Annotated in this window: 54 protein-coding genes and 1 tRNA gene (1 of these 55 only partly in view); 29 read left to right on the top strand and 26 right to left on the bottom strand. The window is 73.3% G+C overall.

The window, feature by feature from the left end; all coding sequences use genetic code 11:
* Positions 1-1,525 carry the 5' portion of a polysaccharide biosynthesis protein gene (locus tag ACFSHS_RS14410; protein ID WP_376877303.1) on the bottom strand. The gene continues 344 nt to the left of window position 1, outside the view, so 1,525 of the gene's 1,869 nt are visible here — the first part of the coding sequence; its start codon is at positions 1,523-1,525; its stop codon lies off the left edge, out of view.
* A gap of 20 nt (positions 1,526-1,545) precedes the next feature.
* Positions 1,546-3,069, bottom strand: a complete 1,524-nt coding sequence (locus tag ACFSHS_RS14405) for a tyrosine-protein kinase domain-containing protein (protein WP_376877300.1) — start codon at positions 3,067-3,069, stop codon at positions 1,546-1,548.
* A gap of 212 nt (positions 3,070-3,281) precedes the next feature.
* Here ACFSHS_RS14405 and ACFSHS_RS14400 point away from each other — a divergent pair, with 212 nt between their 5' ends.
* Entirely contained in the window at positions 3,282-3,935 is a 654-nt protein-coding gene (locus tag ACFSHS_RS14400) for an arsenate reductase/protein-tyrosine-phosphatase family protein (protein WP_376877297.1), read from the top strand.
* Between the two features lie 54 nt (positions 3,936-3,989).
* Here the strand turns inward: ACFSHS_RS14400 and ACFSHS_RS14395 are convergent, their stop codons facing one another.
* The gene (locus ACFSHS_RS14395; RefSeq protein WP_376877294.1) at positions 3,990-4,787 is read right to left on the bottom strand and encodes an SGNH/GDSL hydrolase family protein; all 798 of its coding nucleotides are present in this window, start codon (positions 4,785-4,787) and stop codon (positions 3,990-3,992) included.
* Between the two features lie 161 nt (positions 4,788-4,948).
* Between ACFSHS_RS14395 and ACFSHS_RS14390 the strand changes: the two genes are divergently transcribed.
* The 5 genes from ACFSHS_RS14390 to ACFSHS_RS14370 all read left to right on the top strand — a co-directional run bounded on the left by ACFSHS_RS14390 (position 4,949) and on the right by ACFSHS_RS14370 (position 10,611).
* Positions 4,949-5,758 carry an MBL fold metallo-hydrolase gene (locus tag ACFSHS_RS14390; protein ID WP_376877291.1) on the top strand — a complete coding sequence of 270 codons (810 nt, stop codon included), beginning with the start codon at positions 4,949-4,951 and terminating at the stop codon, positions 5,756-5,758.
* Positions 5,755-6,387 carry a DedA family protein gene (locus ACFSHS_RS14385; RefSeq protein ID WP_376877288.1) on the top strand — a complete coding sequence of 211 codons (633 nt, stop codon included), beginning with the start codon at positions 5,755-5,757 and terminating at the stop codon, positions 6,385-6,387. The genes ACFSHS_RS14390 and ACFSHS_RS14385 overlap by 4 nt, the downstream gene beginning before the upstream one ends.
* Positions 6,384-8,555, top strand: coding sequence for a phage holin family protein (locus ACFSHS_RS14380; RefSeq protein ID WP_376877285.1), 2,172 nt, complete (start codon positions 6,384-6,386; stop codon positions 8,553-8,555). The genes ACFSHS_RS14385 and ACFSHS_RS14380 overlap by 4 nt, the downstream gene beginning before the upstream one ends.
* A gap of 145 nt (positions 8,556-8,700) precedes the next feature.
* The gene (locus ACFSHS_RS14375; RefSeq protein WP_376877282.1) at positions 8,701-9,693 is read left to right on the top strand and encodes a glucosyl-3-phosphoglycerate synthase; all 993 of its coding nucleotides are present in this window, start codon (positions 8,701-8,703) and stop codon (positions 9,691-9,693) included.
* Between the two features lie 81 nt (positions 9,694-9,774).
* Positions 9,775-10,611: a glycerophosphodiester phosphodiesterase gene (locus ACFSHS_RS14370; protein WP_376877279.1), complete on the top strand. Its 837-nt coding sequence runs from the start codon at positions 9,775-9,777 to the stop codon at positions 10,609-10,611.
* A 74-nt stretch (positions 10,612-10,685) separates the two neighbouring features.
* On the opposite strand, the gene ACFSHS_RS14365 is transcribed toward ACFSHS_RS14370, so the two are convergent.
* The gene (locus ACFSHS_RS14365) at positions 10,686-11,351 is read right to left on the bottom strand and encodes an HAD family hydrolase (RefSeq protein ID WP_376877276.1); all 666 of its coding nucleotides are present in this window, start codon (positions 11,349-11,351) and stop codon (positions 10,686-10,688) included.
* Between the two features lie 97 nt (positions 11,352-11,448).
* Positions 11,449-12,567, bottom strand: a complete 1,119-nt coding sequence (locus tag ACFSHS_RS14360; protein ID WP_465252827.1) for an NDMA-dependent alcohol dehydrogenase — start codon at positions 12,565-12,567, stop codon at positions 11,449-11,451.
* 139 nt (positions 12,568-12,706) lie between these two features.
* Between ACFSHS_RS14360 and ACFSHS_RS14355 the strand changes: the two genes are divergently transcribed.
* Positions 12,707-13,729, top strand: coding sequence for a TetR/AcrR family transcriptional regulator (locus ACFSHS_RS14355; RefSeq protein WP_376877270.1), 1,023 nt, complete (start codon positions 12,707-12,709; stop codon positions 13,727-13,729).
* Between the two features lie 3 nt (positions 13,730-13,732).
* Here the strand turns inward: ACFSHS_RS14355 and ACFSHS_RS14350 are convergent, their stop codons facing one another.
* The 5 genes from ACFSHS_RS14350 to ACFSHS_RS14330 form a co-directional block, all read right to left on the bottom strand.
* Positions 13,733-14,338, bottom strand: coding sequence for a TetR-like C-terminal domain-containing protein (locus ACFSHS_RS14350; RefSeq protein ID WP_376877267.1), 606 nt, complete (start codon positions 14,336-14,338; stop codon positions 13,733-13,735).
* A 149-nt stretch (positions 14,339-14,487) separates the two neighbouring features.
* Positions 14,488-14,820, bottom strand: a complete 333-nt coding sequence (locus ACFSHS_RS14345) for a hypothetical protein (RefSeq protein WP_376877264.1) — start codon at positions 14,818-14,820, stop codon at positions 14,488-14,490.
* An 89-nt stretch (positions 14,821-14,909) separates the two neighbouring features.
* Entirely contained in the window at positions 14,910-15,797 is an 888-nt protein-coding gene (locus ACFSHS_RS14340) for a 1,4-dihydroxy-2-naphthoyl-CoA synthase (protein ID WP_376877261.1), read from the bottom strand.
* Positions 15,798-15,832: 35 nt separating this feature from the next.
* Positions 15,833-16,432 carry a hypothetical protein gene (locus ACFSHS_RS14335; protein ID WP_376877258.1) on the bottom strand — a complete coding sequence of 200 codons (600 nt, stop codon included), beginning with the start codon at positions 16,430-16,432 and terminating at the stop codon, positions 15,833-15,835.
* A 194-nt stretch (positions 16,433-16,626) separates the two neighbouring features.
* Positions 16,627-17,103: an NUDIX domain-containing protein gene (locus tag ACFSHS_RS14330; protein WP_376877255.1), complete on the bottom strand. Its 477-nt coding sequence runs from the start codon at positions 17,101-17,103 to the stop codon at positions 16,627-16,629.
* 134 nt (positions 17,104-17,237) lie between these two features.
* Here ACFSHS_RS14330 and ACFSHS_RS14325 point away from each other — a divergent pair, with 134 nt between their 5' ends.
* The 5 genes from ACFSHS_RS14325 (at position 17,238) to ACFSHS_RS14305 (ending at position 22,056) form a co-directional block, all read left to right on the top strand.
* Positions 17,238-17,696: a MaoC family dehydratase gene (locus tag ACFSHS_RS14325; protein WP_376877252.1), complete on the top strand. Its 459-nt coding sequence runs from the start codon at positions 17,238-17,240 to the stop codon at positions 17,694-17,696.
* 7 nt (positions 17,697-17,703) lie between these two features.
* Positions 17,704-18,300 carry an LOG family protein gene (locus ACFSHS_RS14320; RefSeq protein ID WP_376877247.1) on the top strand — a complete coding sequence of 199 codons (597 nt, stop codon included), beginning with the start codon at positions 17,704-17,706 and terminating at the stop codon, positions 18,298-18,300.
* A 1-nt stretch (position 18,301) separates the two neighbouring features.
* Complete coding sequence (locus tag ACFSHS_RS14315; RefSeq protein WP_376877244.1) at positions 18,302-19,417, top strand: NAD(P)/FAD-dependent oxidoreductase; 1,116 nt, start codon at positions 18,302-18,304, stop codon at positions 19,415-19,417.
* Positions 19,418-19,489: 72 nt separating this feature from the next.
* Positions 19,490-20,065: a hypothetical protein gene (locus tag ACFSHS_RS14310; RefSeq protein WP_376877241.1), complete on the top strand. Its 576-nt coding sequence runs from the start codon at positions 19,490-19,492 to the stop codon at positions 20,063-20,065.
* Positions 20,066-20,193: 128 nt separating this feature from the next.
* Positions 20,194-22,056 carry a helicase-related protein gene (locus ACFSHS_RS14305; RefSeq protein ID WP_376877238.1) on the top strand — a complete coding sequence of 621 codons (1,863 nt, stop codon included), beginning with the start codon at positions 20,194-20,196 and terminating at the stop codon, positions 22,054-22,056.
* Between the two features lie 35 nt (positions 22,057-22,091).
* Here ACFSHS_RS14305 and ACFSHS_RS14300 read toward each other — a convergent pair whose 3' ends face one another.
* The gene (locus tag ACFSHS_RS14300; RefSeq protein WP_376877462.1) at positions 22,092-22,907 is read right to left on the bottom strand and encodes an uL10 family ribosomal protein; all 816 of its coding nucleotides are present in this window, start codon (positions 22,905-22,907) and stop codon (positions 22,092-22,094) included.
* 464 nt (positions 22,908-23,371) lie between these two features.
* Here ACFSHS_RS14300 and ACFSHS_RS14295 point away from each other — a divergent pair, with 464 nt between their 5' ends.
* The 3 genes from ACFSHS_RS14295 (at position 23,372) to ACFSHS_RS14285 (ending at position 25,387) form a co-directional block, all read left to right on the top strand.
* The gene (locus ACFSHS_RS14295; RefSeq protein WP_376877235.1) at positions 23,372-24,106 is read left to right on the top strand and encodes a methyltransferase domain-containing protein; all 735 of its coding nucleotides are present in this window, start codon (positions 23,372-23,374) and stop codon (positions 24,104-24,106) included.
* Positions 24,103-24,336, top strand: coding sequence for a DUF1737 domain-containing protein (locus ACFSHS_RS14290; protein ID WP_376877232.1), 234 nt, complete (start codon positions 24,103-24,105; stop codon positions 24,334-24,336). The genes ACFSHS_RS14295 and ACFSHS_RS14290 overlap by 4 nt, the downstream gene beginning before the upstream one ends.
* A 409-nt stretch (positions 24,337-24,745) precedes the next feature.
* The gene (locus ACFSHS_RS14285; protein ID WP_376877229.1) at positions 24,746-25,387 is read left to right on the top strand and encodes an ATP-dependent Clp protease proteolytic subunit; all 642 of its coding nucleotides are present in this window, start codon (positions 24,746-24,748) and stop codon (positions 25,385-25,387) included.
* 206 nt (positions 25,388-25,593) lie between these two features.
* On the opposite strand, the gene ACFSHS_RS14280 is transcribed toward ACFSHS_RS14285, so the two are convergent.
* Positions 25,594-26,217, bottom strand: a complete 624-nt coding sequence (locus ACFSHS_RS14280; protein ID WP_376877226.1) for a hypothetical protein — start codon at positions 26,215-26,217, stop codon at positions 25,594-25,596.
* Positions 26,218-26,415: 198 nt separating this feature from the next.
* Here ACFSHS_RS14280 and ACFSHS_RS14275 point away from each other — a divergent pair, with 198 nt between their 5' ends.
* Positions 26,416-27,615 (top strand): sensor histidine kinase, encoded by a 1,200-nt coding sequence (locus ACFSHS_RS14275; RefSeq protein WP_376877221.1) that lies wholly within the window; start codon positions 26,416-26,418, stop codon positions 27,613-27,615.
* Positions 27,612-28,271, top strand: a complete 660-nt coding sequence (locus tag ACFSHS_RS14270; RefSeq protein WP_376877218.1) for a response regulator — start codon at positions 27,612-27,614, stop codon at positions 28,269-28,271. The genes ACFSHS_RS14275 and ACFSHS_RS14270 overlap by 4 nt, the downstream gene beginning before the upstream one ends.
* A 1,039-nt stretch (positions 28,272-29,310) precedes the next feature.
* On the opposite strand, the gene ACFSHS_RS14265 is transcribed toward ACFSHS_RS14270, so the two are convergent.
* The 9 genes from ACFSHS_RS14265 to ACFSHS_RS14225 all read right to left on the bottom strand — a co-directional run bounded on the left by ACFSHS_RS14265 (position 29,311) and on the right by ACFSHS_RS14225 (position 37,542).
* On the bottom strand, positions 29,311-29,532 hold the full coding sequence (locus tag ACFSHS_RS14265) for a hypothetical protein (RefSeq protein ID WP_376877215.1): 222 nt from the start codon (positions 29,530-29,532) through the stop codon (positions 29,311-29,313).
* 131 nt (positions 29,533-29,663) lie between these two features.
* Positions 29,664-30,227, bottom strand: a complete 564-nt coding sequence (locus ACFSHS_RS14260; protein ID WP_376877212.1) for a dihydrofolate reductase family protein — start codon at positions 30,225-30,227, stop codon at positions 29,664-29,666.
* Between the two features lie 455 nt (positions 30,228-30,682).
* Positions 30,683-30,770, bottom strand: a tRNA-Ser gene (locus ACFSHS_RS14255).
* A 93-nt stretch (positions 30,771-30,863) separates the two neighbouring features.
* The gene (locus ACFSHS_RS14250) at positions 30,864-31,838 is read right to left on the bottom strand and encodes an ABC transporter substrate-binding protein (protein WP_376877209.1); all 975 of its coding nucleotides are present in this window, start codon (positions 31,836-31,838) and stop codon (positions 30,864-30,866) included.
* Between the two features lie 112 nt (positions 31,839-31,950).
* Positions 31,951-32,991, bottom strand: a complete 1,041-nt coding sequence (locus ACFSHS_RS14245; protein WP_376877206.1) for an ABC transporter ATP-binding protein — start codon at positions 32,989-32,991, stop codon at positions 31,951-31,953.
* Positions 32,988-33,998 (bottom strand): ABC transporter ATP-binding protein, encoded by a 1,011-nt coding sequence (locus tag ACFSHS_RS14240; protein ID WP_376877203.1) that lies wholly within the window; start codon positions 33,996-33,998, stop codon positions 32,988-32,990. Before ACFSHS_RS14240 ends, ACFSHS_RS14245 begins: the two co-directional genes overlap by 4 nt.
* Before the next feature lie 34 nt (positions 33,999-34,032).
* Positions 34,033-34,968, bottom strand: a complete 936-nt coding sequence (locus ACFSHS_RS14235; RefSeq protein WP_376877200.1) for an ABC transporter permease — start codon at positions 34,966-34,968, stop codon at positions 34,033-34,035.
* Between the two features lie 100 nt (positions 34,969-35,068).
* Complete coding sequence (locus ACFSHS_RS14230; protein WP_376877459.1) at positions 35,069-35,998, bottom strand: ABC transporter permease; 930 nt, start codon at positions 35,996-35,998, stop codon at positions 35,069-35,071.
* An 8-nt stretch (positions 35,999-36,006) separates the two neighbouring features.
* Positions 36,007-37,542: an ABC transporter substrate-binding protein gene (locus tag ACFSHS_RS14225; protein ID WP_376877197.1), complete on the bottom strand. Its 1,536-nt coding sequence runs from the start codon at positions 37,540-37,542 to the stop codon at positions 36,007-36,009.
* A gap of 187 nt (positions 37,543-37,729) precedes the next feature.
* Here ACFSHS_RS14225 and ACFSHS_RS14220 point away from each other — a divergent pair, with 187 nt between their 5' ends.
* Positions 37,730-38,917: a hydroxymethylglutaryl-CoA reductase gene (locus tag ACFSHS_RS14220; protein WP_376877194.1), complete on the top strand. Its 1,188-nt coding sequence runs from the start codon at positions 37,730-37,732 to the stop codon at positions 38,915-38,917.
* 59 nt (positions 38,918-38,976) lie between these two features.
* Here the strand turns inward: ACFSHS_RS14220 and ACFSHS_RS14215 are convergent, their stop codons facing one another.
* From ACFSHS_RS14215 to ACFSHS_RS14205, 3 genes are all read right to left on the bottom strand, one after another.
* On the bottom strand, positions 38,977-39,846 hold the full coding sequence (locus tag ACFSHS_RS14215) for a MaoC family dehydratase (RefSeq protein ID WP_376877191.1): 870 nt from the start codon (positions 39,844-39,846) through the stop codon (positions 38,977-38,979).
* A complete protein-coding gene (locus tag ACFSHS_RS14210) occupies positions 39,846-41,213 on the bottom strand; it encodes a 3-oxoacyl-ACP reductase (RefSeq protein WP_376877188.1) in 1,368 nt (455 codons plus the stop codon). Before ACFSHS_RS14210 ends, ACFSHS_RS14215 begins: the two co-directional genes overlap by 1 nt.
* An 89-nt stretch (positions 41,214-41,302) precedes the next feature.
* The gene (locus ACFSHS_RS14205; RefSeq protein WP_376877185.1) at positions 41,303-42,598 is read right to left on the bottom strand and encodes an acetyl-CoA C-acetyltransferase; all 1,296 of its coding nucleotides are present in this window, start codon (positions 42,596-42,598) and stop codon (positions 41,303-41,305) included.
* Positions 42,599-42,662: 64 nt separating this feature from the next.
* On the opposite strand from ACFSHS_RS14205, the gene ACFSHS_RS14200 reads away from it, so the two are divergent.
* The 3 genes from ACFSHS_RS14200 (at position 42,663) to ACFSHS_RS14190 (ending at position 46,277) form a co-directional block, all read left to right on the top strand.
* Positions 42,663-43,409 (top strand): TetR family transcriptional regulator, encoded by a 747-nt coding sequence (locus ACFSHS_RS14200; RefSeq protein ID WP_376877182.1) that lies wholly within the window; start codon positions 42,663-42,665, stop codon positions 43,407-43,409.
* The gene (locus ACFSHS_RS14195) at positions 43,406-45,457 is read left to right on the top strand and encodes an acyl-CoA dehydrogenase family protein (RefSeq protein WP_376877179.1); all 2,052 of its coding nucleotides are present in this window, start codon (positions 43,406-43,408) and stop codon (positions 45,455-45,457) included. Before ACFSHS_RS14200 ends, ACFSHS_RS14195 begins: the two co-directional genes overlap by 4 nt.
* A 124-nt stretch (positions 45,458-45,581) precedes the next feature.
* Entirely contained in the window at positions 45,582-46,277 is a 696-nt protein-coding gene (locus ACFSHS_RS14190; RefSeq protein ID WP_376877176.1) for a trimeric intracellular cation channel family protein, read from the top strand.
* A gap of 13 nt (positions 46,278-46,290) precedes the next feature.
* Here ACFSHS_RS14190 and ACFSHS_RS14185 read toward each other — a convergent pair whose 3' ends face one another.
* Positions 46,291-49,026: a SpoIIE family protein phosphatase gene (locus tag ACFSHS_RS14185; RefSeq protein WP_376877173.1), complete on the bottom strand. Its 2,736-nt coding sequence runs from the start codon at positions 49,024-49,026 to the stop codon at positions 46,291-46,293.
* A gap of 173 nt (positions 49,027-49,199) precedes the next feature.
* Here ACFSHS_RS14185 and ACFSHS_RS14180 point away from each other — a divergent pair, with 173 nt between their 5' ends.
* The 4 genes from ACFSHS_RS14180 (at position 49,200) to ACFSHS_RS14165 (ending at position 52,661) form a co-directional block, all read left to right on the top strand.
* Positions 49,200-50,297, top strand: a complete 1,098-nt coding sequence (locus ACFSHS_RS14180; protein WP_376877170.1) for an EAL domain-containing protein — start codon at positions 49,200-49,202, stop codon at positions 50,295-50,297.
* A gap of 115 nt (positions 50,298-50,412) precedes the next feature.
* Positions 50,413-50,586 carry a DUF1059 domain-containing protein gene (locus ACFSHS_RS14175; RefSeq protein WP_376877167.1) on the top strand — a complete coding sequence of 58 codons (174 nt, stop codon included), beginning with the start codon at positions 50,413-50,415 and terminating at the stop codon, positions 50,584-50,586.
* A 298-nt stretch (positions 50,587-50,884) separates the two neighbouring features.
* Positions 50,885-51,169, top strand: coding sequence for an HU family DNA-binding protein (locus tag ACFSHS_RS14170; protein ID WP_091223132.1), 285 nt, complete (start codon positions 50,885-50,887; stop codon positions 51,167-51,169).
* Between the two features lie 235 nt (positions 51,170-51,404).
* Positions 51,405-52,661, top strand: coding sequence for a serine hydrolase domain-containing protein (locus ACFSHS_RS14165; protein WP_376877163.1), 1,257 nt, complete (start codon positions 51,405-51,407; stop codon positions 52,659-52,661).
* A 91-nt stretch (positions 52,662-52,752) separates the two neighbouring features.
* Here the strand turns inward: ACFSHS_RS14165 and ACFSHS_RS14160 are convergent, their stop codons facing one another.
* A complete protein-coding gene (locus ACFSHS_RS14160; protein ID WP_376877161.1) occupies positions 52,753-53,214 on the bottom strand; it encodes a MaoC family dehydratase in 462 nt (153 codons plus the stop codon).
* A 67-nt stretch (positions 53,215-53,281) separates the two neighbouring features.
* On the opposite strand from ACFSHS_RS14160, the gene folP reads away from it, so the two are divergent.
* From folP to ACFSHS_RS14140, 4 genes are all read left to right on the top strand, one after another.
* Positions 53,282-54,142, top strand: coding sequence for a dihydropteroate synthase (gene folP, locus ACFSHS_RS14155; RefSeq protein WP_376877158.1), 861 nt, complete (start codon positions 53,282-53,284; stop codon positions 54,140-54,142).
* A gap of 127 nt (positions 54,143-54,269) precedes the next feature.
* Positions 54,270-54,656: a VOC family protein gene (locus ACFSHS_RS14150; protein ID WP_376877155.1), complete on the top strand. Its 387-nt coding sequence runs from the start codon at positions 54,270-54,272 to the stop codon at positions 54,654-54,656.
* Positions 54,657-54,760: 104 nt separating this feature from the next.
* Positions 54,761-55,186 (top strand): PaaI family thioesterase, encoded by a 426-nt coding sequence (locus tag ACFSHS_RS14145; protein WP_376877152.1) that lies wholly within the window; start codon positions 54,761-54,763, stop codon positions 55,184-55,186.
* A 113-nt stretch (positions 55,187-55,299) separates the two neighbouring features.
* On the top strand, positions 55,300-56,898 hold the full coding sequence (locus ACFSHS_RS14140) for a 4-coumarate--CoA ligase family protein (protein ID WP_376877149.1): 1,599 nt from the start codon (positions 55,300-55,302) through the stop codon (positions 56,896-56,898).
* Positions 56,899-56,914: the final 16 nt, after the last annotated feature.

Raw genomic sequence — 56,914 nt, 5'->3', positions numbered from 1 at the left:
CGCCGGCCTGGATCACCAGCTGCACCGCCTCTGGAATGGTCATGAAGTACCGGGTCACGTCCGGGTGGGTGACCGTCACCGGACCGCCCCGCGCAATCTGGGCGGCAAAGGTGGTCAGCACCGATCCGCGGCTGGCCAGCACGTTGCCGAAGCGGACCGACAGGAAGCGGCCCTCGTTCAGGGCGGCGTAGGTGGCCGTCAGCCGCTCGGCCGTCCGCTTCGTGCGGCCCAGCACGCTGACCGGGTCGGCGGCCTTGTCGGTGGAGACGTTGATGAAGTGGGTGACCTGGGCGGCCGTCGCGGCCGTCAGCACGTTCCGCGTGCCGAGCACGTTGGTCTTCCAGGCCTCTTCCGGGTACTGCTCGAGCATCGACAGGTGCTTGAGCGCCGCGGCGTGGAAGACCACCTCCGGAGCCCGCTCGGCGAAGACGCGCATCAGGGTCTCCGAGTCACGGATGTCGGCGAGGACCACTTCCGGCGAGTCCAGCCGCGCCTCACCGTGCAGGCTGAGCTGCAGACCGTGCAGGGCCGACTCGTCCCGGTCGAGCATGATCAGCTCCGCGGGGGCGTACCGGGAGATCTGTCGGCACAGCTCCGAGCCGATGGATCCACCGGCGCCCGTGACGAGCACCTTCCGGCCGGCGAGGTACCCGGCGATGGCGTCGATGTTGGTGTCGATCTGGCGGCGACCCAGCAGGTCGCTCACGTCGATGTCCCGGACGTCCCGGATACCGACGTTGCAGCCGAGAAGCTCTCCCAGGCGAGGCAGGATCTTGACGGTGAGGCCGGCGTCGACGGCCAGGCCGGAGAGCTCCCGGACCAGCGCGGCCTCTGCGAGCGGCAGCGCGATGACGAGCTCCTCGGCGCGGGAGCTCGCCGCCGCCGCGGCGATGTCCCCGCGACCGCCCAGCATCCGCACTCCGCCGATCCGCACGTGCCGCTTGGTCGGGTCGTCGTCCAGCAGGCCGACGGGCAGGTAGCGGCCGTCGGGGTCACCGAGCATCGAGCGGACCAGCTGGTGCCCGGCGTTGCCGGCACCGAAGACCAGCGTCCGCCGGCCGGTCTGGGGGCGCGCCGCCCGCTCGCGGAGCGAGCGCACGGCCAACCGGACGGCGAGCATCCAGACGAAGCCGACGGTCAGTCCGGTCACCGGGATCGACAGCGGCAGGAACCGGCGCAGCTCCCCGACCGTGTTGGCGGCCAGGAGCACCGAGGCTGAGGCCGCGACCGCGAGCGCCATCGCCGTCACCTCGCCCGCGCTGCCCACCGGGTGCCGGCCCTGGTGCACCCGAAGCGCGGTGGAGACGGTCAGGTAGGTGAGCACGGCGATACCGGCTGCGCTGGCCATGCCGGAGAGGTCGATCAGCTCGACCTCTCCCTCGTAACGGGCCACCGTCACCGCCGGCAGAGCGACGGCGAGCAGAGCGGCGTCGATCACGGGCAGGCCCCAGCGGCGCATCCTCCAGCGCCAGGACACCGGTGCGGCCACTTGCCGCTGCATCGTCCGCCTTCCCTGATTGCTCATCGGATCCACGTTCGTAGTGGTCAGCGCCGCCCGGGCACCGGCGGCAGCGGGCCGGCCGCGGCACGCCCCCGCGAGGCGGCGAGACCTTCCGGTGCCGGCCGGCGCTCGCGCGTGGCTGCCGGGCGCGCGGCCGGCAGGTCGGCTAGCGGCCGGGCGAGCGCGGCGTCAGCGGTCGTCTCACGTCCGCGGTCGGCCTCGTAGCTGTAGGCGTAGCCGTAGCCCCGGTTGGCGGCGGCGGACTGCGGAACCCGGTTGAGTACGACGCCGAGCAGCTTGCCGTCGACCCGCTCGAGGGCCGCGGACGCCTCGGCCAGCTCTTCGCGACGCGTCTTGCCGTAGCGGACGGAGAGCAGGCAGCCGTCGGCGTGGGCCGTCAGCACTGCGGCGTCGGTCACCGGCAGCAGCGGCGGGGCGTCGATGAGGACGAAGTCGTTGGTCTGCCGCAGGTGCTCCAGCAGCGTGCGCATGTTCGAGGAACCGAGCATCTCGCTGGGGTTGGGCGGCATCGGACCCGCGGCGAGCACGGACAGCCGGCCGTCGCCCCAGGGCTGAGCCACCTCGTACAGGGATGCCGTTCCTCCCAGGACGTTGCTCAGCCCGGCGCCGCTGATCAGACCCATGTACCGGGTGATCCGCGGCCGGCGGAGGTCGGCCTCGAGGAGCGTCACGCGGCTGCCCGACTGCGCGAGCACGGTGGCCAGGTTCACCGCGAGGGTCGACTTGCCCTCCCCCGGGATGGCGCTGGAGATGACGATGACCCGGGGCGGGTGGTCCACGTTGAGGAACTGCAGGTTGGTGCGGATGGCCCGGTAGGCCTCGGCGACCGGCGAGTGCGAGTCGAGTTCGGTGACCAGGTGCTCCTCGGCCAGCCGCGAGTCCTCCAGCACGGTGCCGATCACCCCGACGCCCGTCAGCTCCGTCACCTGTACCGGCGCCTTCACCGTGTTGTCCAGCCGGCCCCGGACGAGGGCCAGGCCGACACCCAGCATGAGTCCGAGCATGATGCCGAGCGCGAGGTTGCGGGCCAGGTCGGGGCTGACGGGGGCGTCCCGGTAGTCCGCCGGCTGCACGATGGTGACCTTCACCGTGGAGTCTTCCGCGCCGGCGGGCGTCTCGAGCTGGGTCACCTGGGCGGCGAACTGCCGGCCGAGGGAGGTCGCGATGTCCTGCGCCCGGCGCGCCGAGGTGTCGGTGACCGTGACCGTGAGGATGACGGTGTCGGGGACCGGGGACGCCGTGACCTTGCCCGCCACCTCCTCCGGCGTGAGCGGGAGACCGAGCTCCTCGACCACCTCGGCGGCGATCTGCACCCCGGACAGCAGCTCGGCGTACGAGGTCACCCGCTGCTGGGAGAAGAGGTTGCCCTGGTAGGCCGAGGAGGTGTCGGTCGTCGACGACGTCGAGACGAACAGCTTCGTCGTCGACGAGTACTGCGGCGTGCTGGTCCAGGTCAGCGCACCCGCACCCGCCGTACCGAAGAGCACGGCCAGCAGCACCAGCCACCAACCGGAACGCAGTGACTGCAGCAGGTCCTTCAGGTCCACGCATCCCCCGTCGCCCGACCAGGAGGCGTCACCGTCCTGGCACCCAGCCGACGAGACGACGTCGACTTCTTCCTGCAACGTAGTGCGTCGATACTCCGAGGGTCACAATGTGAGTGCGCAGAGTTACCGGACGATACGGATGTGACTGGTGGGGATGAGCCCGGAGGGACACGGCCCCGGGCTGCGCCGGCGACCGCGGAGGATTCGGTTCCATGGATGCCGTGCGGATCCTGTTCGTGTGTACCGGCAACATCTGCCGCTCTCCCATGGCCGAACGACTGACCCGGGCCCATCTGGACGAGGTGCTCGGTGCCCGGGCGTCGACCGTCAGCGTGACCAGCGCCGGCACGCACGCTGTCGTGGGCGGCGAGATGGAGCCCTCCTCGGCGGCCGTCCTGGCCGGCCTCGGTGGGGACCCGCGGGGGTTCCGGGCACGGCAGCTCACGGCCGGCATGGCCGAATCGGCCGACCTGGTCCTCACCATGACGCGCAACCACCGCCGGTCGGTGCTCAAGCTGGCGCCGCGGACGATGTTCCGGACCTACACGCTGCGCGAGGCGGCCGACCTCCTCCAGGACGTCGACGTGGACCGCCTGCCCGGGATGGAGGGGACGGACGGTCAGCCTCCCGCGCTGGTGCGCGCCCTCGGTCAGCAGCGCGGCACGCGGCGCCGCGGTGATCGCGAGCAGGACGACGTCTTCGACCCGATCGGCCACCGGGAGTCGGTGCACCAGGACGTCGGCGAGATGATCGTCGAGGCGCTCTACCCCCTGCTCGACGCGCTGTGCGCGGAGCGGGCACCGGTCGCCGCGCCCCAGGACGACGACACCCAGTGGATCGTGCCGACCCGTTTCCGGGTGGCGTAGCGCCACGGACCGACGGCACGCCCGCCCACAGCCCGTCGCTGCGCGGGTGCTCGCTCAGCCGGCCGTGCCGGTGGCGGGGGTGACTGCCTTCTGCAGGACCGGGGCCAGGAGGTCGGCCAGGTAGACGTGACCGCCGTCAGTCGGTGAGATCCCGTCGGATGCGATCAGCTCGGGCCGCTGGGCGAACCAGCCGTCGGCGAGCGGATCGACGAACGTCGCCCCTCCCGCTTCCGCGGCGGCGCGCACGGCATCGCGCACGGCCAGGGCCGCGGCGGGAACGTCGGCGTCGCTCCACGCCGGCCCGACGACGACCAGCGTGGTGCCGGGAGCTCCCTGGCGGATCGCCGCGATGGCCTGCGCGGCGTTGCTCTGCACCAGGGCGAGGTCCTCGTCTGCGTCGTTGCGGCTGCCGAACAGCACAGTGACCGTCGCGTCGCCCGCGGGGCTCCGCTCCACGAGGTCGAGGTAGATCTCACCGCTGACCCCCACCGAGGCGTACCCGGCACGGGGGACCGCGGTCAGCACGAGTTCCGCGCCGATCCGCTGCGCCACCAGGGCCGGCCAGCCGGCCGAGTCGAGTCCGCCCAGCTCGTTGCCGACCGCGTACCCATCGCCGTAGACGTGCAGGGTGACCGGCGCCTGCGGGGTGCTCGCGGCCGGCGGCTCCTCGCCATCCTCGGCGTCGGACGGCTCCGCCGCGTCCGTGATCGAGGTGGCGGCGCGCGGGGTGTACGTGTCGGCGGGCGTCGGCCGGACCGTCATGACCGTCAGGACGGCCACGTTGCCCAGGACGAGCAGGACCAGCGCCAGGATTCCCCACACCGGCGGCCGTTCCAGCCGCAGTCCTCGCATCGGTCGATCGTAACCGGTCGCGTCCGGAGCGTAACGAGATCGACCCGCCGGTGTCCGCCCGGGGACGGGCATCGGGGTGTCCCCCCATTTCCGGCGGCGGGGTCCCCCAGAGGGACGCAAACTGCTTGGGAACTGTCTCCGCCCGCGCGAATACTGGGCGCGTGGCGAGCCCGGACCTGCACTTCCTGGGCCACTCGACCGTCCGCGTCGGGCTGGCCGGGCGCACGGTGCTCACCGATCCCCTGCTCGCCGCCACGGTCGGCCTGCTCCGCCGCGTCGTGCCCCTGCCCGATCCCGCCACGTGGGCCGGCGCGGACCTCGTCCTGATCAGCCACCTGCACGGCGACCACCTGCACCTCCCCTCGCTGCGCTCGCTCGGCCGGCGGATCCGGGTCCTCGTGCCCCGCGGGGCCGGCGAGTGGCTGCGCGGGCGCGGATTCCCCCGCGTCGACGAGCTGTCGGCCGGCGAGGGGATCCGGGACGGCGACCTGCGCGTCACCGCCGTCCGGGCCGAGCACAGCGGCCACCGGTGGGGTCCCCGCTCCACCCACGGGCCCGACACCGAGGCGATCGGCTTCCTACTGGAGGGCGACGGCACCACCGTGTACGTCAGCGGCGACACCGGGCTCTACGACGGGATGCGGGTGCTGGGCGACCGCGGCGTCGACATCGCCCTCCTGCCGGTGTGGGGCTGGGGCCCCACCCTCGGCCCCGGCCACCTCGACCCGGTCACCGCCGCCGACGCCGCCGCGCTGATCCGGCCGCGGATCGCCGTCCCGGTGCACTGGGGCACGCTCGCCCTCGCCGGGATGACGGCGGTCCCCTCGCCGTGGCGGGCCCGGATGCGGCGCCTGCTGACCGACCCGCCGCACGCCTTCGCCACCGAGGTCGCCGCGCGGGGGCTGCCGACCCGCGTCGTCGTGACCCCACCGGGCTCGGCGGTCGACCTCTCGCTCCCGGCGGCGGCATGAACCTCGACCTGCTCACCGCGCCCTGGAGCACCGGCTCGCACGTCGGCTATCCCGTGCTGTTCGGGCTGGTGCTCCTGGGCTCCGTCGTGCCCGTGGTGCCGACCGGCCTGGTCGTCGGCGCCGCGGCCGCCTTCGCGATGGCCGGCGGAACCCTCGGCCTGCCGCTGGTGCTGGCGATCGCCACGCTGGCCGCGCTCTGCGGCGACCTGATCACCTTCGCGGTCTGCCGGTTCGGCGGTCCGGCGGCGGTCCGGTGGGTCACCCGGGGGCAGCACCAGGAGCGGATCGACGAGGTGCGCGAGCAGTTCCGCGCGCACGGCTGGCAGATCATCGTCGCGGGGCGGCTGCTGCCCGCCGGGCGGATCCCCGTCCTCGTCGCCGCGGGCGCCCTGGCCTACCCGTGGCGGCGGCTGGTGCCGGCGTCCCTGGCCGCGGCCTTTCTGTGGGCGCTGGCCTATGCGCTGCTCGGCGTGCTCAGCGGCGGCATCTTCGACTCCCCGCTGGTGGCCATGCTGGTCGCCACCGTGCTGGTGCTCGCCGTCGGCGGGGTCCTGAACCTCGTCGGCGCCCGGCGCCGACGCCCACCGGCCCCGGTGGAGCCCGAGCCCGAGCGCTGCGAGTCCGCGTGACCGCATCTCCTGCCCGCGGCCGGCTCCTGCGCAGCGGCCGCACGCTCGCCCGCGTGGTCGTCACCTGGGCCGCGGTCACCGTCGCCCTGGCCGCGCTCAGCGAGCGGGTGACCGGCTTCGAGCTGCCGTCGTGGTGGCACGCCCCCGTCCTGGCCCTCCTCCTCGGGCTGCTCACCGCCGTGGCGTGGCCGCTGGTCATGCGGGCGGTGCTGCCGCTCGCCTTCTTCACCCTCGGCCTGGGCAGCTTCCTGCTCTTCGCGGCCGCGGTGCTCGCCGTCTCCTTCGCCGTTCCGGGCGTGGTCATCGCCGACCTGCGGGTGGCGGTGCTCGTGGCGCTGACCATGGCCGCGGTCTCCGGCGTGGTCAGCAGCCTGCTCGCCGTCGACGAGGACGAGATCTTCTTCCGGCGGGCCCGGCGCCGCGCGGCGCGGTCCCCCGGCTCCGCCGAGCGCCCTCCCGGCGTGCTGTTCCTGCAGATCGACGCCCTGGCCCACGACACCGCGCGCCGTGCCGTTCGCGACGGCTGGATGCCCCACCTGGCGTCGTGGCTCCGATCGGGCAGCCACACGCTGACCTCCTGGCACACCGACTGGAGCTCCCAGACCGGGGCGGCGGTCTGCGGGATCCTGCACGGCTCCACCCACGACATCCTCGGTTTCCGCTGGTACGAGAAGGACCGCGACCACATCACCCGCGTCTCGCATCCGGTCGACGCCGCCGAGGTCGAGCGCCGGCACTCCGACGGGCGCGGTCTGCTCGCGCCGGACGGCGCGAGCCGCGGCAACCTGTTCACCGGCGACGCCGCCCACGTCAGCCTCACCATGAGCTCGCTGGCCCACGTCGTCCCCGCCCGCGCCCGCCGCACCCGGCGCACCCGCGAGCGCGTCGGCTCGGGCTACTACGCCTACTTCGCCAACCCGGTGAACGCGCTGCGGACGATCGGCGTCTCGTTGGTGGACGTGCTCCGCGAGCTGACTGCCTCAGCGCGGGAACGGCGGGACGACGTGCGGCCGCGGGTCAGCCGCGGCGGCATCTACCCGCTGGCCCGGCCCGGGACCACGGTCATCTCCCGCGACGTCGTCGTGTTCGCGCTGCTCGAGGACATGCTCGCCGGCCGCCCCGTGGCGTACGCCGACTTCCTCGGCTACGACGAGGCGGCGCACCACGCCGGGCTGGAGCGCGCCGACAGCCTCGCCGTGCTCCGGAGCATCGACCAGCAGCTGGGCCGGCTGCACCGGGCCAGCGCCGTGGCCCCGCGCGAGTACCACCTCGTCGTCCTCTCCGACCACGGCCAGACGCAGGGCTGGGCGTTCGCCGACCGGTTCGGGGAGTCGATCGAGGAGCTCGTCGGCCGGCTCTGCGGCTCGGGGGCCGTTCCCCGGAAGCGGCAGAACACCGGTACCAAGGACAGCCGCCGTCCGGTGGAGAGCTGGCAGGTGGGCGCGGCGCTGGCCGAGGGCGCGGGCCCGATCGCCCGGCGGCTGCGCGAGCGGGTGGAGCGGGCCGAGGCGGTCCGTCACGAGCACGACTTCGAGCGCGGCACGACGGGCGAGGTGCCGCGGGTGGCGCCGGGCGTGGTCTGCGTCGTGTCCGGCCACCAGGCGATGGTGTCCTTCCCCGACCTGCCGGGCCGGGTCTCCCTGGAGGAGATCGAGCGGCACTGGCCCGACCTGCTGCCCGGGCTGGTCGACCACGACGGCGTCGGGTTCCTGCTCGTGCACTCCGAGGAGTTCGGCCCGGTGGTGCTCGGCCGCGAGGGGCTGCACCGGCTGGCGTCCGGCGTCGTCGTCGGCACCGACCCGCTGCTCCCCTACGGTGAGCACGCCGCCGGCCTGGTCGCCCGGGTCTCGTCGTTCCGGCACTGCGCGGACGTGGTGATCAACAGCCGGTACGACCCCGACACCGACGAGGCGTCACCGTTCGAGCCGCACGTCGGCTCGCACGGCGGTCTCGGTGGCGCCCAGCAGCGCGCCGTCCTGGTGCATCCCCGTGCGTGGGCGCCACCCGGCGAGATCGTCGGCGCGGAGCACCTGCACCGGGTGCTGCGCGGCTGGCTCACCGACCTCGGTCACCCGGAACCCACCGGTGAGGGCGCCGCGGTCGGCGAGGACAGCCCGACGGCGCTCGGCGCGGCTTCCGCGCGCCCGGCGGCGGTGGTGGACGCCTGACCTCCTGGCGTCCTCAGGCCCGGCCGGGGAGCTCCCCGGTGGTGACCAGCTGGTCGGCGACATCACAGCCGCCTCCGGGTGACGAACCCGTGAACACCCGGGTGCCGTCCTGGCGGGTCCAGCCGTCCTGGTCGACAGTGAGGCGGTGAGACCCGACGCCCGCGCCTGGTTCCGGCACCGCACGTCGTCCGCCACCGGCCTGGCCGAGATCGACCCCGGCGCCCTGCTGCTGGCCAAGCGCCGGGGTGGCCACCGGGTCAGCGTCGTCCTCCCCGCCCGGAACGAGGAGGCGACCGTCGGCGCGCTGGTGGCGGACATCCGCGAGCGGTGGATGCGCCGGGTGCCGCTGGTGGACGAGCTGCTCGTCGTCGACTCCGACTCCACCGACGCCACCGCCGCCGTCGCCCGCGCCGCCGGGGCCGACGTGGTCGCCACCACCGACGTGCTGCCGGCCCACGGCACGCGGCCCGGCAAGGGGGAGGCGCTGTGGAAGTCGCTGGCCGCCACCACCGGCGACCTGGTGGTCTTCCTCGACTCCGACCTCGTGGGGGACGTCGCCCACTACGTTCCCGGCCTGCTCCGCCCGCTGCTGACCGATCCGCAGGTGCTCTACGTCAAGGGCTGCTACACCCGGCCGCTCGAGGTCGACGGGCAGGTCGAGCCCGCCGGCGGCGGCCGCGTGACCGAGCTGACCGCCCGCCCCCTGCTCAACGCGCTCTGGCCGGAGCTCGCCGGCTTCGTCCAGCCACTGGGCGGCGAGTACGCCGGGCGCCGGTCGGCCCTGGAGCAGGTGCCGTTCGTCTCCGCCTACGGCGTGGAGGTCGGGCTGCTCATCGACCTGCTCCGGCTCGGTGGGCTCGCCGCCCTGGCACAGGTCGACCTCGGGGTGCGCCGGCACACCTCCCAGTCCCAGGAGGCGCTCGGCGCGATGGCGGGCGAGATCGTCTCGACGGTGCTCACCCGCGCCGAGTCCGGTCGCCCGGGCCACCGGCCGCTCGCCGCCAGTGGGCTGCTCACCCAGTTCCGGCATGACGGATCGGGTTTCGTGCCCCGAAGCCGCACCGTCGCCGTCGACGAGCGGCCGCCGATGGCCACGATCGCCGAGTACCGCTCCCACCGGGCCGGCCTCGCCGGCTGAGGCCGCTCGCACCCCCCTCGCGCGGTGCCACCGGACGGGAGAGGATCTTCCCGTGCCGGTCGTCCGCCCCGTCCCGCTCCGGTGACCCTCCCCGAGGTCGTCGCCCACCGGGGCGCCGCCGCGGGCGCGCCGGAACACACCCTCGCGGCCTACCGGCACGCGACCCAGGTCGGCGCCGACGCGGTGGAGTGCGACGTCCGGATGACCCGGGACGGCGTGCTCGTCTGCGTGCACGACCGCCAGATCAGGCACACCTCCAACGGGCGCGGCATCGTCTCGGCCCTCCGCCTGGCCGAGCTGGAGCAGTACCAGTTCGGTCCCCGCCGGGCCCGGTGGACCCGGTGGGCCGACGACGAGATCGCCGCAGTGAGCGACGAGCCCGACGTCGAGAACGGTCTCGTGCTGACCCTCGACCGGCTGCTCGACTACATCACCGCCACCCCGGGGACCGTGCGGCTGGCCATCGAGACCAAGCACCCCACCCGGCACACCCGCAGGGTGGAGGAGGCGCTGATCAGCTGCCTGCACCGCTTCGGGCTGCTCCGGGACGGCACGCCCGTCGAGTGGGCGGGCAGGCCGGCGGTCCGGATGATGAGCTTCTCCCAGCTCGCCGTCCGGCGGATGGCGGAGCTGGCACCGGGGATGCCGACGGTGCAGCTGATCGGCGTCCGGCTGCGGCCGGTCCGGCGCGAGCTGCTGCACGGGACCGCGACGGCGGTCGGTCCGAGCGTCGCGATCCTGCGCTCCGATCCCGGCTTCGTCGCGGAGGCCCAGGCTGCGGGCAAGGAGGTGCACGTCTGGACGGTGAACCGGGCCAGCGACATGGACCTCGTCCGCGACCTGGGCGTCGACGTCGCCATCACCGACCGTCCCGCCGAGCTGCTCCGCCGGCTCGGCCGCGACGTGCCCGCCCCGTAACGGCGCACGCTCTGCCTCTGCCCACCACGGTGGGCAGAGGCAGAGCGTCCGGGAGCCGTCCTCCGAGGCAGCGGCTAGGAGAGGTCGGTCTCGTCGAGGGCCGCGGCGAGGTCGCCCGGGGTGTCGTAGATCGCCAGTGCACCGGCGTCGCGCAGCTCGTCGTCCCCGAAGCCTCCCGAGCGGACGACGAGCGCCGGCATCCCGGCGTTCTTCGCCGCCTCGACGTCGAACACCGAGTCGCCGACGACCATGCTCGGGGCGTCCGCCGGCGCGCCGATCTTCTCCAGCGCGACCTGCAGCAGGTCCGGCGCCGGCTTGGTGGACTCCACGTCGTCGCTGGTGGTCCACCCGTCGGCGATCTCGCGGGCGTCGAGCAGGTCGAGGGCGCGCTCGACGTGGTGCGGCTTGCCGGAACTGGCCAGGACCACCCGGTGCCCACGGTCCTTGAGCGCCTCGATCAGCGTCCGCGCACCCGGCAGCAGCGCGGTCTCGCCCATCATCAGGTCGGCCTCCTTCACCCACCGCTCCCGGGCCTCGTCGCCGATGCGCTCCTCCACCTCGTCCCCGCCGAGCGCGGCCACCAGCTGGTCGCCGCCCATCCCGATCAGCCGATGGATCCGCCAGATCGGATAGGTCTCCCCCAGCGACCGGAACGACCGGTACCACGCGAGGGCGTGCTGGTAGTTGGTGTCGACGAGGGTGCCGTCGACATCGAGGACGGCGATGCGCGCTGCGGTCATGCGCCCCGCACTGCCCATCCGCCCGCCGCCCCGAACCGATCCCGCGCTTTCTGTACCGAAAGCTGCGGGGGAGACCGCCGCTTCCGGTACAGAAAGCTCAGGACGTCGAGTGGTCGAGGAGGCCGCGGATCGTCTCGCCGGCCGCCTGGTCGCGATAGCCCTGGTTGATCTCGTCCAGGGTGTACCGGCGGGTGATCAGCCGGTCCAGCTCCAGCCGGCCCTCCTCGTGCAGGCGCAACAGCATCGGGATGTCGCGGAACGGATTGCACGACCCGAACAGCGAGCCCTGGATGCGCTGCTCGAACACCGTGGCCAGCTGCCCGTTGAGCGACACGGTGCCCTCCCCGGGGCGGTCGGCCAGCGCCGTCAGCACCAGCGTGCCGCCCTTGCCCAGGGACGACGCCGCCCCCGCGTACGCCTCGGCCGACATCTTCCCCACCGTGACCACCACGACGTCGGCACCGGTGCCCCGGGACAGCTCCCGCGCCAGGCCCGCCGCCTCGTCGGTGCTCGCCACGGTACGGGTGGCGCCGAGGGACCCGGCGAACTCCCGCTTCATCGGCACCGGGTCGACGCCGACGACGTGCAGCGCACCGGCGTGCACCGCGCCCTGGACGGCGTTCACGCCCACGCCCCCGAGCCCCACCACGACCACGGTGTCGCCGGGGCGCACGCCGCCCGAGTAGACCGCCGAACCCCAGCCGGTCGGCACGCTGCACGCCACGAGCGCCGCGGTGTCCAGCGGGATCCACGGATCGATCCGCACGCAGGAGAACTCGCTGAGCAGCGTGTGCCGGGCGAAGGCGCCCACCATGCAGAAGCCGCCGAGCGGCTCGTCGTCCAGCCGGAACGGGTAGGTGCCGGTGGGCAGCTCCCCCTTCGCGATCGTGGCGCCCTTGTCGCAGAGGTTCGAGCGGCCCTGCGCGCAGAACCGGCAGTGGCCGCAGGCGGGCAGGAAGCTCGTGACGACGTGGTCGCCGGGCGCGACGGCCGTGACGCCGGGCCCCACGGCGAGGACGACACCCGATCCCTCGTGGCCGCCGACGATCGGGTACCGCCCACCCGGGTTGGAGTGCCGCAGGTGCTCGTCGGAGTGGCACAGCCCGGCGTAGGCGATCTCGACCAGCACCTCGCCCGGTCCCGGGTCCAGGACCTCCAGCTCGACGATCTCGTACTCAGTCCCGGGCCGGCGCAGCACCGCAGCTCTCGTTCGCACGGCCGACATGCTGCCTGCTCCGGCTGCGCGCGCCGCACGGGCCCTCGCTCCGCGTCGGGCGCACGGGTGCGGCACCATCGGACGGTGCCCGCCGACGACCCGACCCGGCGCACCGAGGTCTGTCCCGGGTGCGGGGGCCGTGCTCGTCCCGCTCGCCGACGGCGGTCCCGGTCACCCCGGCGCCTCGGCGTCCTGCACCCGGTTGTTCGGGGTCACCCTCGGCGGGCTCCGGGAGGAGGCGGCGGCGCACGGAGCGACGGCGTCGGTCGTGGCGCTGGCCAACGCCGCCTACGACGCCCAGCACCCCGTGGCCGGGGACGACGACCGGCTCCGGACCGCCCTCGACTGGGCGGCCCGTGACGGAACGAACCCGCGCCGTCGACGAGCGGTAGCCACTTTCCGTGCTTATCCTGGCACTGTGAGTGAGCTGAACGATCGACGGGCGCGGAAGAAGGCGCGGACGCGCGAGCAGATCCGCGCCGTGGCGCACCGGCTGTTCGACGAGCGGGGCTTCGACGCGGTGACCATCGCCGACGTCGCCCGCGAGGCCGACGTCGCCGTCCAGACGGTCTTCAACCACTTCGCGACCAAGGAGGAACTCTTCTTCGACGGTCGCACACCGTGGGTCGACGGTCCGGCGGATGCGGTGCGGTCCCGGGACGCCTCGGTCGCGCCGCTGACGGCGCTGCGCTCGTCCCTCGTCCAGTTCTGCGGCTCGCTGGTCGGCTCCCTGGCCACGCCGGAGCGGCAGCGCTACATGGCCACCCTGCACGCGTCGGACACACTGCTGGCCCGGGAACGGGAACTGGTCTTCGAGTGCGAGCGCCGCCTGACCACGGCGCTGGTCGAGGCGTGGACGACGGCTCCGGGCGACCACGCACCCGACGCACCGGCCGATCCGCGCACGGCCGCGCCGCTGATCGCCGCCACGTGGCTGACCGCCGCCCGCGTGCTGATCATGCAGCACCGGCCGCTCGTCGCCGAGGGCGCGGACGCCGCGCACCTGTCGGCCGCGGTCGAGGACATGGCCGACTGCGTGTTCGGCCAGATGGAGGCCGCCCTGGCCGTGGTGGCCGGCCGTGCGGGCGCAGCGGCGCCGGTGGGCACCGGCCGGCCGCGGCCGGCCGCCTGCTGCCCCGGGCCGGCCCGCCGCGCCGGCTGACGTTCAGACCCGGGCGCAGGCGGCGGCGAACGCCGCCGGGGTCGCGATCGGCACCAGCACGTCGTCGACCACGCGTTCGACCTCGTCGGCGGTCATCGCGCCGTCCCCGGCGGTGGTGTACCGCTGCCACCAGAAGGCCTGAAGCACCGAGCCCAGCAGCGCCAGCCGCCCCCGCTCGATCGGCTCCCCCCGGGCGTCCGACCGCCGACCGAGCTCGGCGACCGCCGCGGCGAGCGGGCGCACGACCGCCTCGTCGAGGCCGGTGCGCAGGTCCTCCTCGTACCGGGCGGCGCCCACCAGGCTGGCCACCGCGCGCTCCTCGCGGTCCAGCGGCCGGCTCCAGCGGGCGGCCAGGGCGACCAGGTCCTCGCGGAGGGAGCCGCTGTCCTGGGGAAGGGTGACGAGCCGGAACCGGGCGACGGCGTGGCGGGCCAGCGCCGCCATGCTCGGCCAGCGGCGGTAGATGCCCGCCTTCCCCGCCCGGGCGCGGGCGGCGATCCGGTCGCTGTTGAGCCGGCCCCACCCCTCCTCGGCGAGGATGTCGACCGCCACCTCGAGCAGCTGCTCGGACAGCTCGGCGCTCAGCGGCCGCCCGGGGGTCCCACTCATGACGCAAATCCGTGACGCGACGTCATAGGCACCGCGACATCCTGGCGCGTCGACGCGGCGACCACAATGACCGGGCGGAAAAAAATTGAGCATGAAACTTCTTGTACATCGCCCAGCATCCGCCCAGGTCACGGGCGGGATCGGCGGTGTCAGGCCCCGGCGGCGCTCTGCACGGGCACCTGCAGTCCGGCGCCGTCCTCGGACAGCCGGCCCTGGGTCCGGGCGTGGGTGACCAGCTCGTCCCATCGGGACTGCCAGTCGGGGGCGGTCGCCCGCGGCTCGGCGGCGGCCCTGACCGCGGCCAGGTCGAGCACCGCGGTGCCGCCGTCCGTGAGGCGACCGAGCCCCGACCGCTCGAGCACCTCGGCCGCCTCCTCGTCGGTGACCTCGCCCAGCGCCAGGAAGAGCTTCGAGAGGTCGTCGACGTCGACGACCCGCGCCTGCGGGCGCTCGTCGGCGCCCGTCACCACCTCGACGATCACGTCATCCTCCCGGTCCCTCGTCAGCTTTCGGTACCGAAAGCTGCGGTACACCCCCGAGCTTTCTGTACCGGAAGCTGCGGGGCCACTCGTCAGACGTGCCAGGGGAAGCGGCTGAAGTCCGGGTCGCGCTTCTCCAGGAAGGCGTCGCGGCCCTCCACCGCCTCCTCGGCCATGTACGCCAGCCGGGTGGTCTCGCCCGCGAACAGCTGCTGACCCACGAGGCCGTCGTCGATCAGGTTGAACGAGTACTTGAGCATGCGCTGGGCGGTCGGACTCTTCGCGACGATCCGCCTCGCCCAGGTCAGCGCGGTCGTCTCCAGCTCGGCATGGGGGACGACGCGGTTGACCATGCCCATCCGGTGAGCGTCCTCGGCCGTGTACTCGTCCCCGAGGAAGAAGATCTCGCGGGCGAACTTCTGCCCCACCTGGCGGGCGAGGTAGGCCGATCCGAACCCGCCGTCGAAGCTGCCGACGTCGGCATCGGTCTGCTTGAACCGCGCGTGCTCCGCGCTGGCCAGGGTCAGGTCGGAGACGACGTGCAGGCTGTGCCCGCCCCCGGCGGCCCACCCGGGGACGACGCAGATGACGACCTTGGGCATGAAGCGGATGAGCCGCTGCGCCTCGAGCACGTGCAGCCGGCCGCTGGACCCGGCGGAGCGCTCGTAGCCGTACCTGCCCCGCACCCGCTGGTCGCCGCCGGAGCAGAAGGCCCAGCCGCCGTCCTTGGGACTGGGGCCGTTGCCGGTGAGGATCACGCACCCGACGTCGGTGGACAGCCGCGCGTGCTCGAGTGCGGTGATCAGCTCGTCCACCGACTGCGGGCGGAAGGCGTTGCGCACCTCGGGCCGGTCGAAGGCGATGCGGACCACGCCGGCGTCCACCGCGCGGTGATAGGTGATGTCGGCGAAGTCGAAGCCCTCGACCGGCCGCCACGCGGAGCTGTCGAAGATCTCGGAGACGTCGTCGCGGGCGCTCATGCGCTCGAACCTAACCCGGGGTCCGGGCCGGGTCGTCAGGGCAGCAGGCCGCCGGCGGTCTCCCCCACGGGCTCGGTGACCCCCACCACGTCCTCCACGACGTCGGTCACGGGGTCGACCGGGCCGTCCGGGCAGCCGCAGTCGTGCTCCTCCGCCGGGGGCGGGCCCTGCGCTCCTCCCCCGGGAGACGTGCCGGGGTCCGGGCTCTGGCCGGGACCGGAGCCTCCGGAGGGCGTTCCGCCGGGCTCTGCTCCGCCGGGTTGCGCGCCCCCGCCCACGGGCGCCGGCGCCCCGGCCGCCGGAGTACCGCCGGCGGAACTGCCACCCCCCTGGTCGCCGACGGCCGCGCTCCCCGCGGCTCCCGGGAGCGGACCGTCGCCTCCGATCCCGGTCAGGTCGGCACCCGCGACGGACGTCGCGTCCCCGGCCGTGCCCACCGGGGGCAGCCCGGGTGCGGGGGACTCCGCGGACTCCGTGGCCACCCCCGCGCCGCCGCGTCCCGCTCCGCCGTCGGCGCCGGTGCCCGGTCCCCCGGTGAACACGCCGTCGGGGCTCGTGGAGGAGCTGCCGTTCGAGCTGCCCCCGGAGACGAGCAGGGCGATGGGCGCGGCGACCAGCAGCCCCGCGCACGCCACGCCCAGCACCAGGAGGACGCGAGCACGGTGTCGCTGCAGAGCGGCGCGGGCGGCGCCCAGCCCGAGGGCTGCGCGGGACGCGGCGCCCGGGGCGCGGTGCCGGTGACGGCGGGACAGGTGCGGCTCCTTCGGTGCTGCGGTGACTTCCGTGGCCGTCTACCCACGCAGAGCCACCTCATGCCCGCTCTGCGCGACTACCGGTGCGCCTCCTCGAGCAGGGCCCGCAGCCGTGACAGCGACGCGGCCAGCCCCGGGTGCAGCTCGACCGCGTCCAGGTCGGCCAGCGGCAACCAGGCGACGCCGGTGCTCTCGCCGTCCAGTCGGAGGTCGGCGGCCTCGATCGGGCGGGCCGGCCGGGCCAGCACCGTCGTGTAGGACCAGCCGCCGTGGTCGTCGACCGAGCGCGCGCCGAGGACGACGTCGGCGGCGGTCAGGCCCAGCTCCTCGCGCACCTCGCGCAGCGCGCCGTCGTCCGCCGTCTCGCCGTGGTGCAGGGCCCCGCCCGGCGTGCCCCACGTGCCGCCGTGGTGCGACCACTCCGCCCGGTGCTGGAGCAACAGCTCCGGCCCATGGACCCCGTCGCGGTGCAGCAGCAGCCCGGCGGCGCCGGCGCGGCCCCAATGCCGGTGCCCCTGGGCGCAGATGGTCCAGCCGTCGGTCGAGGCGAGCACCCGACCAGTGAACCCGGTCCGCGCAAGGGACGGCGAGCGCGCGGGGGGGTGGCGGAAGCTCGTCCTCCGGGTGCGCTCCGCACCCGGAGCACTAGGTTGCTCGAGGAACCCCTGGACTCCGGAGGACGCACCGCATGACCACCACGACGACCATGGCCGAGGTCCCCGGACTCGTCGGCACCGAGCTCGGCAGCAGCGACTGGCACGAGGTCACCCAGGACCACGTCAACCTGTTCGCCGACGCGACCGGCGACCACCAGTGGATCCACGTCGACGTCGAGCGCGCCAAGGCCGAGAGCCCGTTCGGGGGCCCGATCGCGCACGGGTACCTCACGTTGTCGCTGCTGGCCCCGCTGTCGGCGCAGGTGCTCGCGGTGACCGACACGGTGATGGGCGTGAACTACGGGCTGAACAAGGTGCGTTTCCCGTCCCCCGTGCCGGTGGGGTCCAAGGTCCGGCTGACCGCCACCCTGAAGTCGGTCGAGGAGGTGGCCGGCGGCCTGCAGCTGACCCTGTCCGCCGTCATCGAGCGCGAGGGCGGCGACAAGCCGGTCTGCATCGCCGAGCCGGTCTACCGCTACTACGGCGGCTGACGCCGGCGTGCGGGTCGCCGTCTTCACCGGCTCCCATGCCGGTCCGCCGTCGCACGCCGCGGCCGCGACCACCTTCGCCCGCGACCTGGCCGCCGCCGGCGTCGGCATCGTCTACGGCGGCGGGCACGTCGGGATGATGGGCGTCGTCGCCGACGCGGCGCTGGCCGCCGGCGGCGAGGTCATCGGCGTGATCCCGCAGCACCTGGTCGACGACGAGGTCGCCCACCCCGGTCTCCCGCGGCTGGAGGTCGTGCCGTCGATGCACGAGCGCAAGGCGGTGATGGCCGACCTCGCCGACGCGTTCGTCGCGCTCCCCGGCGCGGCGGGCACCCTCGAGGAGCTGTTCGAGGCCTGGACGTGGGGCATGCTCGGCCTGCACGCCAAGCCCACCGCGCTGCTGGACGTCGACGGCTTCTGGCAGCCGCTGCTCGCCCAGCTGCGGCGCATGGTCGACGACGGCTATCTCGACGTCGCCCGGCTGGACGCGTTCGGCGTGGTGGTGGACGCCGTGGGCCTGCTGTCGTTCATCGAGGGGTACGAGCACCCACCGCGGAAGTGGCGGACGGGCCCCCCGCCCCCCGCAGGAGACCGGAGCGCCGGCTGACGTGGAGCACTGGGACGTCGTCGTCGTGGGGGGTGGGCCGGCCGGTGCCGCCTGCGCCACGGCGGCGCGGCGCGCCGCCCCCGCGGCCCGGGTGCTGGTGCTCGACCGCGCGGAGTTCCCCCGCGACAAGGTGTGCGGCGACGGCATCGCGCCCGAGGCGCTCGACGTCCTGGCCGAGCTGGGGCTCGACCCGGCCGCCCTGACCGACGGGTGGGCCAGCGTCCCGAGGCTGCGGCTGCGTTCCCCCGGCGGGACGACGGTGGAGCGGACGATGCACCGCCCGGCGCGGGTCGTCCCGCGCGCGGTGCTCGACGCCCGGCTGCTCACCGCCGCGCTGGCGACGGGCGCACGGTTCCGGCGGCACGTCGTCCGCCGGGTCGTGGCCCGCCCCTCGCACGTGGAGGTCGACGGCGTGCTCACCGCCGGCGTGGTGGTCGGGGCGGACGGCGCGGAGTCCGTCGTCCGCCGGGCGCTGGGGGCCGCCCCCAACCGACCGCGGCAGATCGCCGTCGCCCTCCGCGGGTACGCGCCCGTCCCCGCGGGGCTGGCGGAGGTGCAGCTGATCGCCACGACCGAGCAGCGGTGGCCCGCCTACGCCTGGTCGTTCCCGCTGGGCGACGGGCGGGCCAACGTGGGCTACGGCGAGCTGGTGTCCGGCGGGGTGAACCGGGAGGGGCTGCTGGCGGGGCTCGACCGGCTCCTGCCCGGCGTGGCCCCGACCGGGCTGCGGGCGCACCGGCTGCCGCTGTCGACCGGCCGGCCGCGCCAGCCCGACGGGCGGGTGCTGCTCGCCGGGGACGCCGCGTCGCTGATCAACCCGCTGACCGGCGAGGGGATCTTCTACGCCGTCCTCTCCGGCGCGCTGGCCGGCGCCGCCGCGGTGCGGGGGGCCGCGGCCGGGGCCGAGTACCGGCGGGCGGTGCGGCGGCACCTGGGACGGCACCTGCTGCACTCGTCGACCGCGTCCTGGGCCAGCCGCTGGCCGCGTGTGATGGACGCGGTGTTCCGGGCCGCGGCCGACGACCAGCGGGTCTTCGACGACGTGGTCCACCTGGGTCTGGCCGACGGCCGGCTGACCACCCGCACCCTCACCGCCGCGGCCTGCCGCCTCCGCTGAGGCCCCGGACGTTCGCGGGGCCGTCGCGTCGGGGTCACGTCATGGTCATCGGCCGCCGGGACGCTGAGCGCCGTGACCGCAGCCCCGCCCCGTGCGCCCGCCGTCCCGCTCCCGCCGTCCGTCCCGCTTTCCCAGGCCGTCCACGCCGACGCCGCCACCCAGCAGGCCCGGCGGCTGCGCTTCACCGCCGTGCTCGGCGGATTCCGCGCCCGGGCCGCCTGGCTGCCCGCCGGGTCGGTCCGCCGTCGCCAGGGCCTGCAGCTGTGCACCGCGGCCCGCCTGCTCACCGCGCTCGGCACCCGGGTCGAGGTGGTCCAGCCGGATCCACCGTGGCCGCGCCACCGGTCCCACCGGATCCTCGTCGGCAACACCGCCGGGCTGCTCGGCGACCTGGCGCTGCTGATCGTCGTCCCGCGGACGACGCTCGGCTGGGCCGACGTGGCCGACCGCGTCCTCCCGGTCCGGACCACGCTCCGGGCGGTCGGGCCGGACGACGACGTCGTCGACTGTCCCGTGACCGTCGCCTACCGCACCCCGTCCGGCCTGGCGGAGCCGCGGACGCTGAACGAGGTGGTCGCCGCCCGCGGGCTGGTCATCGAGGTCCGCCTGCTCCCGGCGCTCGGAGCGGGTGCGCGACGTGCTGCGTGACACTGCCCCGGCCGGGCATGTGCGGGCGGTTCCTGCGGTTGCCATCCGTAGCATCCGCGCGTCCTGGCTACGAGCCGCCGCGGGTGGACCCATCCCGACCTCCGCCGATCGAAGGCTGTTCTCCTCCTGTGAGCGTTCCTCCCCGGTCCCCTGCCCGCCGCCGTGATCGCGCGACGGCGCTCGATCTCCGCACCCGTGAGGACGACCGCGCCGCCGCCCGCGTCGAGCGGCTGGCCCAGCAGAGCTGGGTGGCCGGCGCCGAGCCCGAGCTCCCGGTCCGGGCCACCCGCCCCGAGCACGTCGTCTTCCACCTCGGCCCGACCAACTCCGGCAAGACCCACGACTCCCTCGCCGCGCTGGCCGCGAACCGCTCGGGTGTCTACGCCGCTCCGCTGCGCCAGCTGGCGCACGAGGCCTATGCGCGGCTGTCCGAGCAGCTGCCGCCGGGCACCGTCGGGCTCGCCACCGGCGAGGAGGAGATCCACCCCGACGCGCCGATCGTCTGCTGCACCGTGGAGAAGGCGCCCATGCGCGGCGACCTGCTGGTGCTCGACGAGTCGCACTGGGTCGCCGATCCGGACCGCGGGCACCACTGGGCGAGGCTGGTCCTGACCGGCGAGTACCGCGAGATGCACCTGATCTCCGCGGCTGAGGCGTACCTGCTGCTCAAGCCGCTGGTCGCCGACGCGGAGCGGATCACCGTCGTCAACCACAAGCGGCTGTCCCGCCTGGACGTGCTCCGGGCGCCGGTGCGGCCGGACGGCGTCCGCGCGCAGACCCTCGTGGTCGCGTTCTCCCGCAAGGCCGTCTACGCCGTCGCCGCGGCCCTGGACCCGTACCGGCCCGGGAAGGTCGGCGTCCTCTACGGCGCCCTGCCGCCGGCCACCCGGCGCGAGGTGATCGACCGGTTCACCCGCGGCGAGACCGAGGTGCTGGTGACCACCGACGTCATCGGCCACGGGATCAACGTGCCGGCCACCACCGTGCTGTTCGCCGAGACGACCAAGTTCGACGGCGAGGAGCGGCGGCCGCTGCGCACCTGGGAGACCGCGCAGATCGCCGGCCGGGCCGGCCGCTACGGCCTCACCGGGCACGGCACGGTCGGGGTCCTCAGCGGGCTCACCGGCATGCGGGCCGATGCCCGGCTGCTGCAGGCCGGTGCCGAGGTGGCCCGCGGCGACGCGATGAGCGACCTGCCCCGGCGGGCGCCGCGGCTGCGTCCCGAGCTCGACGACCTGGGTGCCTTCGAGCCGGTCGACCTGCCGGAGGCGCTCACCCGCTGGATGTCGTGGGCCCGGGCGGAGACGCGCGACCAGGCGATGACCGCCGACGACGTGACCGGCCTGATCGTGCGGGTGCACGCGCTGCTGCCCCTGCTGCGCGGCCCGCTCGGCGCCGTCGGCGACCTGTGGACGGTGTGGCGGCTGATCAACCTGCCCATCGACTACAACCCGCCCCGCCGCACGCGGTGGCTGGTGCTGGCGAGGGCGGCGCTCCGCTCGGCGGCCGGGCTGCCCGTTCCGCCGGAGAGCGTGCTCGAGCCGCTGCCCGCCCGCGGCACCGTCGAGGACTACGAGCAGGCCGCCGCCGCGGCCCGGGACGCGCAGACCCTGCTGCGGTCGTTCCCCGGCGTCGCGGGTCTCGCCGGCGAGGACGCCGCGGAGGTCGAGGAGGCCGCCGCCGAGCGGATCACCGAGCTGCTCCCCGACGCCATCGCGCTCTCGGCGTCGGGCCGGTGCACCAGCTGCGGCGCCGGGATCGCCCCGTGGTTCACCACCTGCCGCGACTGCTCGGTCGGTGCGGCCGGACGGGGTCCCGGTCGCGACCACCACCGGCGGACCCAGCACCACGACGGGCACGGCCGCCATCCCCGGACGGGGGGCGGCCGGGTGGCCGCGTCCGAGAGCGGCGACCGGGGCCGCCGCGGACGGGCCTCCGACGGCCGGGGTCGCGGCCGCGCCGGCGACGGGCGGGCCTCCCGCTCCCGCTGATCCGGCGCCGGCGAACGGACGGCGTCCGGGCGGGCTCAGCGCAGCGCGGTCACCAGCACGCCTCCGGCCGCCCCGAACGGCTCGACCAGAAAACCCAGGTTCCACAGGATGTCGGCGACGGCGGCGTTCATGGACTGCTGCACGGTGGCGGAGGCGGCGGCTCCCCGCTTGTGGTGCACGCTCATCCGGTCGTGGGCGCGCCAGCTGACGAGGACGCCGCGGAACGTGCCCTCGGGCGTCAGGCACACACCGCCCGCGGGGTGGGGCCCCGCGGCGTCCTGGAGCGGGAGGCCGGCCTCCACCAGGGCCGCGGCGACCTCCACCAGGAGCGTGGTCAGCGGGTCGGTGTCGGACAGCAGCGCGTCCCAGTCCGCCGGGAGCCGGTCCAGCTGGTCGCTCAGCTCGCCCAGCCACGCCCGCTCCTCCGGCGAGGGCCGCGGCGCCACGCTCCCGTCGCCGCCACGGGTGCCGAAGACCGAGACGGCCGCCAGCCCCTCGGCCAGGGCGAGCCAGTCGGCGTCGACCGCGTCGGCGAACGGGCCGGCCACCGCCTGCCCCGACTCGTCGACCAGCCACCACCCCGGGCCACCCGCCGCCGGCGCCGGGCGGACGGCGAGGTCCACCGCGGCGGGACGCGCCTGCGCGTCCGTGGCGTCGGCCGAGGGCCGGCCGGACCGGCCGCCGGTGGCGGGCCCACCGTAGCCCCGCGCTTCCGCGGCCCGGGGCTCGCGCGCACCGTTGCGCTCGAACTCGTAGCGGGCGGTCGAGGTCATCCCGAGCGCAACCACCACCCCGGTCAGCAGCAGGAAGCCCAGGACCGCCATCGTCGGCCACCCCAGCGTCGCGCCCATGGTCACGCGTGACTCCTCCGCACCGTCGTCGCGGCCGGGAAGTGCCGCGGACGATGCGAACGGTAGGGCTCCGCACGGGCCGACGACCCGACCCTCGGCACCCTCGCGCCGGGCCCGTCACCGGATCGTTGCGGCCGGCGCCGTCGGGTGTAGGTGACCCGTCGCCCGGAGCACCGCCTTGTCGACATGCGCCACGTCCACCAGCGGAAACGCTGGGGAGCGAGGCCCGGTCATCCCGCGGGCGGCGGCACGACCCGGCGTGTCGGCACCACCGGGACGACGGCGGATCGCGTGGTGCTCCAGTCCGGTGGGCCGACATTCGTATGAGACGCTGCCCGGCATGACGACGCAGCTGTGGTGGCGCCACCGGTAGGTGGCTGCCAGTCGTCGCTCCAGTCCACCAGTACTCCGAGTGGGCTGGCTCACGCGTTCGGTCCACCCTCTCACCGAGGAAGGGCCTTTCCGTGCAGCAACGACCTCAGCCTGCCGAGTACACGTCATCGAGCGCTCGAAGCATCGGCGACTACCTGATCAGTTCCCGCTCATTCGTCGAGTACCAGGCCATGTTCGCCCTCACCAGCACTGATGTCGCCGGCAGGGTGCTCGACTGCCCCGGCGGCGGATCGAGCTCCACCGCCACCCTCTGCGAGCAGGGCGGCGACGCGGTCGCCGCCGACCCCGTGTACTCCACGCCCGTCGCTGAGCTCATCGGTCGTTTGGACGGCGAAGTGCGTCGCGGCAGCGCCTGGGCCACGGCCCATGCCCACCGCTACATCTGGGACTTCTACGGCGACCCGGCCGGGCATGCCCGCATGCGGGAAAACTCAGCGCGCCTGTTCGGCGAGGACCTGCTGCGCCGGCCCGACCGATACGTCGCCGCGGCCCTGCCAGACCTGCCATTTCCTGATGACGCGTTCGACCTGGTTCTGTCCTCACACCTGTTGTTCACCTATGCCGATCGCCTTGACACCGACTTCCACCTGGCAGCGCTTCGGGAGCTGATCCGGGTCAGCCCCGGTCGGGTCCGCGTCTATCCATTGATCGACCAATCCGGACAGCCGGTGTCCGGCCTCCTCGAGCAGCTGATCGAGCAACTCACCTACGACGGAGTGGCGTCGAGCCTCGTGGACGTCGACTACGAGTTCCAGCGCGGCGCTCGGACCATGCTGGAACTGCGGTCGACGGGTGTCGTGCGATGACGACCGCCGACGAGCCGTTGACCTACCGACTGCTCCCCGGACCCGACGACACGACCTTCTGCGCCCGGGTGTCGCAGGCACTGGCGGAGGGCTACCGATTGCATGGTTCTCCGGCGCTCACCTTCGACGGCCGCCGGATCATCGCCGTCCGAGCGATGATTCTGCCCCGGCGCCAGCAGCCAGGAGGCCATGAGGATCACGCCCCAGGCCGCCGACCAGCGAGCAGGTGACGGCCGCGACGCTCGAGCAGAGCTCTTCCTTGCTCACGGGTGCCGCTCGCGCGCTTCGCGTCGGGTGCGGAGTCCGGCATCTGGTCAGCCAGCTGGCCGTCCGTACCCGCCACGTCGACGCCTTCGACCGGGACCCACGGATGATCTCTGGCCCGCCAGCGCGTAACGCCCAACGCCGGCGGCCTGGCCGGTGAGGTCATGGGAATCGCTTCGCGCGTACTGACGTCGGAGCCCGTGGAACCGTCCATGCCGAACACTGCGGCGATCCAGACAATAGAGCGTCAATACCGTTTCGCTCCCGGCACAATTATTCTGCAGTCGGCGAAATGGGACGATCTCATCACGCCGTTCACTCCCCCTTCCGACAGGCTCCAGATGAAGAAACCACGGATCTGCGGAGGAACGACAAATGCATTCCGGTGCGATGACCGATGGCGGCCCTGCCCAGCTGCGCGGAGCGGGCGGGCCGGCGAGCCTGCACGACGCGATCTTCGACCGGCTGCTGCGCGAGCGGATCATCTTCCTGGGCAGCCAGGTGGACGACGACGTCGCCAACCAGCTCTGCGCGCAGATGCTGCTGCTGTCGGCCGACGACCCGCGCCGCGACGTCCACCTCTACATCAACTCACCCGGCGGCTCAGTCAGCGCCGGCATGGCGATCTACGACACGATGCAGTTCATTGACTGCGACATCGCCACCTACGCCTTCGGCATGGCCGCCTCGATGGGCCAGTTCCTGCTCACGGCCGGCACTGCGGGCAAGCGCTTCGCGCTGCCGCACACTCGGATCATGATGCACCAGGTCTCCGCCGGGGTCGGCGGCACCGAGTCCGACATCGCCATCCAGGCCGACATGCTTCGGCGGCTCAAGCGGGACGTCAACGAGCTGCAGTCCCAGCACTCCGGCCAACCCGTCGAACAGATCGAGCGTGACTCCGACCGCGACCGCTGGTTCACGGCCGAGCAGGCTGAGCAGTACGGCCTCATCGACCACGTCGTCGCTACCGCCGCCGGACTGCCTACCGGCGACAACCCAGTAACCGCAGACTGAACCGCACTCAGGCGCAGGGTCTGACGTGCCCATAGGGATCGCTGACCGGCCGCTTCACATGCTCGGGCGGCTTGGCGTGGTGGCGGGCGGAAACGGTGATCGGAAGCAGGTCGGGCATCTCTGCAACGGCTGTCGGGGCAGCGAACTGCGAGGCCGCCCAACTACTAGTTGATCGGCCCCGCGTCGCGTGCGGTGTCTTCTCGTGATCAGCGGTTGCGGACCGCCAGCAGGACGCCGGTCACGGCGAACCAGGCAGGTGTCAGGTAGAGCACGATCCAGCCGACCGGGGGCACCAGGAGTCCGACGGCGATCACGCCGGCCGCCACGCCGAGCCCGCGCAGGATCCGATCCGCGGACCGCGAGGCGAGGAAGACCGCGACGCCGAAGGCCACGCCGGCCGACTGAGCGAGCGGGAACGCCGCGTTCGACAGCACGAGACCGGCCTCCAGCGCAGCCGGGGTCACCCCGTCGAAGATGTCCCCGGCGGCGCGGGCGCCGCCGAGGCCCGCCGCGCTCAGCGCGAACAGGAACAGGTGGGCGACCCCGAGGGCGGGCACGATTCGCCGGGCGGCGCTGCGATCGGGCAGGGCTGCGGTCAGCGCCGCGACCACGACCGTCGCGAGGAGGACGTAGACGCCGACGAGCAGCACCGCCCGGTCGACGGCGGTCCCTTCCAGCCTGCGCGCCGCCTCGGCGGCCGTCCCCGACCCACCCAGGGGATCCGGAAAGGACAGCACCGAACCGACGAAGGCCAGCACGGCGCCCAGGCCTGCTGCGCCGATCGCCGCCCGCTGCCGTCGGTCGGTGGTCTGCACGGTGGTGGTGGTCATGTCGGTGCCCTCCGGTCGGTCCGCGCCGGCTTCCTGTCGGCGGTGGCATGGACGCTAGGCAGGGGGCGCGCTGCAGCAGATCCGTCGCGCGATCCTGTTCACGCGCCGGACAGCGGAGACCGCGTATGCCTTTCGGCAGATCCACTCTCCGCCTCGCGGGAGACGTCCGCAGAGTCTCCGGGTCCCTAGCATCGACCCGTGCCCGAGGGTTGGCTGCGACGACCACGCGCCCGCTGGCGCGCGCTCCCGGTCACGATCCGGGACGGCGTCCTCGCCACGGCGTTCCTCGTGCTGACCCAGGCCGAGCTGTTCGCCCGTGCCCATCTCCTCGAGGGCCCACCCGTCCTGCAGCACCTCCTGCTGGCCTGCATCTGCGGATCCGTCACGCTCCGGCGCACCCGCCCGACGCTGGCGGCCGCGGTCTGCGGCGTCGGCATGGCAGCCACCGGCGCGCTGGGCACCGCCCCGTCGGCCGCCGTCTACGTCGTCTACCTGCTGGTGACCTACTCGGTCGGCTGGTACGCCAGCTCCCGGCGGGCCGCAGCGCTCGGACTGGCCGCCCTCGTGCTGCCGGACGCGGTCGTGTACCCACTGACCCAGCCCGAGGGCCGGAACATCGCCGACATCGTCATCAACGCGGGCATCCCCGTCGCGCTCTGGCTGCTGGCCCGCCTCGGCCGCGAGCACCTGGACCGCGCGATCGTCGCCGAACGCCGCCTCGCCGCCGAGCAGCTGCGGGCCGTTGAGGAACGGGCCCGCCGGTCCGAGGCCGCCGCCGCAGAGCGGCGGCGCATCGCGCGGGAGTGCCACGACGTGATCGGGCACGGCATCACGCTCATGTTGCTCTACACCGAGGCGGCGCAGGCCCGGCTCGGTGACCGCGAGCAGGCGGCGGCCGAAGCGCTGGACGTGGCGGCGGCCGCCGGCCGCACGGCGCTCGCCGACGTCCGCCAGGTCCTCGACGTGCTCCGCGCGGGCGACGACGTGGACCCCGGCGCCGGAGGGCTGGACGAGGTCGCGGAGCTGGTGGAGCGGGTGCGCGGCGCCGGCGCGAACGTGGACTGGCACGCGATCGACCTGCCTGCTGACCTGCCGGCGACGGTGAGCACGACCGCCTACCGGGTCGTGCAGGAGGCGCTGACCAACGCGCTGCGCCACGCCCCGGGCGCGCCGGTGCAAGTCAGCCTGTGCCGCGACCGGGACGCCCTTCGCGTGCAGGTCGTCGACGCCGGCAGCACTGCGGCGACCAACGGGTCGACGGGCTCCTCCGGGTTCGGCCTGGCCGGCCTTCAGGAGCGGGTGGGCCTGCTCGGCGGTCAGCTCGCCGCCGGACCACTCGGGGACCGCCCCGGCTGGCAGGTGACAGCGAGCCTCCCGATCGCCCCGGCGCGCCGGTGATCACCGTCCTCCTTGCCGACGACGAGGCTCTCGTCCGGGCAGGACTCCGGATGATCCTGGAGACCGAGCCCGATCTCGAGGTGGTCGCGGAGGCCGCCGATGGCGCGGAGGCGGTTGCCCTGTGTCGACAACACCATCCCGCCGTTGCCCTGCTGGACGTCCGCATGCCCGGGATCGATGGTCTACAGGCCGCCCGGCGCATCGCCGCAGATCCCGACCTGAACACCACCGTCGTCATGCTGACCACCTTCGACTCCGACGACGCCCTCGTCGCCGCGCTCAAGGCCGGGGCGGCTGGGTTCCTCCTCAAGTCGATGCCGCGCGAGCGGCTGATCGGCGCCGTCCGCACGGCCACCTCGGGCGAGGCCCTCCTCGCACCGCAGATCACTCGGCGGCTGCTGGCCGACCTCGTCGAGCGGTCCCGGCCGCAGGCGCGAAGCGACCCGCGGCTCGCCGAGCTCACCGATCGGGAGCGCGAGGTGCTGGTTCTCATGGCGCGCGGCATGTCCAACGCCGAGATCGCCGAGCATCTGGTGGTCGGCACAGGCACAGTCAAGACACACGTCGCCCGTGTGCTGACCAAGCTGCGCGTCCGAGGTCGCGTCCAGGCCGTCGTGGTGGCTTACGAGGCCGGGCTGGTACGGGCCGGGGCCTGACGACCACCGGATGACCTGGGCGACCAGCGCGCCGCGGCACCGCGAGAACCGGTACCTCTACCGCCGGAACATCCGGCCAAGAACAGCACGCATCCGTAGATCTTCGGGCGGTGGTTCCAAGGGACCGCCCAATGCGCTGCCGCCATTACCTTGCTGGCCGATTCGCAGAAGGAACCCCCACGGCGACCTAAGCCAGTCCGCAGGAACCAGCCGCCAGCGTCCCGAGAGGGCCGCCATCGAGACGGGCACGCTGGTTCACTCTCGGCATGACCGCGCCACCCCCGGAGCCGGACCCGATCATCAACCCGAACGAGCCGGTGCCAGACGATCCGGCAGAGTTGCTCCCTGACGCCCCGGAGCCATTGCCACCTGCCCCGATCGAATCCACACCGGAGGATCCCGGAGGCGACACCGGAGGCGTGCCCGAGCCCGCCTGACTCCCGATCGGCAAGCCGTGGCAGGCGCGCGCAGCGCGCTCCACCGATCCCTTGCCGGGCGCGTGGATCGATCTGCTGAGGCGCGCGTTGGAAGGTGCGTACGGCGATGCCGGGATACGCCAGTACCAAGCCGGCCTCGTCATAGACCAGCTGACGGGAGAAGTCGAAGGCTGGCGCGGTGTAGTCGTAGCGCTGGCGCCCGTGCTGGTCGGTGGTCCGTGTGTACTACTGCCCTGGCGGTCCTGCGACGCGTCCCCTTACTGGGAGGGCAGGACGATGCCACGCTGTACAACCTCTTCACCTGGGCACACTCGATGTAGCCAGGCGCCGACGTTCCGGTCAGTCCAACGCCCGACTTCCTCGTGGGCGCACTGCTCACTCAGCTCACCCAGCCGTCACACCGCAAGGTCGTCGAGTCGCTGACGCGGGACCTCACCACGGAACAAGCTGCCCAACTGGTGGGCCGCTATGGGTCACTCGCTACACGGCTAAGCCACCGACGACCCGCAGCCCCTCCCGTAAGGCGAACCCGCTACGGCGACGTTCGGACGGGACAGGGCAGTCGCCCGCCGAGTTCCGGATGGGAGCCGGCAGCGAGGCGCTCACGTGAGCCAGCGGTAGATCTGCCCTTCCCGGAGCTCGACGCATCGCGGCAGGCCCAGCGCGGAGTGGTCGCCCTGAAGCATGGCAAGCAGCTTGCTCCGCCCGCGCACAACGACGCCGTCGGCCCGGGTCCAGTGGAGATACGGGTGGAGAAGATGCCGCACCGTCGCCCAGTCGCGAGACACGATCGCTTCGTGGGCGACCGCGGCGATGTCCTCCACGGCTGCCGTGTCGCAAGCCGATCCCATGCATACACGGCCTGTGATCCGGCGGCGGTATCACAATCGCCTCGGAACAAGCGCCACGAGATCCTCGGGCGGCCCGAAGCCCGCGCCGATCCGACGTCGGGCACTCAGTGCCCGGTCTCGTACCTGGTCAGGACCACGCCGTCGGGAAACGTCCGGGTCTGCACCAGGGTCAGGTTCACCCAGTTGTCCAGGGCCGTGAAGAACGGCGTGCCGCCGCCCACCAGGACCGGGTGAGTGACGATCGCGTACTCGTCGATCAGCCCCGCCCGCATCGCCGCTGCGGCGAGTGTGGCGCCGCCGATGTCCATCGGGCCGCCGTCCTCGGCCTTGAGCCGGGTGATCTCGGTGACCGCGTCGCCGGTGACCAGGCGGGCGTTCCAGTCGACCGCGCTGATCGTGGAGGAGAACACCACCTTCGGCATATCCCGCCAGCGGCGGGCGAACTCCATCTCCGCCGGTGTGGCGCCGGGCTGCTGGTCGGCGGTCGGCCAGTGGGAGCTCATCGTCTGCCACAGTTTGCGCCCGTACAGCGCCAGGCCCGTCGCCCCCACCCGGTCGGACCACCACTGGAACAGCTCATCGCTCGGCACGCTCCAGCCGAGGTCGTCGCCGGGCGCGGCGATGTAGCCGTCCAGGGTCAGGTTCATGCCGAAGGTCAGTTTCCGCATGGCGCCTCCCGTGAGTCGGTATTCGGCGTACAGACCAGCACGGCGCGGAGAGATCACCGGTCAGGCCACACCGAGGGTCGGTTGACCACCACGCCAAGCGGATGGTGTGTACGGAAGGGAACCCTCAACGGGATGGGCAGGTCACGTCGTGGGTCAGGGGACGACCGTCCCGTATGACCCGCCCGCAGGCCTGCCCGGTTACGGAGCCCTGTCCGCACCGCGATGGAGCCGCCGCGAGCGTCGTGTCGGTCGGCACCGAGCTGGACGACGGTGAAGGCCGCCCCGCCCGAGCAGCCCGTACAGCCAGGCCTGGCTGGCCGAACGCACCGTGCGAGGCCGCTCCCTGGCCCTGCGGAGGGATACCTACCAGCCTCGCTGACGCCTCGCGGCGGGCACGACGCCCCACCGAACGTCGGGAGTCCCCGCAGACAGCGCACAGCGCCTGCTCGAGAGCGCGGAGGGCGTGGGATTCGAACCCACGAGGAGCTGTGAACTCCTAGCGGTTTTCAAGACCGCCGCCATCGGCCACTAGGCGAGCCCTCCTGGCCCGGTCGAGGCTAGTGCCCGCCGTCGTCCGCCGCCGACCTCGGGGCCACCAGCCGGGCTACACCCGGGCCGTGGCGCGCGCCCGGAGGCTCACGGCAGCAGCGCGTCCAGGTCGGGCTCCTCCGTCAGCAGGCCGTCCTCGATCGCCAGGTCGGCCAGCCGCTGCACCGAGGACCGGTCGAACTCGGTGGGCCAGGCCGGCAGCGTCATCGACCGGAGCACCGCCTGGTCGATCTCGGTCTCCATGTAGTACCGCAGGACCGCGCGCGCCTCGTCGCCGTGCTGGGACGCGTACTGCAGGGACTGCTCCAGGGCGATGGTGAACCGCTCGACCAGGTCGGGCTCCTCCGTCGCGAGCTCGCGGCTGGTGAAGTACGCGGCAACGGTCAACCCCGGGACGGCGTCCACGAGGTTCGAGGCGACGACGACCGCGCCGTCGGCCGTGGCCATCGTCAGGTAGGGCTCGACGACCGCTATCGCGTCGACGTCCCCGTCGGCGAGCGCCTCGGGCATGTCCGGGAAAGGCACCTCGACGTACTCCACACCGGACGGGTCGGCCCCCGCGGTCCGGATGGACTCGTTGACCGTCGTCGTCCCGATGTTGTTGCGGGTGTTGACCGCGATCCGCTTGTCGGCCAACCCGGCGGCGTCGGTGATCCCGCTCGAGGGCAGGACGACGACGGCGGCGAAGTCCGCCCCCGGCACGCCGGTCGAGGCCACCCCGCTGCCGACCAGCTCCAGCGGCAGTTCCTGCTCCGCCGCCTGCAGCAGCGAGACCATGTTGCTGAAGCCGATGTCGTACTGGCCGTTGATCACGCCGGGGACGATCGTGGCGCCGCCCCGGCCGGCCTCGAACGTGAGGTCGATGCCCTGGTCGGCGAAGAAGCCCTTCTCCTCACCGAGGTAGAGCGGGGCGACGTCGACGGTGGGGATGACGCCCACGGTCACCTCCTCGAGCTCCTCCGTCGCCGTCACGCCGGCGCCGACGTCCGCGTCCTCGGCGCCACCGCACGCGACGGCGAGCAGCAGCGGCGCGGCCATGAGTGCGGCCGTCCTGCGGCGCATCGCATCTCCTCCTGTCGACGGGGGGGGGTCGGGCACGACGTGCGTCACTCCGGCTCGATCATCGGGGCACGGCCGCCTCCACCCGGCGCGTCGGCGGGCGATGTGCCGATGATCACCCCTCGGGAGCGGTGATCCCCGCCGGCGTCCGGTCCCCCACGGGGCGGCCCACCACGCCGTGCAGGTGGCAGGCCGCCACCTGACCGGGTGCCCCCACCGGCTGCAGCGCCGGATCGACGTCCGGGCAGGGCTCGAACACGTAGGGGCAGCGGGTCCGGAACCGGCAGCCGCTGGGGACGGCGGACGGCGAGGGGACGTCCCCGCGCAGCACGATCCGCTGCCGGGCCCGCTCGAGGGAGGGGTGCGGCACCGGGACGGCGGACAGCAGGGCCTGCGTGTACGGCATCTTCGGGTCCGACCCGACGGCCGCCGCCGGACCGATCTCGACGACCCGCCCCAGGTACATGACCGCGATCCGGTCCGACAGGTGCCGCACGGCCGACAGGTCGTGCGAGATGAACAGCAGGGTCAGCCCCAGCCGGCGCTGCAGCCGCCGCAGGAGGTTGAGCACCTGGGCCTGCACGCTGACGTCCAGCGAGGCGATGGCCTCGTCGCAGACCAGGAAGTCCGGCTCGCCGGCCAGCGCCCGGGCGATCCCCACCCGCTGGCGCTGGCCACCGGAGAACTCGTGCGGATACCGCCCGGCGACGGCGGGATCGAGGCCGACCAGCTCCAGCAGCTCGCCGACGCGGGCCGCGCGCTCCCGCCGTCCCGACCGGAGCCCGTGCACCTCCAGCGGCTCGGCGACCGTCTGCGCGACCGTCCGGCGGGGGTCGAGGGAGGCGAACGGGTCCTGGAACACCATGCCGGCCCGGCGCCGCATCTCCTTGAGCCCGCGCCGGTCCAGCGTCGTGATGTCGGTGCCGTCGAAGGTGATCGTGCCCCCGGTGGGCGGCACCAGGTGCAGGAGGGCGTTGCCGAGCGTGGACTTGCCGCAGCCGGACTCCCCCACCAGCCCGAGGGTCTCGCCGCGGTGGATGTCGAGGTCCACGCCGTCGACCGCGCGCAGCACCCCGGTGGGGGCCCGGCGCAGCCCGACCGACCGCACCGGGAAGTGCACCTCCAGCCCGCGGGCCGACACGAGCACGTCACTCACGAGACCTCCTCCGAGCACCACGTCGCCGCCCGGTGCGGCAGCGTCCCGGCCGAGGTCCCCACGACGGCGAGCGGCGGTTGCTCGGTCTCGCACCGCGCGTCGCCCCGCACCGGGCACCGCGGCCAGAACACGCAGCCGGGCGGCAGGTCGGTGGGCGGGGGCGGGAGGCCCGGCACCGTGGTGAGCTCCGGCACCTCGCCGTCGGGGCCGGCGGGCGCGGCGAGGTCGGGCAGCGAGCCGAGCAGGCCGCGGGTGTACGGGTGCGCGGGGTGCTCGAGGACGTCGTCCACCGTGCCGTCCTCCACGCACCGCCCGCCGTACATGACCAGCACCCGGTCGGCGATGCCGGCGACGACGCCGAGGTCGTGGGTGATCCAGATGACGCCCGTGCCGCGGTCGGACTGCAGGCGCTCGACGAGGTCGATGATCTGCGCCTGCACGGTCACGTCCAGCGCCGTCGTCGCCTCGTCGGCGATGAGCAGGGCCGGTGAGTTGCTGAGCGCTATCGCGATGACCACGCGCTGGCGCATGCCGCCGGAGAGCTCGTGCGGATAGCGGTCCAGCGCGCGCTCCGGGTCGGGCAGGCCCACCTCGCCGAGCAGCTCGGCGGCGCGACGGCGGGCGGTGGCCTTGTCCACGTCGCCGTGCGCCCGCAGCCCCTCGACCAGCTGCCGCCCGATGGTCAGCACCGGGTTCAGCGAGGTCATCGGGTCCTGGAAGACCATGCCGGCGCCCGGGCCGCGCACCTGGCGCAGCCGCTCGGGCGACATGGCGAGCAGGTCCTCGCCCTGCAGGAGCGCGCGGCCGGTCACCGTGGCCACCCGCGGCGGCAGGAGGCCCAGCAGCGCGAGCACCGAGACGCTCTTTCCGCTGCCGGACTCGCCGACGACGGCGACGGTCTCCCCCGCCCCGACCGTGTAGCTCAGCCCGTTGACCACGTGGGCCGTGCCGCGCGGGGTGCGCAGCCGCACCCGCAGGTCCTCGACCTCCAGCACCGGCGCGGTCACGACTGCACCAGTTCCCTCTCGCGGAGCGCTCCGCTCACCGTCCACCCCCCGCCATCAGGGTGCGCTGCCGCGGGTCCAGCACGTCGCGCAGCCCGTCGCCGAGCAGGTTGAAGCACAGCACCGTGATGACGATGGCGATGCCGGGGAAGAACGCCAGCCACCAGGCCAGGTCGATGTAGCCGCGGCCCTCGGCGAGCATCAGCCCCCACGACGGGTTCGGCGGCTGAGTGCCCAGGCCGAGGAAGGACAGCGCGGCCTCCGCGAGCACGGCGAACGCCAGGCTGATCGAGGTCTGGACGATGATCGGCGGCGCGGCGTTGGGCAGCACGTGCCGGGTGAGCAGCCGGAGGTCCGAGGCGCCCACCGACCGGGAGGCCCGGACGTAGACCTCCTCGCGGACGCCGAGCACGCTGGCCCGGGTCACCCGCGCGAAGATCGGCACGTAGACGATAGCGATCGCGAGGATCGTGTTGAACGTGCCCGGGTCGCGGATGGCCACGATCGCGATGGCCAGCAGCACCGCCGGGAACGCGAACAGCATGTCCATGATCCGCATCAGGACGTCGTCCACCCAGCGGCCGTAGAAGCCGGCGAGCAGCCCGATCAGCGTGCCGCCCACCAGCGCGAGGCCGACGGACAGGAAGCCGACCGTCAGCGAGACCGAGGCGCCGAGGACGACCCGGCTGAGGATGTCGCGCCCCAGGTCGTCGGTGCCGAAGGGATGGTCAGCGCTGGGCGGCTGCAGCCGGTTGGCGATGTCCTGGGCGTTGGCCGCCTGCGGCGCGAACGCCTCGTCGAAGACCGCGACGACGATGATCGCGAGCAGCACCAGGGCGGCGGTCGCGGCCGTCGGATTGCGGGCGAGCAGACCCAGGGTCTCGCGCCAGCGCGGGCGCGCCGGTTTGAACGAGACGGGCGCGCCGGGAGGCGGCGCGGCCGGGGTCGCCCCGGGCGTGGGCAGCGCGGTCACAGCAGGACTCGGCTGACTGTCGTCACAGCAGGACTCGGCTGCAAGGTCATCGCAGCAGGACTCGGCTGCAAGGTCATCGCAGCAGGACTCGGCTGCAGGGTCATCGCCTGATCCTCGGGTCGATCCGGGTGTAGAGCAGGTCGACGGCCAGGTTGATGACCAGGAAGACCAGGGCGAACAGCAGGACCGCCCCCTGGAGGACCGGGTAGTCACGGGCCTCGACCGCCTGCAGCGCCAGCTGGCCCAGCCCCGGCCAGGAGAAGACGATCTCCACGACGACGACACCGGAGAGCAGGTAGGCCAGCTGGACCCCGGTCACGGTGACCAGCGGCAGCATCGCGTTGCGGAGCACGTGCCAGGTGAACACCTGCCGCGGGGGCAGCCCCTTCGCCTGCGCCGTCCGGACGTGGTCGGAGCCCAGGGCTTCGAGGACGCTCGACCGCACGAACCGGGTGATCACCGAGCCCGACACCACGCCGGTGGCGATCGTGGGCAGGATCAGCCGCTGCAGCCAGCCGAGCGGGTCGTCGCTGAGGGGCACGTAGCCACCCGACGGCAGCCAGCCCAGCGTGCCGGCGAACACCAGGATCAGCACGATCGCGAGCCAGAAGTCCGGCACCGAGATGCCGAACTGGCTGATGACGGTGGCGAACCGGTCGACGACCGACCGCGGCCGCAGGGCCGAGATCGTGCCCAGCGGGACGGCGATCAGCAGGGCGAGCAGGATCGCCGCGAACGCCAGCGTCAGCGTGGCCGGCAACCGCTCGGCGATCAGGCGGGTCACCGGCTCACCGCTGCGGAAGCTGACCCCCAGGTCCCCGGTCAGCGCGCGGCCGGCCCAGGTGAAGTACTGCTCGACCAGCGGCAGGTCCAGCCCGTTGCGGGCCCGCAACGCGTCGTAGGCCTCCTGCGAGTAGCGGGTGCCCAGCGCCCGGCGGACCGGATCGCCCTCGACCAGGTGGATCAGGGAGAAGACCAGCACGCTGACGCCCACCAGCACCACGAGGGACTGGCCGGCCCGCCGGAGCAGGTAGCCGCTCAGGGCAGCTGCACTTCCTCGAAGTTGATCGCCCGGTCCGCCCGGATCCGGTAGCCCTCCAGCCCCGGCGTCCAGGCCTGCACGACGTCGGGGTTGTAGAGGTAGAGGTAGCTGACGTCGTCGACGATGATCTTCGCGGCCTGGTCGTACAGCTCCTTCCGGGCGTCCTCGTCGGTCTCGGTGGCGGCCTGGGTGAGCAGCTGGTCGACCTGCGGGTTGCTGTAGCCCTGGTAGTTGCTCGACCCGTTGCTGATGTGCTGCTGCTCGTAGAAGTCGGCCGGGTCGATGTTGCCCAGCCAGCTGAGCATGAAGGCGTCGAAGTCACCCTGGTCCTGGCGGTCCAGCCAGGTGGCGAAGTCGAGCACCTCGACCTCGACGTTGACGCCGATCGGTTCCAGCTGGCTGGCGATGACCTGCGCCGCGGTGACCGACTCGGGGAACTCGTCGGTGACCATCAGGCCCATGGTGATCGGCGTCGACACGCCCGACTCCTGCAGCAGCTGGCGGGCGGCGTCCTCGTCGGGCTCGAACGGCGCGTAGTCGTAGTAGTAGAACGAGTCCTCGGGGATCGCGGTCTGGTTGGGCCGGGCCGCCTCGAACCGGGCCGCCTCGGTGACCTCGGCCCGGTCCACGGCGGTGGCGATCGCCCGCCGGACCTGCGGGTTGTCGAACGGCGGGCGGTCGTAGTTCATCGACATGTACCAGTAGTCGACGCTCGGGGTGCTGGCCAGCTCGACGTCCTGGTCCTCGCCCAGCGCCTGGACCTGCTGCGGCGGCACGTTGTCGGTCCACTGGATTTCACCGTTGCGCAGCGAGGTCAGGGCCGCCGCCGGCTCGGTGATGTAGCGGAACTCGACGCCGTCGATGCTCGGCGCACCACCCCAGTAGTCCTCGTACGCGGTGAGCACGGTGCTGCTCGCGTCGGAGCTCTCCAGCTGGAACGGTCCGGTGCCGTTGGCCTCGGTGGTCAGGTCGAGGTCCTCGGCGGCGCCCTCGGGGAGGATCGCCATGCCCTTGAACGCGCCGATCAGCGCGAGCAGGTTGGGCGTCGGCTGGGTCACGGTGATGACGACGGTCTGCGGGTCGGGGCCCTCCACCGACGCCACGTTCGCGAACCGGTAGGAGTTGGCCAGCTCCTCGTCGATGATCCGGTTGTAGGAGTAGACGACGTCGGCGGAGTCGAACTCGCTGCCGTCGTGGAACGTGACGCCCTCCCGGAGGGTGAACGTCCAGGTCAGCCCGTCCTCGCTCGTCTCCCACGACTCCGCCAGGCTCGGCTCCATCGTCAGGTCCTCGGCGTTGGGGACGACGAGGGTGTCGTAGACGTTCTCCAGCACCTGGAAGCTCGGATAGGCGTTGGTCACGTGCGGGTCGAACTGGTCCGGCTGGGCGCTGACCGCCGCGACGAGGACGTTGTCACCGCCGCCGTCCCCACCGCCGCCGCCGCCCGTGTCCACGCTCTCCCCGCCACCGCCGCACGCGGTCAGGGCCAGGGCGCCGGCTGCGGCGAGGGCGAGGGGTCGGATGGCGCGCACGCTGACCTCCTGGGGCTGGGGAGACGTCCTGCCGTCCGACCTTGGCCCGCGCTCGGGGGATCGGCTACCCGAAATCGGCTCTCACCGGGATCGTTGCCCGTTCGAGACGTCCCGACCTGACTGCGCCCGGCTGTGCTCCAGCTCACAATTGAGGGGCGATCGGATCGTCATCCGGAAGAGGTGCCGCATGACCGACGTCCACCCCGCGCACCGCGTGCGCGTCCCCCGCGACCCGGAGCACGACTACACCGACGAGATGGCCCACAAGCGGCAGTCGTTCGTGGCCGAGCACACCGGCGCCGGCCTCGACCACGTCTCGAAGTACTCCTTCGATCCCGCCGTCCTGCCCGGCAACGTCGAGAACTTCACCGGGGTCGCCCAGGTGCCGATCGGCCTGGCCGGACCGCTCTCCGTCCGCGGCGAGCACGCCCGGGGCGACTTCTTCATCCCGCTGGCGACCACCGAGGGCACGCTGGTCGCCAGCTACAACCGCGGCATGCGGCTGATCGGCGAGTGCGGCGGGGTGCGGACGACCGTCGTCGACGACCACATGCAGCGCGCGCCGGCGTTCATGTTCGACGACGCCCTCCAGGCCCGGGAGTTCGGCCGCTGGGTGGACGAGCACCTCGACGGCATCCGCGCCGCGGCGGAGTCGACGACGCGGTCGGGCAAGCTCACCTACATCGGCCAGCACCAGATCGGCCCGCTGCGCTATCTGCGCGTCAACTACACGACCGGCGACGCGGCGGGCCAGAACATGACCGGCAAGGCGACGCTGGCCGCCTGCGAGTGGATCCGCGAGAACCACCCCGACCACCCGAGGTACGTGCTGTCGGGCGCCATCGACACCGACAAGAAGCACTCGCAGATCAACATGCTCATGACCCGCGGGAAGCGCGTCGTCGCCGAGGTGACGATCCCGGACGAGGTGCTGCGGCGGCTGACCGGGGTGGGCACGCGGCAGCTGTTCGAGTACCGGCAGATCGGCATGGCCGGGGCCTTCATGTCGGGGGCGGCCTACAACGGCGCGCACGCCGCGAACGGGCTGACCGCGATGTTCATCGCCACTGGCCAGGACGTCGCCAACGTCAGCGAGTCGCACTCCGGCGTCACGTACACCCAGCTGCTCGACAACGGCGACTACTACTGGTCGACGACCCTGACCTCGCTGATCGTGGCGACCTACGGCGGCGGCACGGGACTGCCGACCCAGCGCGAGTGCCTGGAGATGCTGGGCTGCTACGGCAAGGGCAAGGTCTACATGTTCGCCGAGATCTGCGCCGGCGTGGTCCTGGCGGGCGACATCTCGCTCACCTCGGCGATCCTCGCCGGCGACTGGGTGACCAGCCACGACGCCCTCGGCCGTAACCGCTGACTCCGCTTTCTGTACCGAAAGCTGAGCGGTGCCGCTCCGCTTCCGGTACAGAAAGCGGGTCAAAGCGGACGGATGGTGCCCACGACGTGCTCGGTGCCGGCCGTCGCGTTGCGGACGGCGACGTCCCAGCCACCGCCGACCCGGGCCGTCGAGAGGGTGACCGTCGACGGCAGGAACAGCGGCTTCCGGAAGCCGACGTCCGCGGTGAACGCGTCGGGCAGCCGGTTGACCAGCGCCGCCAGCACGCGCGCCTTCACCCACATGCCGTGCGCGATGGCCCGCTTGAACCCGAAGGCCTTCGCCGTGAGCCCGCTCAGGTGGATCGGGTTCACGTCGCCGGAGACCCTCGCGTAGCGGCGTCCGGCGTCGTCGGGGACCCGCCAGGTCGCGGCCGGCCGCTCGAGGTCACCGACCGCGACGTCCACGTCGGCGGCCGGTGCGCCATCGGGCGCCGTCGCTCCCCGGGACAGGTAGGTGGAGCGGCTCCGCCACACCTCCTCGCCTCCGACGGTGACCGACGCGCAGAGGTCGGCGGTCGCGCCGCTGCGATGCCGGGCGAGGCGCTCGGCCCAGACCTCGAGGTCGAGCGGCTCGTCGGCGCGGACCGGGCGCAGCACGTCGACGCGGTTGCGCGCGTGCACCAGCCCGGCCATCCCGAACGGGAAGGCGCGGTCGCTCATCAGCGCCATCTGCAGCGGGAAGGTGAGCAGGTGCGGATAGGTGGCCGGCAGGACGTCGGACAGCGGCAGCCGGCAGACCCGGGCGTACTCGGCGAGGTTGCCGGCGTCGACGCGGACCCCCGCCCGGGCGAGGTGGGTGTCGGGCAGGGCGCCGCCCCGGCCGCGGCCGGTGACGGCCGCCTTGGCGAACAGGACCGCCAGGTTGGGCGGCGATTCGAGGACCGTGACCTTCGACGAGGGAGTCGCCATCAGGCCCCCAGCATCGACTGGCCGCAGACCCGCACGACCTGGCCGTTGACGCCGGCGCTCCCCGGCTGCGACAGCCAGGCGATGGTCTCGGCGACGTCGACCGGCAGGCCGCCCTGCTGCAGCGAGTTGATCCGGGACCCGATCTCGCGGGTGCCCAACGGCATCCTCGCCGTCATCTCCGTGACGATGAAGCCGGGCGCGACGGCGTTGATGGTGGCGCCGCGCTCGGCGAACTCGGGAGCCCAGGCGCGCACCATGCCGATGACGCCCGCCTTCGACGCCGCGTAGTTGGTCTGTCCCCGGTTGCCGGCGATCCCCGACTGCGAGCTGACGCAGACCACGCGGGCACCGGGCCGCAGGGCGTCGCTGTCCAGCAGGGCCTGGGTGATGTCCAGCTGCGCCTGCAGGTTCACCGCCATCACCGAGTTCCAGCGGGTGGCGTCCATGTTGACCAGCAACTTGTCGCGGGTGATGCCCGCGTTGTGCACGACGATGTCGACGCAACGGTTCCCGCCCGCGGAGTGCCGCTCGCGCAGGTGCTCGATCAGCCGCCTCGCGGCGTGGGCGGCGGTGATGTCGAGCTGCAGCGCCGTCCCCCCGATGTCGTTGGCCACCTTCGCCAGGCTGTCCCCCGCCGCCGGGATGTCGACGGCCACCACGTGGGCGCCGTCCCGCGCCATCACCTCGGCGATGGCGGCCCCGATGCCACGGGCGGCGCCGGTGACGACGGCGACCTTGCCCGCCAGCGGCCTGTCGTCGTCCTGCGTCGAGGGCACGTCGGCGGCGCTGAGGGTGACCGGCTGCCCGTCGACGTAGGCCGACCGGCCGGAGAGGAAGAACCTCACCGGCGAGGCCAGCGAGCCCTCGGCGCCCTCGGGCACGTGCACCAGGTTCGCCGTCGAGCCGTCCAGCAGCTCCTTGCCGATCGAGCGGACCAGTCCGTCCAGCGCCTGCCGGGCGGCGGCCTGGGGCACCGAGGTCGCCTCGGCCGGGGGCTCGCCGACGACGAGGACGCGGCCCGACCCGCGCAGCCGCTTGATCGCCGGCGCGAGGAAGTCGTGGGCGGCGGCCAGGTCGGCGGGCCCGGCGAGCCCGGTCGCGTCGAGGATCACCGCGGCGAGCTTCTCGCCGTCCGTGCCGCCATCGGCGGTGGCCGGCGACTGCACCGTCACGCCGGCGTCCCGGAGGATCGTGGTCAGCGCCTCCCGCAGCCGCCCCTTTCCCGCGGTGCCGATGACAGCGGGCCCGGGCAGCAGCGGGGAACCGGGCTCGTAGCGGCGCAGCACCGCCGGACGCGGCAGCCCGAGCTGCTTGGTCAGGGTCGTGCCGAAGCCGGAGTTCGCGAAGTCGCGGTACCAGTCGCTCACTGGAGGTCTCTTCCTTCCGAATTCCAGCTTCCGGTACAGAAAGCTGGGCGGGGAACCGCAGCTTTCTGTACCGGAAGTTGGGGGTGGGGTCAGGACTCGAGGATGGCGACGACGCCCTGGCCGCCGGCTGCGCAGATGGAGATGAGCCCGCGCTTCCCGGGCCCCGCCTCGTGCAGCATCTTGGCCAGCTGGGCGACGATCCGGCCGCCGGTCGCGGCGAACGGGTGGCCGGCGGCCAGCGAGGAGCCGTTGACGTTCAGCTTCGACCGGTCGATCGAGCCGAGCGGCGCGTCCAGGCCCAGCTTCTCCTTGCAGAACGCCGGGTCCTCCCAGGCCTTCAGCGTCGCGAGCACCGTCGAGGCGAACGCCTCGTGGATCTCGTAGAAGTCGAAGTCCTGCAGGGTGAGCCCGTTGCGGGCCAGCATCACCGGCATCGCGTAGACCGGCGCCATGAGCAGCCCCTCGCCGCCGTGCACGTAGTCGACGGCCGCGGTCTGCGCGTCGACCACGTGGGCCAGCACGGGCAGACCCCGCTCGGCGGCCCACTCGTCGGAGGCCAGCAGCACCGCCGAGGCGCCGTCGGTCAGCGGGGTCGAGTTGCCCGCCGTCATCGTGGCGCCCTCCCCCTTGCCGAAGACCGGCTCGAGCGTGGCGAGCTTCTCCATCGACGAGTCCGGCCGCAGGTTGTTGTCCCGGGTCAGGCCCAGGTACGGCGTCACCAGGTCGTCGAAGAAGCCGCGGTCGTAGGCGGCGGCCATGTTCCGGTGCGAGCGGACGGCGAGCTCGTCCTGCTCCTCGCGGCCGATCTCCCACTCCTGGGCGGTGATGGCGGCGTGGTCGCCCATCGCCAGGCCGGTGCGCGGCTCGGCGTTGCGCGGGATCTCGGGGACCAGCTGCCCCGGGCGGATCCGCGCCAGCGCCTTGAGCCGGTCCTGCACCGTTCGTGCGTTGTTCAGCGAGATGAGCACCCGGCGCAGGTCGTCGCCGACGGCGAGCGGGGCGTCGGACGTCGTGTCGACGCCGCCCGCGATGCCCGACTCGATCTGCCCGAGGGCGATCTTGTTCGCCACCAGGATCGCGGCCTCCAGGCCGGTGCCGCACGCCTGCTGGACGTCGTAGGCCGGCGTGGTGGCCGACAGCCGGGAGCCGAGGACGGACTCGCGCGTGAGGTTGAAGTCGCGGGAGTGCTTCAGGACGGCGCCGGCGACGACCTCGCCCAGCTGCTGGCCCTGCAGGCCGAAGCGGGCGACCAGCCCGTCGAGAGTCGCGGTGAGCATGTCCTGGTTGGACGCCTGGGCGTAGGCGGAGTTGCTGCGCGCGAACGGGATCCGGTTCCCGCCGACGATGGCGGCCCTGCGCGTGGCGGGAGTGCGGGTGGTGGCCATGGAGCCCTCCGTAGGGGTGGGTTCGCTTTGCTCGGTACCAACAGTATCAGGTACCGTCGGTGTCATGAAACCCGAGGCGGTGACACGCTCGTCGCTCGACAAGATCGCGCATGCCCGCGACCAGCGCGACCCGAGGCGGGACGCCGGCCCGGGTGAGCCGACGGGCCGGCGCGCCCGCGACCGGCGCGACTCCCGCTGGGACGAGCACCGCGCCACCCGCCGCCGTCAGCTGGTCGACGCGACGCTCGCCGCGATCGGCAAGCACGGCGCCGGGGTCGGCATGGACGAGATCGCCGCCGAGGCCGGCACGAGCAAGACCGTCGTCTACCGGCACTTCGCCGACCGCAGCGAGCTCTACGTCGCCGTCTGCGCGCGGGTGGCCGACCGTCTGCTGACCGAGCTGCGCGCGGCCATGGAGAGCGGCACCGAGCCGCGGCAGATGGTGGCCGCGGCGATCGAGACCTACCTGGCCTTCCTGGAGGCCGACCCCGAGCTGTACCGGTTCGTCGTCCACCAGCAGGTGCTCGACCGCCCGGTCGACGCCGACCCCATCACGAACCTGTCCGACCTCGTCGGCGAGCAGGCCGCGGCCCTGGTCGCCGTCGCCCTGGACCAGGCCGGACGCGATCCGGCCGCCGCCCAGCCCTGGGGGCACGGCCTGGTCGGGCTGGTGCGCGCGGCCGCCGACTGGTGGCTGCAGGCCGACCGCCCCATGATCCGCCGTGATCTTGCTGCCCACCTGACCGACCTCGCCTGGGCCGGCCTGTCCGGCGTCGTGACCCCGGCATCCCCGCGCAAGGAGGAACCGTGACCACCAGCCAGCCCGCCTCGGTCGACCCGAAGGCCCTCCGGGACGTCCTCGACGGCCGCTGGGCGCACGTGCGCCGCGACGCCCGCGAGAACCTCCACGACCCCGACTTCCTGCCCGTCTACGGCGAGTCGGTGCAGTCGGCCCGCGACCGGGTGACGCGCGCGGCGAAGAAGCTGGCCGAGTCCGGCCGGGTCGGCTCCGGTTTCCCGAAGGAGTACGGCGGCGAGGACGACGCCGGCGGCTCGGTGACCTCCATCGAGATGCTCGCCTACGTCGACCTGTCGCTCATGGTCAAGGCCGGGGTGCAGTGGGGCCTGTTCGGTGGCGCCCTGCAGCTGCTCGGGAGCAAGCGCCAGCACGACGCGTACCTGCGCGACCTCGTGTGCTTCGACCTGCCCGGCTGCTTCGCCATGACCGAGACCGGCCACGGCTCCGACGTGCAGCAGCTGCGGACGACGTGCACCTACGACCCCGACACGCAGTGCTTCGACCTGCACACCCCGCACGAGGCCGCCCGCAAGGACTACATCGGCAACGCGGCCAAGGACGGCCGGATGGCGGTCGTCTTCGCCCAGCTGATCACCCGGGGCGTCAACCACGGGGTGCACGCCTGGCTGGTGCCGATCCGGGACGAGAACGGCGACCCGATGCCCGGCGTCACGATCGGGGACGACGGCCCGAAGGCCGGCCTCAACGGGGTCGACAACGGCCGGCTGTCCTTCGACCACGTCCAGGTTCCGCGCGACATGCTGCTCGACCGCTACGGCCAGGTCGCCGAGGACGGCACGTACACCTCCTCCATCGAGAACGAGACCCGGCGCTTCTTCACCATGCTCGGCACGCTCGTGCGCGGCCGGGTCAGCGTCGGCGGCTCGGCCGGCTCGGCCACCAAGCTCGCGCTCGACATCGCCGTCCGCTACGGCGACGTGCGCCGGCAGTTCGCCGCCCCGGGCGAGGACCGCGAGATCGTCATCAACGACTACCTGGTGCACCAGCGCAAACTCCTCCCGGCGCTGGCCAGGACCTACGCCCTGCACTTCGCGCAGGGCGAGCTGGTCGAGACCATGCACGACGTCCAGACCGCGGTCCACGTACACGGCCAGGAGATCGACGAGCGGGCGCAGCGGGAACTCGAGTCGCGGGCCGCCGGGCTGAAGGTCGCCCAGACCTGGCACGCCACCCGGACCATCCAGATGTGCCGCGAGGCCTGCGGAGGTGCGGGCTACCTGCAGGAGAACCGGCTGCCGCACCTCAAGGCCGACACCGACGTCTTCACCACGTTCGAGGGCGACAACACCGTCCTGCTCCAGCTGGTGGCGAAGGGCCTGCTGACCGGCTACCGCGACACCTTCGGCTCCCTGGACGGGTGGGGCCGGATCGGCTTCATCGCCGACATGGTCCGCGAGACGGTGCTCGAGCGGACGGCGGCACGCGCGCTGATCCAGCGGCTCGTCGACGCCGTCCCCGGCCGGGACGACGACGTGCCGCTGCTGGACCGCGGGTGGCAGCTGAAGATGTTCGAGTTCCGCGAGAAGCACGCGTTGGAGGGCGCGATCCGGCGGCTGCGGAAGAACGCGACCACGGACGGGATGGCGCCGTTCGACATGTTCAACGACGTCCAGGACCACGTGCTCAAGACGGCGCAGACGCACATCGACCGGATCGTGCTCGAGGCGTTCGTCGCGGGCGTGGACCGGACGACCGACCCCGCCGCCCGGCAGTTGCTCGACACCCTCTGCCACCTGTACGCGCTGTCGACCATCGAGGCCGACAAGGCGTGGTTCCTCGAGCACGGCCGGCTGACCGCGGCCCGCGCCAAGCTGCTGACCAGCACGGTGAACCACCTGCTCAAGGACCTGCGGCCGCACATGGTCACGCTGGTCGAGGCCTTCGGCATCCCGGCCGACTGGAAGGCCACGCGGATCCTCGAGGAGGAGGCCGACCGCCAGGAGGCCATGGCCTCCCGCGACGCCGAGCTCAGGGCCGCTGCCGGCCAGGGCACCCCCGAGGGCACCGCGACCGCCCTGGAGGTCGCCCCCGCTCAGTGAGCGCCGCGCCGGCGTTACGCCCTCGTCCGCAGTCTGCCTCTGCCCACGACGGTGGGCAGAGGCAGATCCTGCGGCACGTACCCTCCGGACGGACTCCCGGACAGCCCCGGGAGAATCAGCGCCCGTGGAGATCCTGGCCGCGGCCGAGGGGCTGCGGGTTCCGGCCGCGGTCGACCTCGCCGCCATCGTCATCGGCGCCCTGACCGGCGGACTGCTCGCCGCCCGCGAGGGCTTCGCCGTCTCCGGGGTCCTGCTGCTGGCCGTCAGCGGCGGACTCGGCGGTGGACTCATCCGCGACGTGCTGCTCGGCGACGTCCCGCCGGTGGCCATGACCAACCCGGCCTACCTGCCCACGGTCTCCATCACCGCCGCGGTCACGTTCTTCTTCTCCGGCTGGTTGTCCCGGCTGACCGGGCTGCTGGTCGTCCTGGACGCCGTGACGCTCGGCTTCTTCACCGTCATCGGCGCGCAGAAGGCGCAGCTCGCCGGCCTCCCCAGCGCCTCGGTGGTGTTCATCGGGACGGCGACGGCGGTCGGCGGTGCGGTGATCCGGGACGTGCTGCTCGCCCAGCGGGCCGACATCGTGCAACCCGGGCCGTACAACGCCGTCGCGGCCATGATTGGGGCGTCGGTGCTGGCGGTGCTGGCGGGCCCGCTGGGCCTGGACCCGCTGCCGGTGGCCGCGTCGGTCATCGTGCTGGTCGCCGCGCTCCGCGTCCTGTCGGTGTGGCGGGGATGGGAGGCGCCGGTCGCCGTCGACCTGCCCGAGCGCGCCCGCGACCGGCTCGGGCGCCGTCGCCGGCGGGACCAGCTCGGCTGACCGGGGAGGTCGGTCAGTCCGCCGGCTGCCAGCGGACGGCGAGCACGGCGACGTCGTCCTCGGCGTCGGGCAGGAACAACCGCTCGAGCAGCCGGTCGCACAGCTCGTCCAGGGACAGGCCGACGCACTCCCGCAGCACCGCGACCAGTTCTCCGGTACCGACGTCGATGTCGCGGTCGCGGCGCTCGACCAGGCCGTCGGTGTAGAGCAGCAGCGTCGCGCCGCGGGGCAGCAGCTGGACGTGGTCCTCGCGGACCGTCTCGGGCGACACCCCGAGCAGCAGGTCCGCGGGCTTGCCGTCGAGCACCGTGACCTGCCCGTCGGCGTCCATGAGCAGCGCCGGAGGGTGGCCGGCGTTGGACCAGCGCAGCAGCACCCCGTCGTCGGGAACGCGCTCGAGCCGCGCGACCAGCGCGGTGGCCATCGTGTCCAGGGCCAGGCCGTCGACGGCCCGGTCCACCTCGGTGAGCACCTCGGCCGGGGTGCCTCCGCTGGCGTAGCTGATCCCGCGCAGGAGGCCCCGGACCTGCCCCATGGCCGCTGCCGCCCGGGTGTCGTGGCCGACCACGTCGCCGATCGCCAGCACGGTGTCGCCCCCACGCTGCACGAAGGCGTCGTACCAGTCGCCACCGATCTCGGCGCCCTCCGCGGCGGGCACGTACCGGACCACGATGGAGCAGCCGGGGATGCGCGGCGGGTCGGTGAGCATGCTCCGCTGCAGGGCGTGGGCCAGCTCGCGCTGCTGCTTGAAGAGCCGGGCCTGGTCCAGCGCCGAGCCCGCTCGCCGGCCGATCTCCAGCGCCGTCTCGATCTCCCCGGGGGTGTGCGGCCCCCGGTCGGCCCCGTTCAGCAGGCAGAGGACGCCGAGTGTCTGACCACGGGCGGCGAGGGGCACGGCCAGCACGGATGCCGGGGCGAGCGCCGCCAGTGCTTCCCTCGCGGTCTCGTCGGCGAGTGACTGCACGATGCGAGCCGGCTCCAGCCGGGGGATGACGAGGGGCTTCCCGGTGCGGAAGACCACCCGGGGCGCGCCGTCGTCGGTCACCGAGACGACCATCTGCCGGACGTAGTCCTCCACCTGCTGTCGACGCTTCGGATCACGATGAGCCGAGGCCATCTCGTGCAGCCGCCCCTGGTCGTCGGTCGAGACGATCCAGCACCAGTCACCGAGCGGGGGCACGACCAGCGAGGCGAGCCGGTCCAGCTGCTGCCGGATGGTCTGCGCGCCGGCCAGCATCCGGCCGGCGTCGGCCAGCAGCTGGAGGTGCCGGTTGGCCTCGACCATCGCCGTCACGGCGGCGGCGCGCTCGGCGTCGGCGCGCAGCCGGGAGACGCTCAGCGCGATCTGGGCGGTGAGCCCGTCCAGCAGCTCGACGTCCTCGTCGCTGAACGAGTGCTCGGTGCTCCAGACTGCGACGAAGCTGCCCAGTACCCGGCCCTCCACCCGCAGCGGGAGGGACGCGAGGGCGTGCACGCCGAGCCGCTCGGTGATCTCCGCCATCCGGGGGAAGCGGGCGGCGGCCTCGCCCGCACTCGCGAGGAGGACCCGCTCGCCGGTGCGGGCGGTGTACTGGGTGGGGAGGGAGTCGTCCAGCTCGACGACCACGCCCTCGACCGGCACCTCCTCGTGCGTCTCCTCCTCGACCACGATCTTGAGCTTGCGGCCGAGGTAGACCCGCAGCTGCCCGTCGGCCGGGTCGAAGACCGCGACGCCGCCGGAGTCCGCCCCGAGGACCTCGGCGCCCCGGAGTGTGATGTCGGCGAGCTCCTCGATCCGCGTGGCGTGCGCGACCTGGGCGGCGACCTCCGCGATCGCCGCGGCGCGCTGCACCGCCGACAGCCGCGACTCGGCCTCCGCGCGGGCGTCGGTGACGTCGAGGACCGTGCCCAGGATGCGTACGGGCTCGCCGTCCGCGCCCACCAGCACGCGGCCGCGGGACACCGTCCAGCGAACCTCGCCGTCGGCCCGCAGGATGCGCAGCTCGACGGTGTACTGGGCCCGGGCCTCGATCGCGGCCTCCATGGCCGCCGCGGCCGGCGCACGGTCGTCGGGGTGCACGTGCTCGCCGAACAGCCGGTCCATCGGGACGGTGACCGAGCCCTCCAGCCCGAAGATCGCCGCGCAGCGCTCGTCCCAGTCGATGACCTCGCGGACGAGGTCGACCTCCCAGATGCCGACCGAGCTCGCCTCCAGTGCGACGTCGAGCCGTGCCAGCGACGTCCCGATGGCCGTCCGCGCCGCCGCGAGCTCGAGCTCGGCGACCACGGAGGCACCGAGCTGGTCCAGCAGCTTGGCCTCGTCGTCCGACCACGCCCGTGGCTCGGGGTCGTAGACCGCCAGCACTCCGACGACGTGTCCCGAATCGGCGACCAGTGGAGCCCCGAGGTAGGACTGGACCTGCCCGGAGGTGACCGCCGGCAGTTGGGCGACCCGCGGGTCGTCGCGCGCCGACGCCACCTTCAGCGGTCTGGCCTGCCGCACGGTGATCGCCGAGAGCGCCCCGGTCAGGAGTGCCGGGCCACCCACCACGCCGGGCGGCAGCCCGTAGCCACCCACCACGGTGTCCTGGTCGGTGAACAGCGTGACCTTCGCGTGGCCGGCCCCGAGCAGGCGGGCGGCCAGTGCCGAGAGCCGGTCGAACGCCGCGGGACCCGAGACCTCCACGAACAGGCGGCGCGCGGCCGCGATGCGGTGGGGGTCGCGGAGCGGGTCGTCCTCCGGGGCGCCGGTTGCCTGCGGGACGGTCACACGACCCCCTCCGCATTCTCCGTCGGCGCAACCGGGCGGGCGCTCGTCGAGGGTAATGCTGACACGGTGCTCCCCCCGGGCCCGTCATCCGGAGACGGTGGCCCGTCTCCCCCGACGGGGTGACGGCCCTCTCACCTGGTCAAGACGGGGGCCCCGGGAGCCGATGGGGTCCCATGCTCGGCACGCGTACGGCGCGTCTCCCGGACTGCCGTCCGCTGCTCGCCGATCCCCATGATCTCACGCTGGTCTTCCAGCCGATCGTCGACCTCGCCGGCGCCACGGTCGCCGGCTACGAGGCGCTGGCCCGGTTCCCCGGGACCGCGGGGCCCGACGTCTGGTTCGCCGCTGCGGCCGAGGCCGGTGTCGCCGCGGAGCTGGAGGCCCTGGCCGTCCACAAGGCGCTGGCCGCCGTCCCCCTGCTGCCGCCGGACACCTTCCTCACCGTCAACGTCAGCCCGCACCTGCTCGGTTCTGCGCCGGTCCAGGACGCGCTGGCCACCCGCCCCGATCTCCACCGCGTCGTCGTCGAGCTGACCGAGCACACCCCGGTGGACGACCTGGCCGCGCTGCGCCGACAGACCGAGGTGCTGCGCCGGCGGGGCGCTCTCATCGCGCTGGACGACGCCGGCAGCGGCTACTCCGGGCTGCAGCAGCTCGCCGCGCTGCGGCCCCAGGTCGTGAAGCTCGACCGGGCGCTGGTGAGCGACGCCGACACCGACCCGGTCCGGGCGGCGCTGGCCGAGATGCTCGGGGAGTTCGCCGGCCGGATCGACGCCTGGCTGCTCGCCGAGGGGATCGAGACCGCCGCCGAACTGGCCGCGTTCACCCGGCTGGGGGTCCCCCTGGCCCAGGGCTGGCTGCTCGGCCGCCCCTCCCCCGCCTTCGCGCCGCTGTCGGCCGGGACCACGGCGCTCGTCCGCGGCCAGGTGGCCCGCGCGCGGCTCACCGAGAGCGTGGCGAGCCTGGTCCGCCCGGTCCGCCGGTGCGGCGTGGGGGAGACGACGCCCGGCGTCCCGCCGGCCGTGCTGGTCGGGCCGCTGGGCGAGCCGACCGGTCTGCTGCTGAGCGACCCGCGGACGGCGGAGGTCTACACCGCGCCGGTCTCCCTGCGGGTGCAGCCGTCCACCGGCGTGACCGACGCCCTCCAGCGCGCGCTGACCCGGCCACCCGCCGTCCGCTTCGACCCGGTGCTCTGCACCGACCCGACCGGCCACGTGGTCGGACTGCTGCGGATCGAGGACCTCGCGACCGCGGCGCGGACGACCCGCTGACCCGGCCACGGACCCCGGCCGCCACGCGCGGCCGGACGCACCACCCGCCCTCACGACCACCACCACCACCACCACCACCACCACCACCACCACCACCACCACAAGGAGCGCACCGATGAAGACCTTCGCCTGCGGGGACGTCATCCCCGGCTGCGGCGCCCGGTTCTCGGCCGCCGACGAGGACGGCATCTTCAGCCAGGTCGCCGGCCACGCCGCCGCCGACCACGGCGTCACCGACATCACCCCGGAGCTGGTCCAGGCCGTCCGGGACCGCATCGTCCCCGCCTGACGCGGCCGGCCGCCGCCCGCGGTGCGGTCGGCGCCTGGGCTGTCCGCAGCCCGGTCGCCGCCGTTCCGCGGGTGGTACTGGTGGGGTTGACGGTTCGCCTGCGGGCGTTCCGGGGACCCCTGGGTGGCAAGACCCTGAACCGACATGGCACGGTGCCCGGGGTCCGGCTTCCCAGGATGCCGGATGTGCCCGAGCCGTCCGCGCCGCCTGCGCGGATGCCGGGAGGCCCCCACCAGGGGATGGAGCCGGCCGCGTGCCGAGCCCTGGCACCTGCCACCGCACACACGAGAGGAACCTCATGAACAAGGCCGAACTGGTCTCCGCCATCGCCAAGCGCGCCGACGTCCCGACCTCGACCGTCGACTCGGTCCTGGCCGGGCTGCAGGACGAGCTCGTCGACGCGATCACCCGCGGCGAGAAGGTCGCCGTCTCCGGCCTGCTGACCGTCGAGCGCACGCAGCGCTCGGCCCGGACCGGCCGGAACCCGCAGACCGGTGAGTCGATCGACATCCCGGCCGCCAACACGGTGAAGGTCACCGCCGGCTCGAACCTGAAGAAGGCCGCGAGCAACGTCCCGGTCTGAGCAAGGACCCCCTTGCCCCCGGCCCCGTCCCGAGGCTCGTCCCGAGCCTGTGAGGGATGAGGGGGACGGGGTCCTTCCCCTCGCGGCGGGTCCCTGCAGGGGGCGCTACATGGCCGTCGGGCGGCAGCCGACCCTGTGGTCCGGCCCACCACTGCGTGGGTCAGGATGCGGGTGCAGGCGCCGCCCGACGGCGGACGGCGTTTCCGGGCGTGATCAACGGACATAGGGGGCCCGCGTGGGCAGCGATCTGACCGTCAGCACCGACCCCGCGGAGGTCGGCTTCGACCCGGCGCGGCTGGGCCGGATCGACCGGCGGTTGGCCCGCTGGGTGGACGACGGGCAGTTGCCCGGCTTCCTGGTCACCGTCGCCCGGCACGGCAAGCTGGTGCACGTCGGCCGGCAGGGCTTCCGGGACGTCGAGAACGGCCTGCCGGTGGAGGAGGACACCCGCTGGCGGATCTACTCCATGACCAAGCCGGTCACCTCGGTCGCGGCGATGATGCTGTACGAGGAGGGCGCCTTCGAGCTGGGCGATCCGATCGCGAAGTGGCTGCCCGAGTTCGCCGAGCCGCGGGTCTACGTCGCCGGGTCGTCCCAACGGCCGGTGACCGTCCCGGCGACCGAGCCGATCCGCGTCAAGCACCTGCTCACGCACACGTCCGGGCTCACGTACGGCTTCCACCACCAGCACCCGGTCGACGCCATGTACCGCGCGATGGGCCACGAGTGGGGCAGCCCGCCGGGTGCCGACACGGCGGAGGTGTGCCGCCAGTGGGCCTCCGTGCCGCTGTTGTTCCAGCCCGGCAGCGAGTGGAACTACGGCGTCTCCACCGACGTGCTCGGCCGCCTGATCGAGGTGGTGTCCGGCCAGCCCCTCGACGAGTTCTTCGAGCAGCGGATCTTCGCCCCGCTCGGCATGCGGAGCACCTCCTTCGGCCTGCGTGAGGGCGAGGACGTCGAGTCGCTGGCCCGCCTGTACGCAGCCGTCCCGGGCCGGCCGGGCGGCGCCCCGACCGCCTTCGCGCCGATGGACGCCATGGGCGCGGCCGCGCACTCCAAGCCGGCGTTCCTCTCGGGTGGCGGGGGCCTGGTCTCGACCGCCGCGGACTACCTGCGCTTCGTCGAGCTGCTGCGCCGCGGCGGTTCCTACGACGGCGGGCGGCTGCTGGGGCCGCGCACGATCGCGTACATGACCCGCAACCACCTGCCGGGCAACGCCGACATCGACACGTTCGGCCGCCCGGTGTTCGCCGAGACGCCGCTGCGGGGGGTGGGCTTCGGCTTCGGCTTCTCGATGGTCATCGACCCGGCGAAGTACGGGGTCCTCGCGAACGTGGGCGACTACACCTGGGGCGGCGCGGCCTCGACGGCTTTCTACGTCGACCCGGTCGAGGACATTACCGTCAGCTTCTACACGCAGCTGCTGCCCTCGAGCACCCTGCCGATCCGCAACTACCTGCGCGCGCTGGTCAACCAGGCCCTCGTCGACTGAAAGAGGACCCTCGTGCCCCCCACCGCTCGCACGCTCGCGGCGGGACCCTGCACGAGGGCCGGCCGCTGAGGACTCTCGGCGCGGAGGGTCCCTAGAGGTAGCGGCGGTAGACCACCGTGGCGACCATCGCGGGCTTGGTGCTGCCCTCGACCTCCATCGTCACGCCGAGGTTCATGGTGATCCCGCCCTCGAACGGGGTGGCCGACTCCAGGGTGGCGCCGGCCCGCACCCGCGCGCCCACGGGCACCGGGGACGGGAAGCGCACCTTCTCGGTGCCGTAGTTGACCCCCATCCGGAAGCCGGTGATCTCCACGATCTGCGGCACGAGCGACGGGATCAGCGACAGGGTCAGGTAGCCGTGCGCGATCGGGCCGCCGAACGGGCTCTCCTTCTTCGCGCGCTCGGGATCGACGTGGATCCACTGGTGGTCACCGGTCGCCTCGGCGAACTGGTTCACCTGCTCCTGGGTGATCGTCACCCAGTCGCTGTGGCCCAGGTGCCGGCCGACCAGGCCCTGCACGCCCTCGATGCCCTCGACCGTCGTCTGCGCCATGGAAGTTCCCTCCGCTCGATCTGGTTCCCTTGACTCCACCACACGGGCCGGAGGGACGGAGGACGGGTTGCTGCGCCTGGGGGCCCTCGACGTGCCGGACGGCGGCCTCGTCGTCATGGCGATCGTCAACCGCACCCCTGACTCCTTCTACGACCGGGGCGCCACCTACGAGCTGGCCGCGGCGGTCGAGCGGGTGGACCGGGTGGTGGCCGAGGGCGCGGACATGGTCGACGTCGGGGGCGTGAAAGCGGCTCCGGGCGAGGACGTCGACGCCGTCGAGGAGATCCGCCGGACGGTCGACCTGGTGGCTGCCATCCGCGCCACCCACCCGCGACTGCCGATCTCGATCGACACCTGGCGGGCGGAGGTGGCGAAGGAGGCCCTGGCCGCCGGGGCGGACGTCGTCAACGACGCGTGGGGCGGGGTGGACCCCGGGCTCGCCGGCGTGGCGGCCGAGGCGGGCGCCGGGATCGTCTGCACGCACGCCGGCGGCCTGCCCCCGCGGACCCGCCCCCACCGGGTGGCCTACGCCGACGTGGTCGCCGACATCGTGGCCCGGACGACGGCGCTCGCGGAGGCCGCCGTGCGGGCCGGGGTGGACCGGGATCGGGTGCTGGTGGACCCCGGGCACGACTTCGGCAAGAACACCCGGCACTCGCTGGAGGCCACCCGCCGGCTCGGTGAGCTGGTGGCGACGGGCTGGCCGGTGCTCGTGGCGCTGTCGAACAAGGACTTCGTCGGGGAGACCCTCGACGTCCCCCTGGAGGAGCGGCTCACCGGCACCCTGGCCGCCACCGCGGTCAGCGCCTGGCTGGGGGCACGGGTGTTCCGCGCGCACGACGTCGCCGCCACCCGCCAGACGCTCGACATGGTCGCCTCCATCAGCGGCGACCGCCCACCGGTCCGCACCGTCCGCGGCCTCGCTTGAGCTATCTGTACAGAAAGCTCCGGTGTCCCCCGTCCGCTTTCTGTACCGGAAGCGCAGACCTGGCCGGGCACCGGGGCCGGGTCTAGCCTGCGCGCCGTCGGAGCCAGGTCGAGTCCGGAGGTGGGACGTGAGTGGTCGGGTCGTGCACTTCGAGATCCCGTTCGACGACGGGGACCGTGCCCGGAGCTTCTACAAGGACGTCTTCGGCTGGCAGCTCATGGAGATGCCGGAGATGAGCTACACGCTGGTGACGACGGGCCCGAGCGGGGACGCCGGCCCGACGGAGCCCGGCTTCATCAACGGCGGCATGCTCTCGCGGGAGATGAGCGCGACCGGCGGACCGGTCGTGGTCGTCGACGTGGAAAGCATCGACGGCGCGCTGGAGCGGATCGCCGGTCTCGGGGGTTCCACCGTCGTCGGGAAGACCCCGGTCGGCGAGATGGGCTTCGCCGCCTACTTCACCGACCCCGAGGGCAACGTCGTCGGCCTCTGGGAGACCGCCCGGCCGAGCTGAGCCCGGGCGCCGCCCGCACGTCGGGGCCGCCGTCCTCACGCTGCAGCGTGCGGACGGCGGCCACACGGTGCGGACGGCGACCACCCGCTCGCTAGCGTCGCGGCATGGCCGCCACCGGGTTCCACACCGCCGACGAGCTCAACGCCCTCCTGCCGGGCACGCTGCCCGGACTGCTGGGCCTGGTGGTCACCGCGCACGAGCCGGGCCGGCTCGATGCCGCCCTCGACGTGCGCCCCGAGCTCCTGGCGCCCAACGGCTACCTGCACGCGGCCACGGTGATCGGCCTCGCCGACACCGCCTGCGGCCTGGCCACCCGGGCGCTGCTGCCCGAGGGGTCGACCGGGTTCACCACCGTGGAACTGAAGTCGAACTTCCTCGGCACCGCGCGGGAGGGACGGATCACGACCGCGGCCACCAACGTCCACGCCGGGCGCACCACCCAGGTCTGGGACGCCGTGGTCACGAACGCCGCAACCGGGAAGACCATCGCGCTGTTCCGCTGCACGCAGTCGGTGCTCTGGCCCCGCTAGCCCACAGGGCCAGGCCCTGCTACCGAACGAGCGAACTCACCGGTAACCCCCTTGTGGTGGCCGACACGCCAGGTGTGAGACTGGCGCCACACCAGCACTGAGGAGGAGCACCCGTGGCCCTGGCCAGCCCGTATCCCGATGTCGAGATCCCGAACGTGTCGGTGCCGGACTTCGTCCTGGCCGCCGGCAAGGAGCGCCCCGATGCGCCGGCGCTCATCGACGGCCTCAAGGGCGACGTCATCACGCACGGCCAGCTCGCGGCCTACGTCGACCGCGTCGCCGCGAACCTGCACGCCCGCGGTTTGCGCAAGGGCGACGTCGTCGCGGTGTTCTGCCCGAACACGCCGTGGTTCCCCGTGGTCTTCCACGGCATCGCCGCGGCCGGCTGTGTGATGAGCCCGATCAACTCGCTCTACACGCCCGACGAGATCGCGTTCCAGCTCAAGGACTCCGGCGCGAAGATCCTCGTCACCATCTCGCTGTTCATGGACCGGGCGGGAGCGGCGGTCGAGAAGTCCCCGGTCGACGAGGTCATCGTCCTCGACGGCATGGAGGGCCACGCCAACCTGTTCGACCTCCTGGGGGCCGACGCGCCCTCGGTGCAGGCCGACATCGACCCGGCCACCGACCTGGTCACCCTGCCGTACTCCAGCGGCACCACCGGCCTGCCCAAGGGCGTCATGCTCACCCACCGCAACCTGGTGGCGAACGTGTCACAGTGCCGGCCGCTGATCAAGCTCGGCGAGGACGAGCGGATCATCGCCGTCCTGCCGTTCTTCCACATCTACGGCCTCACCGTGCTGATGAACCAGGGCCTGGCCTGGGGCGGCGCGGTGGTCACCCTGCCCCGGTTCGACCTCGAGGACTTCCTGCGCACCATCCAGGACCACAAGATCACGCGCGCGTTCGTCGCCCCGCCGATCCTGCTGGCCCTGGCCAAGCACCCGATGGTCGACCAGTACGACCTGTCGTCGCTGACCTCGATCCTGTCGGGCGCCGCGCCGCTGGACGAGCAGCTGGCGCTGGCCGCCCAGGACCGGCTGCGCAGGGGCGCCGGCACCGGCGTCACCGTGGCCCAGGGCTACGGCATGACCGAGCTGTCGCCGGTGTCGCACACCACCCCGGACCCGGGCGCCGAGCCGCCGGGCTTCAGCGGCCAGGTCCCCAAGGGCTCGGTCGGCTTCGCGATCCCCAACACCGAGTGCCGGCTGGTCGACCCGGGCACCGGCGAGGACGCCGCCCCGGGCGAGCGGGGCGAGCTGTGGATCCGCGGCCCGCAGGTCATGAAGGGCTACCTCAACAACGAGAAGGCCACGCGCGAGACCGTCGACGAGGACGGCTGGCTGCACACCGGCGACGTGGCGATCGTCGACGAGAACGGCTGCTACACCGTCGTCGACCGGGTCAAGGAGCTGATCAAGTACAAGGGCTACCAGGTGGCCCCGGCCGAGCTCGAGGCCGTGCTGCTCGGCCACCCGGAGATCGCCGACGCCGCCGTCATCGGGGTGCCGGACAAGGAGAGCGGCGAGGAACTGCCGAAGGCGTTCGTCGTCCGCGCGCCGGGCTCGGCGCTCTCCGAGGAGGCGGTCATGGCCTACATGGCGGAGAAGGTCGCCCCGCACAAGAAGATCCGGTTCGTCGAGTTCATCGACACGGTGCCGAAGTCGGCCGCCGGGAAGATCCTGCGCAAGGACCTCAAGGCCCGCGCCTGAGCCCTGGGGCCGCGAT

The sequence above is a fragment of the Blastococcus deserti genome, from assembly GCF_042682525.1.
GTDB classification, from domain to species: domain Bacteria; phylum Actinomycetota; class Actinomycetes; order Mycobacteriales; family Geodermatophilaceae; genus Blastococcus_B; species Blastococcus_B deserti.
This window is presented reverse-complemented; position numbering and strand designations above follow the sequence as displayed.

Bases quoted from the DNA above. Each gene is read 5' to 3' on its own strand.
- ACFSHS_RS14250 (WP_376877209.1), bottom strand. From the start codon at position 31,838: ATGCGCCGCAGGACGGCCGCACTCATGGCCGCGCCGCTGCTGCTCGCC.
- ACFSHS_RS14215 (WP_376877191.1), bottom strand. From the start codon at position 39,846: ATGGCGACTCCCTCGTCGAAGGTCACGGTCCTCGAATCGCCGCCCAAC.
- ACFSHS_RS14175 (WP_376877167.1), top strand. From the start codon at position 50,413: ATGAAGACCTTCGCCTGCGGGGACGTCATCCCCGGCTGCGGCGCCCGG.
- ACFSHS_RS14400 (WP_376877297.1), top strand. From the start codon at position 3,282: ATGGATGCCGTGCGGATCCTGTTCGTGTGTACCGGCAACATCTGCCGC.
- ACFSHS_RS14145 (WP_376877152.1), top strand. From the start codon at position 54,761: ATGGCCGCCACCGGGTTCCACACCGCCGACGAGCTCAACGCCCTCCTG.
- ACFSHS_RS14290 (WP_376877232.1), top strand. From the start codon at position 24,103: ATGACGACCGCCGACGAGCCGTTGACCTACCGACTGCTCCCCGGACCC.
- ACFSHS_RS14180 (WP_376877170.1), top strand. From the start codon at position 49,200: ATGCTCGGCACGCGTACGGCGCGTCTCCCGGACTGCCGTCCGCTGCTC.
- ACFSHS_RS14325 (WP_376877252.1), top strand. From the start codon at position 17,238: ATGACCACCACGACGACCATGGCCGAGGTCCCCGGACTCGTCGGCACC.
- ACFSHS_RS14395 (WP_376877294.1), bottom strand. From the start codon at position 4,787: ATGCGAGGACTGCGGCTGGAACGGCCGCCGGTGTGGGGAATCCTGGCG.
- ACFSHS_RS14280 (WP_376877226.1), bottom strand. From the start codon at position 26,217: ATGACCACCACCACCGTGCAGACCACCGACCGACGGCAGCGGGCGGCG.
- ACFSHS_RS14205 (WP_376877185.1), bottom strand. From the start codon at position 42,598: ATGGCCACCACCCGCACTCCCGCCACGCGCAGGGCCGCCATCGTCGGC.
- ACFSHS_RS14170 (WP_091223132.1), top strand. From the start codon at position 50,885: ATGAACAAGGCCGAACTGGTCTCCGCCATCGCCAAGCGCGCCGACGTC.
- ACFSHS_RS14200 (WP_376877182.1), top strand. From the start codon at position 42,663: ATGAAACCCGAGGCGGTGACACGCTCGTCGCTCGACAAGATCGCGCAT.
- ACFSHS_RS14340 (WP_376877261.1), bottom strand. From the start codon at position 15,797: ATGAGCGCCCGCGACGACGTCTCCGAGATCTTCGACAGCTCCGCGTGG.
- ACFSHS_RS14300 (WP_376877462.1), bottom strand. From the start codon at position 22,907: ATGGGCGCGACGCTGGGGTGGCCGACGATGGCGGTCCTGGGCTTCCTG.
- ACFSHS_RS14160 (WP_376877161.1), bottom strand. From the start codon at position 53,214: ATGGCGCAGACGACGGTCGAGGGCATCGAGGGCGTGCAGGGCCTGGTC.
- ACFSHS_RS14285 (WP_376877229.1), top strand. From the start codon at position 24,746: ATGCATTCCGGTGCGATGACCGATGGCGGCCCTGCCCAGCTGCGCGGA.
- ACFSHS_RS14350 (WP_376877267.1), bottom strand. From the start codon at position 14,338: ATGAGTGGGACCCCCGGGCGGCCGCTGAGCGCCGAGCTGTCCGAGCAG.
- ACFSHS_RS14365 (WP_376877276.1), bottom strand. From the start codon at position 11,351: ATGACCGCAGCGCGCATCGCCGTCCTCGATGTCGACGGCACCCTCGTC.
- ACFSHS_RS14220 (WP_376877194.1), top strand. From the start codon at position 37,730: ATGACCGACGTCCACCCCGCGCACCGCGTGCGCGTCCCCCGCGACCCG.
- ACFSHS_RS14260 (WP_376877212.1), bottom strand. From the start codon at position 30,227: ATGCGGAAACTGACCTTCGGCATGAACCTGACCCTGGACGGCTACATC.
- ACFSHS_RS14385 (WP_376877288.1), top strand. From the start codon at position 5,755: ATGAACCTCGACCTGCTCACCGCGCCCTGGAGCACCGGCTCGCACGTC.